Origin of the sequence: Parapedobacter indicus (assembly GCF_900113765.1) — a bacterium.
GTDB lineage: Bacteria > Bacteroidota > Bacteroidia > Sphingobacteriales > Sphingobacteriaceae > Parapedobacter > Parapedobacter indicus.
The window spans coordinates 346,030-395,837 of sequence record NZ_FOQO01000006.1; the positions used below are offsets into that span (position 1 = coordinate 346,030).

Below are 49,808 nucleotides of genomic sequence, written 5' to 3' on the forward strand. Positions count from 1 at the left end.
TTGCCCTTCTTGGTTTGTGCAAATAACGTAAATTGGGAAATCAGTAGAATGTTTCCCTGAATGTCATGCAGGGACTTGTTCATCAACCCGTTTTCGTCGCCAAACACACGGAGGTTAGCCATTTTCTGTGCCAACCAACGAAGGTCATCCAACCTGTCGGCTTCCTCAATGCCCAATAGAATCACAAATCCTTGGTTGATCGCACCGACAACTTGCTGGTCAACTTTGCAAGACGCCTCCGATACCCGCTGGATAACTGCTCTCACTATTTTTTTCCGATGCGGTACAATCGTCCTTCATCGGTGATCGCATAGAGAGCCCCGTCTTTTCCCTGTTGTACGTCACGGAAACGCTGACCCTGGTCTGACAGCAATCGCTCCTCCCCCACCACTTTGTTATCCTTTATGACCAACCGCGCGATGTGCGTACTGCTTAATCCACCTATAAACAAATTATTTTCCCACTCCGGAATGGAATTGCCAGCAAAGAACGTAATACCACTTGGCGATAATACCGGATCGTAATAATATACCGGTTGTTCCATTCCATCTTTTTGCTGAATGGAGTCGCCAATTTTTTTGCCACTGTATTCCAGACCATAGGTAATGGTAGGCCATCCATAATTCTTTCCAGGTTGGATACGGTTTACTTCATCTCCGCCACGTGGTCCAAATTCTGTTTCCCATAGATCTCCTGTTACTGGGTGGAATGCAAGGCCTTGCACGTTACGATGCCCATACGAATAAATCTCGGCTCTAGCATTATCCCTGCCTTCGAAAGGATTACCTGGTGCCGGTTTGCCGTCTGTCGTGATTCGCAACACCTTTCCCAAAGCTGAATTCAAATCCTGAGCTTGGGGTCGCGTTACGATGTCCGAACGTTCGCCTGTACTTACGAAAAGATATCCTTCGTTACCGACTAAAATACGTCCACCGTAATGCAAATTACTTTTATGCGCCGGTGTAGCTTGGTAAATCACCTGGGCATTTTCAATGCTCTTTTCGTCTGTTGCCAATTTTCCTTTTGCGACAGCCGTAAGCGTTCCATTGGGCGTATCTTGTGAAAACACCCAATAAACCATGCGGTTGCTATCAAATGCCGGGTCGACAGTAATACCCAACAAACCGCCTTGCCCATTGGAATTTACTTCGGGCAGACCGGTAATGGCGTCGCTCAGGGTCCCATCTTGTGCCGCGATCCGGAGTGTACCGGCCTTTTGGGTAATCAAAAATCTCCCATCCGGCAAAACAGCGATACCCCATGGGCGCTCCAACCCTTCACTCACTACTTTCACATCGTATGGAGTCGAGGTTTTTACACCTGCTATACGGGTTTGCCCCTCAAATGCCGGTTTATAATCGGTGTTGGCCTCCTTGGTTTCCACCGGTGCGTACGTCGAATCTGCTACCGACTCATTCCCCCCTTCTTTGGAGGCCGAAGAGTCGCATGCCGAGATCATCAATGATAATCCCGCAAGAATGCCTATTGTTTTCGGAATATGCTGCATAGCTGAAAATTTTGCCTAAAGATAAACACATTTTGCCAACAAAATCAATGCCTATTCATACAATAAAAGAAAACGCGCTGTTATTTTTACAACAGCGCGTCCGCACAGCGGTGTAAAAAGTCAAAATTTCAGATTCAGTCCGAGCAGAAAATTAGTAGTGGCCTGTGGATAATAGTAATTGTAGCTTACCCGATCCGTCTCTGACAGATAATATCCCCAAGTGAAGCCACTTGCCGAATATTTTTCATTGAATAAGTTATTGACCAGCAGGCTCAGTCCGATGTTTTTCAACTTCCAAAAAGAAGTATGGTAAACTACGCGGAGATTGTTCACAAAAAAACCATCGATGATCCGCTCGCTACTACTGGTATTATCCAGGTACTGGCTCGACACATATTTACTCAGCAACGCCAATTCAAGGGGCTTCCAAGGCGTGAAAGCAAGCTCACTCGATGCGACCCAATCGGGTGAAAAGGAAATGTCCGTGATCTTGTAAAAATTCTCCACATCACCCACCACTTCCGTAAAGTTTTTGATCTTATTTTGACTATATGCCAGTGTAGTCCCCCAAGCAAACCAGTCGGAAGGCATCCAACGGCCATCGAATTCCACCCCGATCCGGTAGCTAACCTCGACGTTTTTACGCAAGGTGCTGCCTACATCATTGAGTTGCCCCGTAGGAATTAATTGGTTTTTATATAACATTGCATATCCATTTATTCCGATGTTAAACTGCGGCGACCTGACCCGATAGCCCGCCTCAAAATCATGCAATTGCTCGGCCTTGGGACTTTGTCCTACGGGCCAGTCAGTAAAATCACTTCGAATGGGTTCTTTGTTGGCCAGTGCATAGGAAGCATAGACGTTGCTCGCTGCCGACAGTTGATAGGTAACGCCTATTTTAGGATTGAAAAAATCAAACGATGCATCCTGTGTAATGTCACGCTGGTCATTATCGATTCCTGCAATGCCATAGTCGATGTGACGGTATTGGACATCTGCAAACAAGAATAAATCGTTCAATCGGTAAGAGGCTTTCAAGTAAGTATTGAAATCTTTCTTCGTTGCATCGCCATCGTAATATCGATAAGAAGTGTTGAAGGAGTTTCCTGCTTCATTCAGGTAATTGCGTTCGGTAAATAACGGATATCGGGACCAGACGATATCGCCATAATGCCCACCCTTATATTGGTTATAGGCTCCTCCCCAGGTAATTTCAACACCTCCGGCAGGTTTATATACCAAGGAATAAGTGCCCCCATAAAAGTGATTGTTCAACCACCGCTGGCGTACCAAATCCGTCTCCTCGACCGTATTTCCGGCGACAATAACCGACGACAACCCATAGTCAGCCAATTCGTCGCTATCCCGGAATTGCTCATAATAGCCCTTTCCACGTGTATAATGCAGGGCGGTGTTCAACGTCAATTGGCTTGACAGTGCGGAGGAAAACAGTAGCTGGTAATGCGTTTGCTGGTAGTTGTCGGTTTCATTGTCATACAAGTATTTGTTATACCGCCGGTCTGAGTTTAACAGATTTTCGATCTCGTAATCCGTGAGTCCATCGTCGTATGCATAGGCCTCCATGGCCTCCCGATCGCCGGTAAGGCGGGATTCGGGTGTACCATACCAGGCTTGATACGTTTTTTCTTTCCCTCCAAATACATTGGCACGAAGTAAGCTATTCTTGCCATACCAAGAACCGGATAGGAAAAAAGACTGCAGATCGGAGGTCGCGCGGTCGATATAACCGTCGCTCTTGATACGTGATAACCGCCCATCGAAGGAAAACTTATCATCAATCAAGCCCGTCCCCAGCCGCAGGGTGTTTCTCCATGAATTGTAGGAGCCGAACGAATTATCCAATTCAGCATAGGGAGTCTCGTTGAGCGTGTTAGTCTGGATGTTGAGGCTTGCCCCGAATGCGCCGGCACCGTTGGTGGAGGTACCGACACCTCGTTGGATCTGTACATTATCAACCGATGACGCAAAATCTGGCAGGTTGATAAAAAAGGACCCTAAACTTTCGGCATCATTAAGTGGTATCCCATTAACGGTCACGTTTGTACGTTGCCCGTCGCTACCCCGTATCCGCATACTGGTATATCCAATCCCAGCGCCCGCATCCGAGGAAATGACCACACCCGGCGTTTGGTCAAGTAGATAGGGTATATCTTGCCCAAGGTTATTTTTAGCAATGTCTGCTTTATTGAGATTCTTGTAGGTAGTTGCAGTGTTTTCGGTTGCCCGCGTAGCTTGGACGATCACTTCGTCAGTTAACAGCGTAGCCGATTCCAGCGAAATGCGTACCGTTCGGTCATTGGGAATGGAAACCGTTCGCTGCTGCGACTGGAACCCCAGATAACTTGCTGTAACGACATAGTTCCCCGTTTTTATAGTATGGATCATCACCTGGCCGCTTTTATTGGTTTGTCCCTCGTATGGGGTTCCCATCACACGTACGGATGCCCCGCTCATTGGACTGTCGTCATTGGCGTTGAACACTTCAACGGTAATTTCATGTTGCGCGGAAGCCATAGCCACGTGTGCAAATAGTGCAATCCCTGCGACTAATCTTTTAATCATTTTTGATCTGAATTTCGTTAAACACAACTGTCACAAGGGGTTCACGACAGCTCAATTATTTAACTTACCTTCCCTACGCCGGCATTATCCGGATCAGGTGCTCCCGATATATCAGGATGGGTATAATCTCAGCCTTTATTTGTGTTTGTCTATACAAACAAGGCACCCCTAAATGATGAGACAAAGATAGCTTATTTTTTTCAATGATCAAAAGCGATGAGCCAAGGTAAGATGCCAAGCCGCAAAGCCACTTCATGGCTTTGCGGCTTGGCATGAAACATAGCAAACAATCTCTCGTACACCCAACCGGGTTTATCCCATTAGTTGACTACGGTCATAACTCCGTTCATGATTCGCCAGTGGCCCGGAAATGTACAGATAAAGGGGTATTTCCCAGGGTTGGAAGGTACTTTGAACGTTAGCTCGTACCTTTCTCCGGGGTTTACCAGCGGTGTAGAGAATAAAATATCGGGCGAGTTCGGTATATACTGCAATTCCACACCGTTGGGTTGTTTTGCCAATTCATCCGCAGCTTGCCCTACCCGTTCCATCGTTCCCGGTTTAAGGATCAACAGATTGTGTTGCATGTGATCGGGATTATCAAAAATGAGCTTCAGTGTGGTTCCCGCTTTTACGGAAAGCGCAGGCTTATCGTATTTCATCTCACCCACAATGGATTTAATCGTAATCACTTCGTCCGCGTCAATTGCAGCTGTCTTAACTTCTGCACCCAACACTACGAGGCGGGCATTTTCCAATTTGCCCGTAAAATGGAAATCCTCCGGAAAATCCGCTACATCCTTAGCTTTCGGTGTATTATTTCGTCGCCGGTTATGCCCTAGACGAATATTTCCTTCTGGCATGCTGGCAAAAAGCCCCCTATTCGAACCTTCTGCCGCCAACTTGCCATTGATATGCAAGGTCATCGCTCCACCAGCCAACAATGCCGCCTTTACGGTAAACTCGCGCGACAACGAGTCAGCTGTCGATACAACCGACTGTCGACCTTGTTGATTGACCTGGAAATAAATTTTTCCGGATTTCATATAAACTGCATACCCATTCTGACGATCTCCCTGAGCTACTAATACCCCTTCCGGCTGTGTATGCCGCATCTCGGGCGTTTTCACTTCGGTTACGAAAATGAGGTTCTTACCCGAATAGTCGGGCACCTGCTTTCCGCCGTACGTGGCATTATGTTGGGTGTCCATGGGTAAAACCGACATTTGATTTCCGGCCACGATGCGCTCTACCAATGAGCCATCTGTGTTGGATAAATCGGGGTGGCCATACTTTTTGTGATACGCATCCATAAATGCCGTTCGATGCATGGTACCTGCAATAAGCAACGCATGGGAAATCCACTTATCTTCCGTATTTTCCTTCTGTTGTACCGCCTCAAAGATAGCCGCTCCTAGGTCTGCCGTTGGCGGTGTATCGGAAAGAGTTAATAACATAGCAAGCCGGACACGAAAATCAGCATCATTCAACAGACCTGCTGAAATCAGCTGACGCGCGATGTCGGGATTTCCGGAAGGAAGCGCTTGGACAGCCGCTCGTCGCACACCAGGTGCCGGATGTTTCAAGGCACCCATAACCGCATCCAGGCTTTCCTTATCTGAACCGTCCAGTAACCCCAAGCCATGCAACGTCCATATCGCATGGAGAGCAGCTGCATTGACGTTGACGGCATCTACCGACTTATTGGCTATCAACTCATACAAATCATCCTTAACGGATTTGTCGCCAGACTCTACCAAAAGCCGTTGGGCAGTGAGTCGCCAGAATAAGTTGTCGCTTTGCAGTGCATCTATTAATGTGCCGGGTCGTGTCCGGTCCAATTTATAATGCTTAGACCGCTTCCCATCTTCATATACCAACCGATAAATCCGTCCCCTTGTATTATCCCGTAGCGGATCAATATACGCGTTCCCGGCTCCGTTATCGAAACCATCCGGCGTCGGATTGTGCTGAATAACAAAATTATACCAATCCAGTATCCACAAGGCCCCATCGGGCCCCACCTTTGTATCTACTGGACCAAACCAGTTGTCCGAGCTGGCCACGATATTCCATCCATCTCCTTTTTCTTTAAAGCCGGATCCGTCCTGTTCCAGTACCTGACGATGGACCAATCTTCCCGTAGGTTCAGCAACAAAAGCAATCCGGTTCCAATACATTTGTGGAAATGCCCTTGCCGTATATAGCCTGTGACCGGAAGCTGCCGTAAAGCCACCGTGCACGTCTACCTGCCGGAGATCTTTGGTCAGTACATGCATACCGTAATGCGCATCGATTTTCTCGATTCCTTTTTCTCGCAACTCGGCCTTTTCATAATACCGATTAGGTATAGCGAAAAAATCGCTGTGCTCATTATTGGCCGTAGACACAAACACATCAAAATCTTCCGAAAAACCAAGCCCCCAGGTATTGTTCGACGTGTTGGCCAAAAATTCGAAACGTTGTCCATCTGGAGCAAATCGATACACGCCGGACCCAAATTTATAGGGCTTTCCGCCAATGGTACCCTCAAAAGAAGAGTAGCCAACCGTTCCCCACACATTATTGTCCAATCCATACTGCAGATTGGAAGGTCCTGCATGGGTATCAAACGTTCCCCAACCGTGTATCAACACTTCTTTTACATCGGCTTTATCATCTCCGTCTGTGTCTTTCAGGAATAAGAAATCGGGGGCTTGTGCTACAATTACCCCCCCATTGGCAAACGTCAGTGAAGTGGGGATATTCAGCCCTTCGGCAAATACGGTGAATTTATCCGCTTTGCCATCTTCATCGGTGTCTTCGCAGATAAGTATCCGGTCATCTCCTGCGCCCTTATCATCCCGCACTGTATTGGGATAATCGACCGTTTCGACAATCCACAGCCGGCCTTTTTCATCCCAATCCATGGCTATGGGTTTTTTGATGTCTGGCTCGCTGGCGAATAATTCCAAGCGGAATCCGGGAGGTATTTGTATTAACGTCTGCGACTCTTCGGGAGTAAGGGGAAGTTGGTAGCGGGGCGGTGGGTTACGCTTTTCATAATTTGGCATCGTAGCTTCCCGATAGGTCGGCTGCGCGATTGTAAAATCGTTCAATTTGGCCGCAGCCTCTTCTCCTACCGCCCACATAATACCATTGTGAACCAACTTGAGGAATCCCGGATTACGAAATGTTCGCTCATCATGGCCAAATGCGGTATAGAAAACCCGGCCCTTGCCGTACTCTTTTACCCAAGTATAGGGTTCACGACCCGTACTGTCGACCCGCTCCATCAGCACGACTATGTCATCGGCCTTCTTATCGTGCACATATGTCTCATCCCACTCGGTTGTAAAGGATTCTACTCCCTTCATAACCGGATGTTCGGGCATTACGATTTCCGCGTTGAATGACCCGCCGCCATGGCTTTTGAACTGCCCGCCAATAAGCGCCACCACTTCCGGAGAATTGCGGAAACAATAGGAGCCCGAATGAAGCGGAATAAACCCTTTTCCCGATCTCACAAAATCCAGTAGCCCTTTCTCCTGCGCCGGGCTTATGGAATCGTGGTTTGCATAGAGGATTAATCCGTCATACCGCCATAGGTCTTCGCTCGCTAAATCCTCAGGATCGGTCGAATACGTAATGTTTATTCCCTTCGTGAAATATTCCTGCGCCAATATACCGGCCAGTTGCTCCGAATCGTGATGCTTGCTGTCGTGGCCAAGAAAAAACAACTCAAGCCTTCGGGGTCCCTTGTCGCTCTTTCGTTGCCCATTGCATCCCACGAAGCACAGCGGCACTAGTAAGAGTAATAGCAATTTAGACGTTTTACTCATCGCATTCTATTGTTAGCATTTATCGAATTGGTTTATGAGAACGTAAAGATTTATGCAAATAAAGGTTATGAGAAGGTAAAATCCGGTAATGGAATAATTTCACCACCCCGTTGGGCCGACTCATGGGCTAAAATACCTACACATGTAATATTGGCAGATTGCCGCACATTCGGGTATGGCGACCTCCCTTCCAGCAAGGCACTAATAAATTCGTGAACCAAGTGCGGATGCGATCCACCATGCCCAGCTCCTTGGGTAAACGAAAGATGTTGATTGCCTTCCTCATTGTATACCCCACCGGTTGTAAAGTGTTGAATGGCCGCCGGCAGCAGGTGCCCATAGTCTGGAGACTGTACCTCTTCGGGAATGTCCGGTTCGGGCCTTTTAGCGGTGTGTATCACCAACGGTTGGCCTTCAATCAATGGCCATTCCACTGCTTTTTTTGAACCATATACTTCGAAACTTTCGCGGTATTGCCTCGCTGTATCAAATAAAGAGCGATAGATATGTGCACTTAAATCAGAATTCCGAAATTTAATGTGTGCTGTTTCGACCGCGAACGTTGAATGATAATGAGGGTGTAACTCAGGTCGTATGGTACCCGAACCAAAACAAGAAACATATGCTGCTTCGCTGCGTGTAAGGGCCAACACCGGTCCTACGCAATGGGTGGCATAGTGCATGGGTGGTAAACCCGGCCAGTAATCCGGCCATCCATCCATATCTTGTTGATGACTGGCTTTAAGAAATTGTATTTTTCCCAACTCACCGGTCTCATATAATTCTTTCATAAATAGGAACTCGCGGGCATATACAACAGTTTCCATCATCATATAGGTCAATCCCGTTTCTTGTACTGTTTCTACGATTTGTTTACATTCTTCCACCGTGGTAGCCATGGGCACGGTACAGGCCACGTGCTTCCCCGCACGGAGTGCTTTAAGCGACTGTTCGGCGTGATTGGGGATGGGCGTATTGATATGTACCGCGTCAATTTGATCGTCCTTCAACAATTCGTCGTAGTCCTGGTAGCGCTTTTCAACACCAAAGGTGTTACCAATCTCATTCAAGCTGTCTATATTCCGCTGACAAATCGCATACATATTCGCACCGGGATGTCGCTGATAGATTGGAATAAATTCCGCCCCGAATCCGAGTCCAACAATAGCTACGTTAATTGGCTTTTTACTCATAATTTGTGTTTATGCTTGTTTTCCTGTTACCCATTCTCTTAAGAATTCGTACCCTTCGCTCGCAAATGCATCTTGACTTTCTGCTAAACTCCGCCAGATACATACCGCTCCCGCCAGCTCTTTATTGTCGGGAGTGAAGCTCTCGATAGATACCGTACCCGTGTAGCCAATAGCCTCAAGGCCGCGGTAGTACGCAGGCCAGCTTGCATTTCCCGAACCAGGAGTGCCCCGATAATTCTCAGCAACCTGAACATGCACCAGCTTGTCTCCCGCTTTACGGATCGCTCTTTCGGGATCGGGTTCTTCAATATTCATATGGAACATATCCAGGCAGATACCTGCTGCTGGATGCCCGATTTCATGGATCATGCGAAGCGCATCGTCTACGGTGTTCACCAAATCCGATTCAAACCTATTCAGGGGCTCAAGTGCAATCTGTAGCTTACGATCAGCCGCCATTTCACAGACGCTATAAAGGTTTTCCACGGCACGCTGCCATTCCACCTTTCGTTGCTCGGCGGGCACCATTCTCGCCTTTCCAACTGCGGCATACATCGGGCCCGCAAAAAAGCCCGTGTCTAAACTGGCCGCCATGTCCAGGCACCTAGCAATATAATCCAGTCCCGTCCTTCGTAGGGATTCATCGTCACTCGTCAGATCTCTTGTACTTCCGAATGCACCACATAAAACTGCCTCCAATCCGTTATTGACCAATTCCCTTTTTACCGCCTGTATGTCAATCAAATCGGGATCTTCCACGGCAATCTCAATTTTGTCGAAGCCCATGCGCTTGACTTTTGCAAACAGCTCCGCGGCATCTTCGGTTGTGAAGGGGGAAGTCCACAACCATGTACTAACTCCCAATCTGATCGTTAACGGCATCGTATTAATTACCAGTCTTACTAATTTATTTCGGTCTATAATATAGCATAATTCAAAAACTAAGGTAGCGTTTAAACTGTCAATGAAACACCTGTTAAATAACCAATCATGACTATATTTTATCCATTTTACAGATTTTTTCCCATAATACTGCAATAATAATCCAAACCCATATCCATAAACGCTTGTTATCTACGCGACTTTAATTAATTTTGAGCGACCAAGAAAGATACAAATTATGTGTAACCATGGAAACGACATTCAGAAGAACCGTTGTTCAGAAATCAAACATCCCCGAATCCAACATATTTTTTGTTAGAGAGCTACGCGAGAAACATTTCGATGCGACCTGGCACGCCCATCAAGAGTTCCAGTTATTTTTAGTAGTAGAAGGAACCGGTACGCGCTTCGTTGGCAATACCGTCAAACCCTTTGATAAAGGCGATTTAACGTTCCTTGCCCCCAATATTCCGCATCTGTGGCGCACTGAGGAAAGTTATTTCGAACACCCCTCTGATAAGTTCTGCCACGGACTGGTCGTCTATTTTGATGAAGGATCTTGGAGCCCACTGATGGGAAAAGACGAATTTTTGCAGATTAAGATGCTTTTTGAGAAAGCGCGTTATGGCATGGAAATTCACGGCGAATGTGCAACCACTGTATCGACGTTGATGCTTGAACTCCTTCACTCACACGGTACGGAAAGCATTATCCACTTCTTCAAAATACTTGATTTATTGAGTGTGTGTAAAGATTATCATCTACTCCATGACGACGTAGTTGATAGCCCATTGAAGGAAATCGAATCTAATCGCATTAATACGGTATACAATTATGCCGCCAGGCACTTTAAGAATAAGATTGCCTTGGACGAAGTAGCGGCTTTACTGAATATGACCCCGACCTCATTCAGTCGCTATTTCACCATGAAAACCAGTAAATCGTTTTCGTATTTTCTTACCGAGCTCCGTGTCCGCAATGCGTGTAAGTTGCTTTCCACAGAGGAAGCTAAAAACATTGATCAAATCTGTTACGAATCGGGGTTCAATACCTTATCTAATTTCAACAGGCAATTCAAAACATTCATCGGCATGACGCCCAAGGAGTACCGGCAAAAGTTTTTGACACTCTAGTTAAACGCCAAACCGTTTTCGGATCGTGATACCATAGGTAGCCGGTCTTCCCAGGTGGACGGCGGCGAAACCTACACTATAGGCATAGTCGATGTACCGTTTATCTGTCAGATTCTGTCCCCATAGGCTCAATTCATACCCCTTCAACGAATAGCTGATATTTGCATTTAACAGACTGTAAGCTTCCTGCCCGATGGTATTATCGACAACGAAATACTGTTGGCCGATGAATCTGCCATAAATTCCGAATTGCAGTTGCTGCTTGTTACGAGTTTGCAGTGGCACCACATACTGAGCCCCAAGGAATCCGGTCCATTCCGGCGTATACACCGGACGATTGCCCTTTAATTGGACGTTACCGCCATCCGCTCCCACTGTGTTAAAATCGGTATATTCCGCATGGGTAAACGCAGCGCTTCCCCACAGAGTCAAGTTCCGCACCACACGTGCGGCGATTTCCGCTTCGGCTCCGAAACTGGCCATCCGTCCGGTATTTTCTGTTACGGTAATGGCATCGGGCAAGATGAGTGTTGGCACTTGTGCATTGTTAACACGGGTATAGAACGCAGCTACATCCAATTGCAGGCGCTGATTTAAAAATAGGTTTTTGCTACCCAATTCAACATTGTTACTGAACTCGGGATCAAAAGGTCTTAACGACGCCTCATCGGGATTGGAAGATAATTGAGAGAGCCCTCCGGCACGGAACCCACGTGTATAAGAACCATAGACATGATGCGCCTCATCAACCGCGTATTTTACACTTACCCGCGGTGTAAAGGCATGGAAACCTGCTGAAGCTGAGGTATCGGGTTGAAGGACCATTATCTCTCCGCCATCCGGTTGAAATTCCCCGCGAGCGTCTAATTTAGCGTGTTCGTAATCATACCGAAGTCCTACCTGAAATTCCCAGCCATTTCCAAGCTGATAACCCAGTTGACCGAAAACAGCGGCGCCTTGATTAATGGCCGAATTGGTTAAAATACTGGTAGCATAAGTCGGCGTCCCCTCGCCCATCATCTCGGCATCCGCTCCAAAATAAGTACCCTGCTTGGTCGGGGCATCTTGATGGAATAAAAATGTACCCGCCGTCCAATGAAGGGGGGTATCGTGGGAAGGTGCCGACGAAAGCTTAAACTCCTGGGTAAACACCTTGACATGGTTCCAATCTTTGCCGTAGTCGTTGACAATGGAAACGGCATCCAGGAACGAAAAATCGCCGTCGATGGGATCCCGGTAATACCGGTAGTTGGACTGATAAGCCGTGTGCGAACTAAAATTGAGGGCGTTACCAAAATGGTTAATCGAAAGCGACACATTCCGTGTTTCATCGACCATTTTCGTCCGCGCATTCTGAGTAAGGTGGAACGGGTTTCCAAAGGCATCATCTACGCCCGGAATAAGGGCAAATGCACCGTGGTTACGGTTTGAAATATGTTTAACATTCAACGTCATCGCCCATTGGTTGCTTATTAGGTATTTTAGGTAATAATTGCCAAACACCGTTTGCTGTTTGTCATAATGAGAATGGTCAAAATCATTGGTAAAAAAACCGTTCAGACCGTTATACATTCCCGAAGCTCCAAAAAACAGCCGATCCTTGACGATAGGCGTACGGATACCTAGCAAATAACGCTGTTGCCCATGGCTACCCACGTTCACCTCTGCCAATCCACTTAGTTGGTTTGTAGGCTGTTTGGTGATGATATTAATGACACCGCCCATGGCATTCCTGCCGTAAAGCGTGCCTTGCGGTCCACGCAGCACTTCGATGCGCTCCACATCTTGCAGATAGGGGATGTAGGTATCTAGCCCAAATTGATTGACACCATCCACATAGGTGGCAACGGCCTGGTTGTAAGAGGTAGTAGCAATCCCTCGTATCGAGGCAACATTGCGATTATCCCCGGGGTTTGCCATATTTAGATTCGGCACCACGGCCGTCACATCCATTACGTTCCAAATATATTGTTGCTCAATTTGTCGCCCCTCCACCACGGATAAGCTTGCCGGAATATCGTGCGGGTCACTTTCCATTTTCTGAGCAGTCGCTACAACCTCATCCAGCCGGTTTTCGACGCCCGCCAGTTGAATATCCAAAGAGACATTTTCCTGGACTACTACCGTATGGTTTTCAGCTGCATATCCCAATGCACTCACGCGGACAACGTGTGTACCCGCTGGCAGGTACTCAAGGAGAAAATTCCCTAGTTCGTCCGTTGACGTAGCGCGATTGGAATTCAATACCTGAACCGAGGCACCAGCTATCCCTTCTCCACCTTCCGCACTTACCTTTCCGCCTATCGAATACTGCTGCGCTACGGCGGCACCGGAAAGCATCAAAAACAAACCTAACAAACAAAAGCGGTGCATCGGAACCATGCGATTGATCACGTATATCATTTCAGTATTTTAAAAGTTGCTTTTCAATTTCCTTGCAGAACGCCGAAATTACAACATTTTTTTTTATTCCTTAAGCATCTCCCGCGAAATGACCATCTTCTGAATTTCAGATGTCCCCTCATAGATTTGTGTAATCTTGGCGTCGCGCATGAGGCGCTCCACGTGATATTCCTTCACATATCCATAACCGCCATGAATCTGTACAGCTTCTATGGTAGTTTTCATGGCCACTTCGGATGCATAGAGCTTGGCCATGGAAGCCGCTTGTGTGTAAGACTCGCCCTTGTCTTTGAGCCATGCGGCTTTGAGACACAACAGCCGGGCAGCTTCAATCTGAGTAGCCATATCGGCCAATTTGAATTGAATTGCCTGATGTTGGGCAATAGGCTTGCCGAAGGTTTGGCGCGCTTTTGCATAATTTAGCGCAAGCTCAAAGGCCCCCGAGGCGATACCGAGCGCTTGTGCTGCAATACCGATGCGACCACCTTCTAGTGTTTTCATAGCGAATTTAAATCCAAAACCATCTTCACCGATCCGATTTCCTTTAGGTACCTTTACATCGCTGAATAAAAGCGAATGTGTATCGGATCCCCGGATACCCAGTTTATTCTCCTTCGGCCCTACCGTAAAGCCATCCATCCCCTTCTCGACAATCAATGCATTGATTCCCTGATGCCCTTTTTCGGGATGCGTTTGCGCAATGACCAAATACGTAGAGGCTGTACTCCCATTGGTTATCCAATTTTTTGTACCATTGAGCAGGTAATGGTCACCTTTGTCCTCGGCAGTGGTGCGCTGAGAGGTAGCATCCGAACCTGCCTCCGGCTCAGACAAACAAAAAGCACCGATCTGTTCCCCTGCGGCGAGTGGTTTCAGGTAGTTGCGCTTTTGTTCCTCGGTGCCGTATTCTTCCAACCCATAGCAAACCAACGAATTATTGACGGATACAACCACGGAAGCCGACGCATCGATCTTGGAAAGTTCCTCCATGACCAGCACGTAGGAAACGGCGTCCAGTCCGGCACCGTTGTATTTGGGATCGACCATCATGCCCAGAAATCCCAGTTCACCGAGTTTCTTGATTTGCTCTGCAGGAAATTGCTGCTGCTCATCGCGTTCAATCACACCGGGTTTCAATTCGTTCTGGGCAAAATCACGGGCGGCATCCCGAATCATCCGCTGTTCGTCGTTAAGGTCAAATATCATAATTATCCTAATTCGGCCAGCAAACCATTCAAATCCAAGGTTCTCGTGTACATGTTCAGCGAACCATCCGGAAAATAAGGCCATTGCTCCTTGGGTCGATCCCAATACAGCTCCACGCCATTGCGATCCGGATCATCCAGGTATAACGCCTCGGATACACCATGGTCACTTGCTCCTGTCAACGGATATTGGGCCTTGCGCAGTCTATCAAAGATCACCGCCAAGTCTCGCCTCGTTGGGTAAACAATGGCGGTATGGTACAAGCCAGGGCTCCGCACCGACGCGGGTGGCTCACCCTCACTATGCCAGGTATTCAAACCAATGTGATGGTGATACCCTCCAGCAGAAACAAATGCTGCTTGCCGCCCATACCGGGTGGTCAACTCAAACCCCAGTAAACCGCAGTAAAAGTCCAAGGACCGTGCCAGGTCTGACACCTTCAGATGCACATGACCGATCCGTGTCTGTGCCGGAACCGTATAAAGCTCGTCCATAAAAGCAAACTTTAGGAAAAATAGCGAACAATGCAAATTTATTCGATGTCCAATATTCGCATCCGATAGCAGTTCATCGCAGCGCTTCCCAGTTGCTCCAACAATCGGTAATTGACCACCGCACCTACTGCTGCACCGATAACTGGAACTAATTGAGCCATTTTAGCCAAATCGATATAATCACGGTACTCCAGTTGGAAGGTCCTCCAATCGAAGCTATCAATATTATCCGGAAGGTCTGCCGCATACGCGTCCCAGATGACTAATCTATGGTATACTTCAGCCCGGTGCTTATGGCTGGAAAATGCTAGTTGGAACACCGTCAGCAAAAAGAGCCGTTCTTTATACTGCCGTACATCAAATCCGTACGTTGCGGCAATATCAAATAACATCTTCATCTTAATGGCCAATAATGCGGGAAAATCAGCAATTCCCATTAGAATACCTCCAGCGCCGGTAATGGCTCCCTCCAACGACCCCGTTTTTTTATAAGTGTCGATGAGCCGCTTAACGTAAGCCTCACGCAATTGGAAACTACCATACACACCAGGCGGCGCTGTGGTATATTTTGCACCAAAAAGTACTCCCTTCACCATTTTCTCAATTGCGAAGGTTATCACCTGATGTATCCGCTCGGGAATTAAATTGTTGAGTCTGGTCTGTATATTTTTTGCCCACACACTACTTAGAGGCTGCTTCTTGGTCATTTTATGTTTCCAAAACGCTAACTCGATCGCTACCTTTTTTCGGTATAACGGCGACATTTCCGGAAGCTCTTTCTTTTTCATATGTAGGATTAGACGGGCTGTAAATGATTTTGTTTCGACATTTTTTTATGTCGAAAAATCTACTAACTTTGTAGACTACAAACTTATAAATACGAAAACTTATAAATATAAAAAGGAGGAACAAACATGGGCTTACGATTAGGTGATACCGCACCGAATTTTAAAGCGGTAACGACAATAGGCGAAATCGATTTTTACGATTACACAGAAGGAAGCTGGGTGGTCTTGTTTTCACATCCGGCCGACTATACGCCTGTGTGTACGACTGAACTGGGGCGCACCGCCCAATTGAAAAGCGAATTTGAAAAACGCAATGTCAAAGTGCTCGCAGTGAGTGTAGACCCGATAGACAGCCATCACGGATGGGTTAATGATATCAACGAAACGCAAAACTGTGAAGTAGATTTTCCGTTGATAGCTGATCCCGATCGACACGTTTCTGAACTTTATGACATGATTCACCCAAACGCGTCGGCAACCGCTACCGTCCGTTCGGTTTTCGTCATTGGGCCTGACCGTAAAATTAAGTTAACGCTTACTTACCCAGCTTCTACGGGCCGTAATTTCAATGAAATTCTTCGTGTAATTGATTCGCTGCAGTTGACCGCAGACTATAGTGTGGCAACACCGGCCGACTGGAATCACGGTGAAGACGTAATCGTGGTTCCGGCGATCCAAACTGAAGACATTCCCGCAAAATTTCCAAAAGGTCACAAGGTGATTAAACCTTACCTGCGTACTACACCACAGCCCAACATCTAAAAGTTTTATCAATTCACAAAAAAAAGCGATTGACTTTAGAGCCAATCGCTTTTCAATTCCACAAAAAAGTCCTTAATAAACCTTCACCAAATAGACATACTCCTGAATCTTTTTAATTTGATCCGTACGTTTCAATCCATTAAGTGAATTCTTACGATTGATTGTCAATTTACTTGCCAAAGAATCCATCGGAATCGCTGATATAGATTTTAAAAGCGCCTCTGCTTTAATTGCAAAAGATGCCCCATCAATTCCTGTTTGCTTACCACTGATGATACCAATCACTTGCCCCCTGCTATCTATCACGGGTCCTCCACTATTGCCGGGATTGACCGGAATGGACAACTGATAAGCCGTAGTATCCCCTGCGTAACCGGTACGCGAACTGAGATACCCCTGCCCGTAAACTACCTCATCACGCGGAAATCCGATTGTATATACATCTTCACCGAGATCCGAATCCGCTTCTTTAAACGTATAGGGAGTGGTTTTTAGCGGACTGAAAGCGCTGTCACTGATATGTAACATCGCCAGGTCGTTAGTGGGATCGATGTAAATCACATCTGCCCTCAAGGACTCACCTTTCGTATTCTGCAAGTGAACGGAATCCGCATCCTTCACCACGTGATAGTTGGTTACGACATACCCGTTAGGAGAGATGATAAAACCCGTGGCACCGAAATGCCCCTCAGATTGTCCCTCTTTTTGCTTTTCGTTATTGATATTACGTATTACCGCATTTTGTGCATTTACATTCTGCTTGACCGTATTCATATCCCTCCGCAATGCGCTGTAATTTGTCGTGGTTTTTTCAATGGTTTTGTAGTATCCAGACAGCCACAATGTCGAAAAAACGGCTACAATTGCCACACTTGCTGCCACCAACGAGTTGACTTTAAACCGGTTCCATAGGGCAACCAGCATCGGTTCCCAGCGCCCTTCCGCCACGGTGGTATCGGGGCGATGGTATCGGTCTGCTACCACAGCCAGTGTACTTTTAAAAGCCGCTCGATCTGCGTGATGCTTAAGTTGCTGTAAAAAAAGCCGGTGTGTTGCCAACTGCTCAGCCGCTGCCGGATTCCCTTCACAATACCGTTCAAAAGCAATGCGTTCGGAGCTATCCATCTCGCCATTGAGGAACCTATCGGCCTGCACTATAAAATCCTGTTCGTTCATCATATCCGTTCACCTAGTTGAAAAAAACAATCGCTTTAACCGCTGCAGGCATTTATATTTTTGGTTTTTTGCGTTATCTGCGCTGGTATATCCAAATTTTTCACAAATTTCCTGCATGGATAAATTCATTATATAAAAGTCATGGATAATGGTCCGGCAAGGTTCACCCAATTTATCCAACGCCTGTTCCATCAAAGACAGCTGCACTTCAGTTTCTCGATGTTTTGCTAAGTCATCCTCTACCGGAATAACTTCCTCATAACTACTGACGTCTTGAAACGCCCGCTCTTGGCTTCCCAGCTGTTTGAGCCACAGTCTCCGGCATACCGAGTAAATATAGGTCTTTAGTTTGCTGCTTAATTCAAAATTTCCCTGCTTAATCTTGTCATACAATACGATTACCGCTTCCTGAAAAATATCTTTTGCCTCCTCCTCCGTACCATTGTTCTGAATCACCATATGCAGTACCATGGGGAAATAATCGTGATATAAGCTTTCCAAAACTGCAGCATCACCACACGCAATGCCATCCACGGTTTTCAAGTCAGCGTCCGACACAACCGATCTATTTAACTTACTCACCTATTAATACGCTTATGCCCAAAATGTAACCCTTATCCCTCACCAAACCTAAGATATTTTTTTGATTTACCGTATCTCCATTCGCGGTTCGCTCTTCATGCATAACTTGTTGCGACCCATCGGGAGCTCACAATTTTTTACGCCAAACCTGCAAAGGATATTTACAGCTTCCCTTGGCCATCTTCAATTTTCGTTCTTGACCACTTGCGTCATTGAAATCAAGGTGGTGATCATCAATCCAAATAAGCCAATCACTGCATACGAATAGCGGAGACTGGCTAATTCAGCGACGTAACCGATCAACGGGGGCCCCATGAGAAAGCCGAGATAGCTGACACTGGAAACCATGGCCAACGCAACCCCCGGAGATATGTTAGCATTCCGGCCCGCGGCACTATAAATCGAAGGGACTACACAAGCCACACCCAGTCCCACCAGCATAAATCCCAGTGAAGCTGTCGTTACCGTAGGAAAGACGACCGCAATCCCCATACCTACAAAGATGAAGCAGCCACTCGCTTGCAATAACGTGCGCCTTCCGATGCGCCGGATTGCCCAGTCGCCCAAAAAGCGGCCAGCGGCCATCATGATCATGAACGACGCATAGCCAACCACAACCAATGAAGAAGGGGCCCGCACAATATCCTTGAAGTAGATACCACTCCAATCAAACATCGCCCCTTCGGTGGCCATGCTGCAAAACCCGATGATACCGAGTTGTATTAGCACCCCATCGGGCTTCGTAAAGAAACTCGTTTTCCGTTGCTCGGTGACCACATGGCGTACCAGGTATTTTTGATTGATTACCGTATTGATCACCACGCAAATTAAAATAATCCAAAAATGCAGATAGGTATCGACATGAAGGTTTATCATCAGCAGTCCAATCAGTGCTCCCGTAAATCCGGCGATGCTCCACGCACCGTGAAACGATGTCATGACCGAACGGCTATACAACTGTTCTGCAGCCACTCCTTGTGTATTCACCGCAATGTTGCACATATTGCCCACAATACCAAAAGCGAGCAGCGCCAGCCCCAATTGCCATCCGGTAGATACGAGAGCGATGCAGGTCAGCACAAGGGCATACAGGGGAGCCGCGACACGCAACACCCGGTGGCTGCCGTATTGGGTAACCAATCTGCCTGACAAAGGCATGGTCAATAACTGCCCAAAGGGCAATGCAAAAAGTAAGGTCCCTAGTTGGGCATCGGAAAGATTCAATGCCGACTTTATATCCGGAATACGGCTCGCCCAAGAGGCAAACGCTAACCCTTGGCAGAAATAAAACAATGCGACAGCAATTCGTATTCGTTCCCGTGAAATTGTGATGTCAAAACTTGGGATAGGTTCCGGTTCTGCATGTTCAGACACCGGGGCGGAGACAGGCTCCTCAATCAATGTTTTCAACTTTATTCTTCTGAATTTTTGCAAAGGTACGACAAATCCTCTGCCAATTTGCAAAATCGCGAAACCGCGTAATTGCTTATTTACGAAACAGTTTATCTGCAAATTGCGGAACGGCGAATCGTAAAATCGCGAAAGGGCGAATATGCGATTTTGCAACTCGGCAACCCTGTAACTTAGCCATTTCGCGAGTTATTCCTATCTTAGCATCCAATTTCCACGACATGGCATACGATACCTCCAAATGGCAGCAACATATCAACCAGGGATTAGCGGATCTTGATCTTCCTCCTGTTCCCGCAACATTATACGAACCCATCCGGTATATGCTTGCGCTGGGAGGAAAACGCATACGTCCCTTACTTACGCTCATGGCTGCTGACCTCTTTTCCATTTCCGATATCAGACATGCCATACCGGCCGCATTGGCCGTAGAACTCTTCCACAACTTCTCACTTGTACATGATGACATCATGGATGAGGCGCCCTTGAGACGGGGAAAGCCAACTGTTCACAAAAAATGGAATGCCAATGTCGCCATACTGTCAGGAGATAACCTGCTGATCATGGCTTATGGACAGTTAGCGAAATGTCCAAGCGACAAGCTACCTTCCATCTTAGAGACCTTCAACGCAATGGCCACTCACGTATGTGAAGGGCAGCAATTGGATATGGATTTTGAACGCAGTCCGACTGTCGGCATAAATGACTACCTGCATATGATCCAATTGAAGACTTCCGTGCTGTTGGGAGCCGCATTGAAAATAGGTGCAGTGCTTGGTAATGCCTCCGATGTCGACGCCCAATACCTTTATGATTTTGGTGTCAATGTAGGCATTGCATTTCAATTACAGGACGATCTACTGGACGTTTATGGAGATCCCGAGCAATTCGGAAAACAACGGGGTGGAGACATTCTTGCCAACAAGAAAACCTACCTGTTGCTAAAGGCATTGGAAACGGCAGACACGGAGACCGTTTCCGAACTGCATGATTGGATGAAGCGGAGCGATCAGCCTCAAATTAAAATCAACCGAGTAACTGCTATCTATAATTCCCTTGGTATCCAACAGGCTACGGAAACCATGAAGCGATTTTATGCGACACAGGCCTATGCGGCACTCGATCGAATTCCTTGTGAAAAAAGCCGCAAACTTCCTTTACAGACAATGGCCCAGCACCTTTTGAACCGGTCAAATTAATAACTGGCAAAATAATTGCGGCATAAAGAGCTATCATTTGCTTTTAGATAATTTTTGTTAACTTGTGCTGATTGCAGGTTACTTATAACAGGATACCATAGCTGATGGATATGGATGCATTAAAAATCACCACTTTTCAAGCATACCTTTTTTGGGAAAATATCGACAAAAACCTCAGCAACCTATCACTTAGGTTGTCCGCAATCCGTGAAAAAACTGATCTGATTATCCTGCCGGAAATGTTCAATACTGGCTTTACAATGGACGTGCAGAAATGTGCAGAAAAGTCAGATGGCAGGACGATGCATTGGATGCTCGAAACAGCTCAACAATACGATTGTGTAGTGGCGGGGAGCCTTATTATCGAAGAAGAAGGTAAATATTATAATCGTTTCGTGTGGATGACCAAGGAAGGCGATTATGTCAAATATGATAAGCGGCATCTTTTCGGTATGGCGGGAGAAGACAGGGCATTCACCCCCGGCAACCAACGTGTCATCGTTGAGCTGAACGGCTGGAAGATCTGCCCAATGATCTGTTACGATCTGCGTTTCCCGGTGTGGTCGCGCAACCTCAACAGTGCGTACGACATCTTGCTTTACGTAGCCAATTGGCCTGACAAGCGCTCGGCACATTGGCGAAGCCTTATACCTGCGCGGGCGATCGAAAATCAGGCATTTGTCATCGGCGTAAACCGGGTAGGACACGACGGCAATGAAATTTACTACTCCGGGGGCTCTATGTGTATTTCACCCATGGGCGACGTGGTATATTATAAACCAGAGTATGAAGATCTATACACATTTACCATCTACCCGAAAGACATCGAAGATACACGGAAAGGATTACCATTCTTAAAAGATATGGACGATTTCACCTTACAGGTTGATCGCAAGCCATAAAATTTGGGGTACCGCGGTTCATTAAGGGTATGGTCGTTCCAAAATAGCCGATTTAATGACGGCATCCCGTAAGTCAAACGTCATTTCGTCCCTTACATACGCCGAGTCCGCACCCTCATCGACGTCTATACGCAACGATGAGAGGGTTGGATTACGAACTGCCTTTTTAGTACGCGTCACGTTATCCGCATCCATGAACCCAGAATAACTTTCATAGGCTTCCCGGATAGGCTGGGCCTGTCGCTGGGGAGGTGCTACCACCCGCCGGTGTACATCTGTCTCGGGCTTAACAAGGGTCCGCTCGGCATTTTCTTCGGGCAATGGAGGTACCGGCGGCTGCCCCAAATTTCGCTTACGCGCTTTTTCCTGTTCTTTTTGAAAATTGGCATATGCTTGGAATGCAAAAACCACAATGGCAATCAGTATGGGTATAAAGGTTTCCATTGGTATAAAGGTATGGATTTTTTGTAACATATTTGCAGCCAGTATGTCAAACAGATTGTAATTACCATTCATGAGTAAGCAGCGACAATTGTTCCAGCAACTGTTTGAAGATAACTCCAAAAAGGTGTATCACTTGTGTTATGGATATACAGGTGACAGCGATTCGGCAAACGATTTAATGCAGGAGACATTTATTAAAGTTTGGCAGAATCTGGATAAATTCAGAAACGAGTCCCAATTTTCCACCTGGATATACCGTATTGCCGTAAATACCTGCCTTTCATACCTACGCACGGTCAAGCGCCGCACGACAGACGAATTGAACGATACCATCATTGAAAATTACGCAGAAGAACCGTCAGAAAAACAGGAACAGATTGCGCTGCTCTATAAGTCCATCTCCCAACTGGATGAAAATGAACGTATCATCATTACCATGGTATTGGACGAAATACCGTATCCCGAAATTGCCGAAGTAGCTGGGATCTCTGAAGGCAACTTACGGGTAAAAATACATCGGATAAAACATAAGCTGACAGAAATATACAACAGTAATGAAAGGCTTTGATGAGATACAACAGCTTTGGCAGGGGCAGAAACCGGAGCCAAACGTTAGCTTTGACACGATTTTAAAACGTCTTAAAAGCAATCGGACCGCCCTAATGAGAAAATTGTTTTGGCAAAGTATAGCCGTTGGCATAGTTGTTCTGACCGCTTTGTGGATCGGCCTCGCGGTAGACTTCTCAACATGGACCACCTATCTGGCGCTCGCCATCATGGTGGGATGTATCGCCTATTATTTTGTCAACCAACTAACTGACTACAAAAACATCAGCCGAAGCAGTCATTTACTATCCAAGCCACAGGACTACATTAATTACCTACGGGCTTTCCAGCAAAAACGCAACCGGTTCAATACACGGAACTATCTAATTTACGAGATCTGCATCGCTGCTGCATTTGCTTTATACGGTATCGAGATGTATTTTATATTGCCTCTTTTGACATTCGTCGGCATTTTTCTCTTCGTCATTTTCTGGTTCCTGATCTGCCATTTCGTGTTCATGAAACAGTACATCAACAGTGAGAATATGCGGATAGAAGAGATGATTGATAATCTGGAACGGATAAAAAATCAGTTCGAATAAATCTGCTCGCTTAGTTGCTGGTACAGCGCAACCAGGCCTTGGTGGCCTTCCTTCAACAGTTCCAAATGTTTCTGCATCGTGCCGACGTCGTGCCGTATGGCGGGACCGGTCTGAACCTCTCTGGGAGAAAAAGCCATCACCTTTTGGGCGGTTTCAAGGATAAGGGGACGGATTAAATCGAAATCCAATGCATGTTTGCGGAGAATATCGGCCCCGATGGCATACAAGTGATTGGTGAAGTTGCTGGCGAATACCGCCGCTACATGCAACGCAAGCCGTTGCCGGGAATCGCAGGAAAAAATCTGCGTGGATAAAGGGTCGACCAATTGTGTTAACTGAGCATAAGTGGCCTCATCTGAAGCTTCCAATGCAAGGGGAACGCTCGAAAAATCAACTGGTTTTGCTATGGAAAACGTCTGTACCGGATAAATTACGCCGTACTTCTGTGCGTGGGGGATGAGGACAGCCATATCAACACTTCCCGCCGTATGAGCGACGATGCCGTTCAACGCTGCAGGCAACTGTGCAGCCACCTGACCAATCGCGCCATCGGTTACGGCGATAAGGTATAAGTCAGCAGCCAAATCAATGGCTTCCAGATCATCAATTGCACGGGCGTTAAGCGCATCGGCTAATACGATGGCTTGAGCTTTGGTTCGGCTATACACTTGAACCACCCGATGACCGGCGTCGAAGAGCGCCTTACCGAAGTGAGTAGCTACATTTCCACTACCGAGCAATACGATGTCCATGCGGATTAAACCGATTTGATTTCCTTATTACGGCGTAGGATTGATAGGAAGAAACCGATAGTCATCACGATAGCACCGCACCAAAAGAAATTGATATAGGGAAATCTGATTGCCTTAAAAACAATCCATTTCTTTTCGGGCAGGGGCTTTTGGTACACCATTAGTTCCAGCTTATCTTTCTGTGGCATGATGTTGCTAAAACGAAGCCGAAGCCCCTGATCTTCCACGTCTTTAAACAGGTCAAAGGTGGTTCCGCCGCGTATCAGAAACACTGGCTCTGCCTCGTAGGTTTCGCCGGTTGCTGCATGTACACGGAGTGTCAATCCGACGATGATATCGTCATCCTTACGAGGAATATTCTGCACGGTGGCATTTCGGTTAATTCCTTCAACCACGATATATCCGTTGCGATAGCGTAGCGTATCACCGATATTGGTTTCATAAACCGCGGGCTCATCATACGCTTCGAAGCCGGTTTGCTCATCTTGTTGCCCTTGCAGATGGGGTTCTGACATGGCCGCCGTAATCAACGTGTATACATCGTGTGTAAGGTAGTGCTTGGTTGCAGGCGTACCGATAAGCCCTCCCATCTGTGGGTTGTTCTGGGCAAAAGGCCGAAGCTGAAAACGATCGGTTACCCGGCCCGTCTCGTCATCTATTTTCTCATAATTGATTTTATAGTACACGTTGGGCGGAGCCACGCTATCACCTACGTAGGTAATGCGATAGGCACCCATCTGCGTAGGCTCCCCTTCGGTAAGAAACAGGTTGTCTCCCGGCTTTTCCACCTGATCGAAACCAGCTACCGCAATGTAGTTGCTGCTATTTACTGAAATCACTTCATTGGTAGCCGCAGCCACCAATCCACCAATGAGTAAAAGTCCAAATCCAATATGCGCTACGGCCGATCCGGTGAGCTTCCATTTTCCCCGGATGGCATCTCCTAAAATTTTGCCGTTGGCCACAACCGTATAAGCGGCCGCAAACACCAACAGGATGTACATGAAATTAGTATATACGTTAGTGATATAAACCACTACGGCCGTGACGACGAGAGCCACTACCAGCGAGGCAATCGCCGCTGCATAAAATTTACGGACATCCGTACGTTTGTATTTCATGAACTGCGTAAATGCGGAAAGCAACGCCACAACCACTGCAAACCCTGCCTGCCACTTGTTATAGTGCTGCACCGGGTCAATCGGAGGCGCAACTTTCGTCCCGAAGACCGCATTGAACACCGGGATGGATGTGGATGCAATGATCTGCACACATGCGACTGTCAACACTAAAGCACCTACAAATAGCCAGAATTCGCGCGAATAAATATCCTCTTCTTTTTTGGTGGACGGCATTTCCTTTTTACGTTTCACCAGTAGGTATACCATGATTCCCAAGAAAATGACGTTGAAAGCCACCAACTGCCAATAAAGGCCTAAGTCCGTAAACGAGTGTACCGATGTTTCGCCCAGTACACCACTCCGAGTAAGAAACGAAGCATAAATGACTAACACAAAACTGACCAGCGCTAAAAAGGTAGCGGTGAAATACGAGTGACCTGAATTTTTGAAGGCAACCATCACATGGACCGCGGCAATAAGTGTAAACCACGGAATAATCGATGCGTTCTCCACCGGATCCCAAGCCCAAAAACCACCGAAGTTAAGTGCTTCATAAGCCCAGAAGGATCCCATAATAATCCCCGCGCCCAACGTCATTACGGCGAAGAGCGCCCACGGTATACCCACAACAATCCATTCTTTATACCGCCGTTGCCATAACCCCGCTACTGCATAGGCAAAAGGTACGATCATCGCGGCAAACCCCAGAAACAACGTAGGCGGGTGAATCACCATCCAGTAATTCTGCAACAATGCATTCAACCCGCTGCCATCGGTGATCATCCCGAGGTAATTCGGATCCGAAAAGATCGGTAAGTCCATCGCGTCCCGAAACAAGATAAAGGGTGAACTACCCACCCGCTCGCCTAAAATTTCAACGCCGATAAGCATCGATCCCAATACCGCCTGACATAACATCACCACGGTCATTACGGGGCTTTCCCAACTTTTGGCCCTGAAAACCAGTACGACACCCAATAGTCCTTGCCAAAACATCCACAACCAGAAACTCCCTTCCTGTCCTTCCCAGAAACTGGAGATAATAAAATGCGTAGGGAGGGATCTCGAAGAATGGTCCCACGCATAATAATATTCAAATAAATGATTGTAAATGATGTAAAATAAGCAACTACCGATACTGACAACCGATACCACATTTATCCAGAAAGCAATACGGGCAATTTTCAACCACGAACGATCTTTGTGGATAGTTGCAAAATAATAACTGATACAGGACAGAAGTGCGGAACCAAAGGAAAGGATAACGAAAAACTGACCGATCTTGCCGGGCAACAGGGTTTCACCTACATATGTTATATCCATCTATTATTGCCCATTAGCCGGTTTACTGTCTACAAACCCCAGATTCTGGGCTGTCGACGCTTCAATCACTTCCATTTCGTCTTGATTATATTTAGACGGACATTTCATCAAAATCTTGCTGGCATGGAACTCATCTCCTACCATCTTGCCCGTCAGTACGATTTGTTCGGAACGTTCGATATCCTGGGGTTTTGCCCCTCTGAAAACAACCCGGCATTCCGTGCTGTCATTATCGTACATAAAGAACGAAAAATGGTTGGCATCCTCTTTCGGGTTGTAGTGCAATTCCTTCTCTTTATTGAGCACGCCCACAACGTACAACTCAGATTGTTTTTCCTTTGCTTCGCTGAATGTGGAATAGGTACTTGAATCTGCGTACATTACGATAATCATCGCGATTGCTAACGCGATAACAATAATGGCTATGACCGAACTTTTCTTCATGTTGTTATCTCCCAACGGGTTAATACCAGAATGCAAATTTACGAATTGCAAAATGAAGCCACGAATATTGCAAGGGATTGGCATTTTTTAGAATTATTCTAAACAAAGTAGATAAAAAAAAACCGTATGTTTGTTTCTGAGGGAGAATAAGCTGTACCAATCACCGAAATGATCAACAACCTATATAATACCGGCAAGGCCGTCATGACAACCGGTATACTTTTAAGTTATTTCATGGGCATCGCACAGTCGTTACCCCGTGCGGAGTTCAATTTTCGAAGCGACAATGACCTTTATTTATTTAACAAGCAGGATCAGTATTATACCAATGGCATTTTTTTTAATATTCGGAAAGCGGCAGACAGCACACATTTATCTACCGCAGAAGTCAATCGGCTTTGGGGAATAACCGTGGGACAAAAAATGTATAATGCCTATACTGCTCAAATCCACCATATTGAAGAAATCGACCGACCGATTACTGCTTATCTGTTCATTGCTGCGGATATGGATCGCTATTTTGCCAACGAATCCTTCCTTTCATTCGCTGTGGAATTCGGCACCATCGGGCAACGGGCACTGGGACGTCAGTTTCAGGAACGCATTCATAAAGTACTTAATCTTTATGACATCGCGGGATGGGAATACCAATTGAAGAATGCGGCAGGTCTGGACGCTTCCATACAATACGGTAGATTGCTGTACCGCAATCCAAGTCGTTGGTTTGATCTCTCTGCCAGTGCGGAAGCGATGGTAGGACTCAATCATACCGGATTGTCCGTTGCACCTACGTTACGATTGGGAAAAGTCAATCCACTTTATCAATCGGCTTATACTTCCAGCCGATTGCAAGCACACGGTTCGTTGGCAGACGACGAATTGTTTTTTTATTACACCCCCCAATTTAGATTTGTAGGATACGATGCGACACTGCAAGGGGGCATTTTTTTACATGACAAAGGTCCGATAACTTATACGCCGTCCCGTTGGATGTTGTACAATCAATTTGGCGTAACCTATGCCAACCGATTGATAACCCTGGGTCTACAGTATATTTTTTACAGTAAAGAGGTGCCAGGTATGTTTTTCCGCCATCGGTATGGTTCCGTGAGGATGAGTTATCGATTTTAAAGCCAGTCCTTTTTTCGGTTGATTTTTCGCAGTGCTTGCTGACGTTTGACATCCAGCCTTTTCTGAATGGCGGCCTTAGACGGTTTGGTTGCTTTGCGTGGCTTGTCGATCTGAAGAGCGGCGGTCAGCAATTCTACCAGTCTCCGTAGGGCAATCTCTTTATTTTGCAATTGACTACGTGTCTTCTGGCTGACGATTTGCAAGAACCCCTCTGCCTGTATCCAACCAGCAAGGCGGCGTTGGATACGGTCTTTCTCTTTTTCTGAAAAACAAGTCGCAGCATTCACATCAAACAGCAGTGTAACCTTCGTTTCCACTTTATTAACATGCTGCCCGCCACTGCCCCCACTACGTGAAGTCTGAAACGAGACGAAAGGCCGCAATATATCCGCTTCTAGCTGCTTAATCTGTATCATCCGTGTCGGCCTCCATCCTATCCAATCCGTTACGGCCCAACGCAAACCGGCTCACCAGCATAGCCGCTACGGTGTCCCCTGTAGCATTTAGCAAAGTTGCTATGGGATCTACTAGCGTACCGATAATCATGACAGCGGGGATGGCTTCCGTAGGCAGTCCGTACACTGAAATCATCAGCATTTCCCCGATATACCCCCCATTGGGAATCCCCCCAGCGACAATACTGACCAATACCGTGATACCCAGCGCAGTGACTAGGGTAGCAGGCTCGAAAAACTCCCGGCCGATAAGTATAAATGCCACGTAAATCTTAACAATACTGGACATCGATGAGCCATTTTTGTGCAACGTAGTACCCAAAGGGATTACCACATTGGCCACAGATACAGGAATACCCATTCGGGGTGCCGCCGCAAGGTTGACAGGCATCGTAGCAATGCTGCTGCAAGTACTAATAGCAGTCGCCGAAGGCAAGATATTATTTTTCCAGAAACGATCGACACCCGATCTACCACCCGCTATATAGGCGTAAAGGCTAAAAAACACCACGAAGTAAAACGCCCCTAGCATATAATACAAGCCTAGGGGTTTCGCATAAAACCCAAAAAGTTCCGGCCCAATTGTGCCTACCTGATAAGCAAAATAAGCGCCTAAACCAAGCGGCGCAATCTTCATAATCAGGATAAGCAATTGTTTCATCACCTCATTCCCCGATGATAAAAATTTCCGGAAGGAACTACCCGCTTCGCCCGACCGCATAGCGGCAATTCCCGTAAGGAAGGAAAAGATGACAAAAGCCAGCATGTTTTCCCGCGACAGGAGTTTATAAAACTCATCCACGGAAACAAACCTGACTAATTTATCGCCCCAGGTATCATCTGGACTGCCTTGCAGCAGTTCGTTCACCGATTCCTCCTGAACGTGCGGCGCATCTACCGGAAAAAACCACAAAACAACCATCGTGCATAACGCCGCGATGATTATGGTGGATAGAAACACACCAGCCATCGTAGAAATAATACGCCCTAATTTCTGCGAGCCGTCTATATTTGCCACTGCCGAAGAAATTGCAAAAAACAGTAAGGGGACTACAGCGGCAAACAATAGATTGAGAAAAACATCACCCAAAGGTTTCAGCCATGCCACCGCCTGGGGGAAGAAAGCACCTACGATGCTGCCCAGCACAATACCCAGCAGCAGAAGCAGGATGCTTCCGTAATGTTGAAAGAATTGGGCGAATTTGCTTTCCATATTATTTATAGCTGCTAAAATAGGAGAATTATTTTACCGAAGATCAATCAGAATGGTACTTTTGTTTATGATTTTTGCCAACATAGCCACGCCATGGATCACGAACGATGCAACAGTTTTCGGACTTCTGATGGCAATCCTGGCCTTGGTCTTTTATACATCGTCATTGTCCAATCCGTTTTTCAAGCGTTTATATGCAATACTACCTCCCTTATTGCTCTGTTATTTCATTCCCGGACTGTTAAACTCCGCGGGAGTCATCGACGGAAAAAATTCGCCGCTCTATGGAGTAAGTTCAAACTACCTGTTACCTGCTTGCTTAGTCATGTTCACACTGAGCCTCAACCTGCCGGAGCTATGGAAACTGCGAAAACAAGCAGGCGTCATGTTTGCGGCTACCGTGGTAAGTGTAATGTTGGGCGGAGCGTTTGCTGTATACATCGTTGGCAGATTTGCGCCCGAAATCGTCGGAGGTGAAGGCCCCAATGAGGTTTGGCGCGGACTCGCTACCCTTGCGGGTTCCTGGATTGGCGGTGGGGCCAACCAGGCGGCGCTGTATCGCATTTTCGAACCGTCGCCGGAATTGTTCTCGGCCACCATCGCTGTTGACGTGTTCGTTGCATATGGCTATATGGCACTCCTATTGTTCGGCGCGGGCAAAGCCGATCGGATGAACCGCTTCTTCCGTGCAGATAACCGTGCCGTCGAAGAACTGACCGGGAGGATGGAAGCCTATAGCAAAGCTAATACCCGGGTTCCGCAAGTGAAAGACCTTATGATCATGCTGGGATTAGCCTTCGGCACCACCGGTGTTGCACATTTGACAGGTACGGCCATTGCTGAATGGGTAAAAACGAATGCTCCGGGCTTGGACAAATTCAGCCTTACTTCAGATTTCTTTTGGATCATTCTCATCACCACCATCTTGGGCATCTTGCTGTCGACAACCAAAGCACGGCAGCTGGAAGGGGCTGGAGCGTCCAAATTGGGGACGGTACTTCTTTATGTACTGATTGCTTCCATCGGTATGCAGATGGATATTTTGGCCATACTCGATAATCCAGGATTGTTTCTAGTAGGAATAATCTGGATGCTATTTCATGTTTCGCTCTTGGCCTTGGTTGGATGGCTGATCCGCGCACCTTTTTTCTTTTTTGCGGTATCCAGTATGTCTAACATTGGCGGTGTTGCTTCCGCCTCCGCTACAGCCGCCGCATTCCATCCATCGTTGGTGTCCATGGGCGTTATTTTATCCGTATGTGCCTATGCGGTGGGTACCTATGCCGGTTATTTATGTGGCATTCTTATGCAATTGGCTTCTCCTTAAATAAATAAGAAAGCCCGACCAAAATCGGCCGGGCCGATCTCACTGTTGCAGGTTTAGCCGGATAGGTAACGTGTAGGCTACCCGCACCGGTTTTCCGTTTTGAATAGCAGGCAACCATTTTTGACCGTTCTGAAGTACGTGCAATGCAGCGTCACCGGTGCCATATCCGAGGTCTTCTATGAGCTTCATATCCGTTAAGCTACCGTCCTTCTCGACGATAAAGGACACGAGTACTTTTCCATTCACTCCTGCTTCAATTGCTTGCTGAGGATAATCGTAGTTTCGGGCAATGTACTCCATGAATGCCTTCATGCCGCCCTGCGGCGCAGGCTGGACTTCAACAGATTGGAACACTTGATTATCGGACACGGGGTCTTTTGGAATAGTTTTAGCTGCGTCGTTTTGTTTCACCTGCTGCTCCACCTTAGCAGGCTTGGGTTCGGAATGGGACGAGCGATCCGGCAAATAACCGAAGATAATGATCGAAGGGATGGGGGTATATTCCACAGGCACTGGTGGAGGCGGTGGCGGCATTTGGTCAGCCGCATTTTCTTTTCCGGAAATACGAAACTCTATGGTTGACAAGTATTTGCCGACCGGAGCCAAGCTATCTACACGCTTGGATTGCAGAGCGCGCAACACCTGCTCCTGCTGCCCTTCCCATAATTCATTCAGGAACTTGATATGCTCAATATGTCCGTTTTCGGCCTTTTCAAAAGTAAAAGCCAAGGTTCCCTGTTTTTGATTGCGTATCGCCTCCTGAGCGTAGGAAACATTTTTACCTATTTGTTCGTTAAACAGCGCTATGTCGTTAGCCGAAACGACCGATCCACCTACGGTATCCGCCGACGTGGTGTCAACGGATAGCGACGACTGCCCGTTGTCCGACCGCTGCTGATTACAAGCGATGGAGAAAATTGCCATTGCTCCAATGAGTGGTAATAACAGGGCATAGCGAAACAAATTGCGTTTATGTGATTTGTCCCGCAACAGCATAGTGACACGGCTTTTCAACCAATGTTTACTCGAAAACGTGTGGACAAGAGCCATGCGTTCTACGCCCATAGCCCTGGCTACCAACAGCTCAGCATACGCCAGCTCATCGCCCGCTGCCGTCTTGCCATCCGCGATGTATTCATGTTGCAGCCGGAGTGCCTGCTCGTAGTAATAAACAACCGGATTGAACCAGTTGAACACTTTGACGAGCTGAATCAAAATAAGATCTGCACTGTGCCATTCCCTGGCATGCACCCGCTCATGTGCTTCGATCTGTTTGTGTCCAGCCAAGCTGCTGTCAACGCGTATCGCACCGAAGAAGGAAAAAGCAGATCCCGCCCGCGCTATGCGCAACCGGCGAAACGTCCGCACCATGCGCAGCAAAAAATACAGGAACGACACGGCACAGCCAATCGCGTAGATTGATAGCAATAGATTTTTCCACCCAAAGGAGGCAGGTTGTGATACATCAACCGTATCGCCCTGTACCACGACCGTCGCTTCCGAACCGATTAGGTATTGTGGATAGGCTGCCGGATAGGCATACCAGGCAGAGATATCCACTGCTGGCAGCATAAATGCCAAGGCCAATCCGGCAAGCAGGTAAATGCGGTTCCACCGGAAAAAAGTCTGCTTACGCAATGCCACCCAATAAAAGGCAAAAAAGCCGGCTACGTAAAAATTGGCTAGGATTAAATAAAACATAACTACCTCCTTTTTTTCTGGGTTGCTTCTTCCAGCATTTTCAATAGCTCATCCGCATCCTTGAGGTTGAGCTTTTCCTCTTCCACAAAGAACGACAGCATATTCCTCGCAGAATTATCGAAATATCCATGCAAAAGTTTGCGGGTTGCAAACGTGCGATATTCTTCTTTTGACACCAGCGGATAATAACGGTGGCTCTTACCAAAGGCTTCGTGGGCCACAAAGCCTTTCGTTTCCAATATCCGCACAATCGTAGACACGGTGTTGTACGCAGGTTTCGGAGCCGGCAATTTATCGATGATGTCTTTGACAAATGCCTCACCCAGTTCCCACAATTCCTGCATAATCTGCTCCTCCACACGGGTCAATTCTTTTAATTCCTTCATAGCGATCAGTTAAATAAGCATCCGACATTTTACCATACAAACATAAAACTAATTATTTAGTTTTAAAATTAAAAAATTAGTTTTCGTTCGGAAGACCTTAGAATATCCCAATCTTTTTACGTTTACATGAACATCCTGTCGGAAAATTTATCCGTATTTTGCACCCGACTAATAGAAGGGAGCCCATGAAGATAGGCATCGTATGTTATCCCACCTTCGGTGGAAGCGGCGTAGTAGCAACTGAGTTAGGCAAGGCGCTGGCAGCCAATGGACATCAGATCCATTTTATTACCTACAGCCAACCCGCCCGGTTGGATTTTTTTTCGGAGAACCTCTACTACCACGAGGTGACCATATCCAAATATCCGTTGTTCGATTTTCCGCCTTATGAATTGGCATTGGCGAGCAAACTGGTGGATGTGGTCCGGTTTGAAAAGTTGGATGTATTGCATGTGCATTATGCCATCCCTCATGCTTCCGCAGCATTCATGGCGAAGCAGATATTAGCTACTTACGGCATTGACATACCCGTAGTCACGACGCTACATGGCACAGATATCACCCTCGTGGGTAAGGATGCCAGCTACAGTCCCGTTGTCACGTTTTCCATCAATCAGTCGGACGGTGTGACGGCGGTGTCAACTAATTTGAAGGAAGAAACCCTTAACTACTTCGACGTGAAGCGGGAAATCCGGGTGATCCCAAACTTTGTTGACCTCAGCCGTTTCAGTCTAAAGCCCCGGCAACACTTTAAACAGGCTATCGCGCCGGGCGACGAGCGCATCCTCGTGCATACATCCAATTTCCGGAAGGTGAAGCGCACCACGGATGTCATTCAGATCTTTAAAAAGGTGCAGGAGAAAATTCCCAGCAAATTGCTGATGGTGGGTGACGGACCCGAACGTACCCACGCGGAGAAACTTTCGCGTGAGCTGGGCGTTGACAAGGATATCCGTTTCCTCGGTAAGCAGGACGCTATCGAGGAAATTTTGTCCGTATCCGATTTATTCATCATTCCTTCCGGTTCGGAAAGTTTCGGTCTTGCTGCATTGGAGGCTATGGCGTGCAAAGTACCGGTTATCTCCTCTAATACGGGAGGATTACCCGAATTAAATATTGATGGGGTAACGGGTTATCTAAGCGACGTGGGGGATGTGGATGCGATGGCTATTAATGCCATCCACATCCTGGAAGACTCTGCTCGTCTGGAACAATTCAAGGAAGCTGCCTTGAAACGGGCTAAAGATTTCCAACTGGCTAATATCATGCCTTTGTATGAACAGTATTACCAAGAGGTGATATCGGGTAGTTAAAAAAATATTTTATCTTTGGCCGCTGGAAGTCCCTTTCCAAGACGACATTTTTATGAAGTATAAACGCATCCTACTCAAACTTAGCGGCGAAGCCCTTATGGGCGACCAACACTACGGCATTGACATCAACCGTGTTACGCAATACGCCAACGATATTAAAGAAATCCACAGCAAAGGCATGGAAGTCGCCATCGTCATCGGTGGCGGCAATATCTACCGGGGTCTTAGTGCCGAAAAAGCAGGAATGGACCGCGTCCAAGCAGACTATATGGGCATGCTGGCCACTGTCATCAACAGCATGGCGCTGCAAGATGCCCTCGAAAAGCTGTCTATCAAAACACGCCTGCTCACTGCCATCAAAATGGAGCAGATCTGTGAGCCTTTTATCCGACGGAGAGCCGTACGTCATCTTGAAAAAGGACGCGTCGTCATTTTTGGTGCCGGTACAGGTAATCCTTATTTTACCACGGATACTGCCGCATCGTTACGCGCTATTGAAATTAACGCAGACGTAGTACTAAAGGGCACCCGTGTAGACGGTATCTATACAGCCGACCCGCTCAAAGATCCCACGGCTACTCGCTTCGATGAAATTACCTTTCAGGATGTTTACAACCGGGGGCTCAGCGTGATGGATATGACGGCCTTTACCCTATGCCAGGAAAATAAACTGCCCATCATCGTTTTTGACATGAACAAGCCGGGAAACCTTTCGCGGCTCGCAGACGGCGAACCCATTGGAACTTTAGTACGAGAATAAGTATCTTTGACCAAACCATAACGCATAACCATGGACGAACTCATATCCCTACAACTGGAAGACACCGCCGGGCAAATGAAAAAAGCAGTGGCACACACTGAATCCGAACTTACTAAGATCCGTGCGGGCAAAGCCTTGCCTTCCATGCTCGATGGCATTCACGTAGACTACTACGGCACCGCGACTCCCCTTTCCCAAGTAAGCAACATCAATACGCCCGATGCGCGTACCTTGGTGATACAACCTTGGGAGAAAACAATGTTGTCACCCATTGAAAAAGCCATCCTCGAAGCAAATATTGGACTGACTCCCCAAAACGACGGATCAATTATCCGGCTTAATATCCCACCACTTACGGAAGAGCGCCGCCGGGATTTGGTCAAAAAAGTGAAAGAAGAGGCCGAGAAGGGACGGGTGGCCGTGAGGAATATCCGTAAAGATGCGAATGACGTAATCAAAAAGCTAAAAAACGACGGCGTATCAGAGGATGAAATCAAAACCGGTGAAGCCGAAGTTCAGAAGTTGACCGATAAATACATTGTCGATGTGGACAAGCTGGCCGAGGCAAAAGAAAAGGATATTATGACGGTATAGTATTAATATACTGATAAATAGATAAGCCACCTGTACGAGTGGCTTTTTTTAGTTGATTATAAACTAAAAATTTAGTTATATTGCATCTATAAATTTATATAAGTTGAGAAATTATGAATTACATCGTACTGATTTCCTTTTTCTGCAGTTGCATTCTATCGGTGTTTGCCCAAGACCACGCTCCGGACAATGGCCGGTTACTCGAATTCTATCAAGCCCAGAAATACGAGGAAGCCGCCACATACCTTCAGGGTTTGTATCCCGATCCGATTACCGATCCCTCCGTGCTCAACCGCCTCGCTTATTGTTATCGCATGTCAGGAAACCACCAGCAAGCCGAACGATATTATCTGCAGCTATATGCACTTGACAGCCTGAATATAGCTACGTTGTCAAACCTTGCCGCAGTGAGGGCACAACGAGGCTTGTTACGTTCCGCGGCGGATTACTACCGAAAATTAACTGCCATAGATAGTAATTATGTACAGGCACTGACTGCATTATCGACCCTCATGAGCCGGATGGGCAAAGCCGATTCTGCTTTCTTATATCTCAAGCGAGCAAATCAGTTGCAGCCCACCAACGGCGACATCGCTTTTGACTTCGCACAGCTATGCATGGGGCTTCGCAATGACGTCGGATACCTGAGCGCAGACAGCATATTGCAGATAGCGCTGCACACCGATCCAGAAAATGGTTTGTTACTATTGGCCAAAGCGCAAGCAGCTGATAAATTAGGTAACTACAAAGAAGTGGTACAACGTTGTGAAAAGCTGAGCAAACAAGGTGAAGAAACGCTACAGGTCCTGATATTACTGGCCAAAGGGTACTTTCTTACCGATGACTTCGCCCGCTGCAAAAACACTTACGAAAAAGCATTGGACCAATACAGTGGAATTCCGGAACTCGACTACTACTACCTTGCTATGGCTTACAAGGCATTGAAAGAATACCAAGCGGGACTTGAATGCATGGATAAGGTACTCGAACTTGCTATCTCACCCAATACCGCACTGTATTATGGCCGCAAGGCCGACTTACACGATCTCGCAAACCAACCATCTGCCGCGGCTGCCGCATATCTGCGGAGCTTCCAATTCGAAAAGATTCCGCTACATTATTACAGTCTGGCGGTATTGTATGACAAAAAACTCAACAATCCGAACAACGCCCTTCGCTACTATCAAATCTACCTTCAACAGAAACCCGGAGCAACCGAAAAAATCTATGTGGATTACGTTGAACAACGAATTAAAGCGCTTCAATAAATTGAACGACAATGTAACGTTGTCATCAACCCTGGGAACACCCGACGGATTGCTAGTCGTCTCTTCCGTTAGGCCCTGCGGTAATTGATTAAGCATTTAATCACGATTTTCCCCATCTCTTTCACGGTGGTTCCACTCATATACATTCTGGTTGCTAAATAAGCTTGCATTAAAGCGGCTTTCGGCTGACCATGCTCATGGTATATTCTGTGAGACAATGCAGCAAAATATGCGGCAAAGTTCTTAGATGCTTCATTCCGCAATTTCCGCCTTTTATTTTCCGGCAGGTAATTGCTGATGATATTGATAACCTTTTGGATATCTTTAACATTCTTTCCAGAAAGAATCGAGTTTGTTGTGATGTTGGTGGTATGTATTCGATAATGTGCCAAAAGTTTCGGCGAATAGGCTACCGAATAATGTGAAGCGATACGCACCCACATTTCCCAATCTTCACCATAATGTACCCCAAAAAAACTACCCAGATGTTCGTATACTTCTCGTTTCACGACGATGGCGGGAGGCTGTATTAGATTTTTACAGGCAATTTTGTCCAGCCAATTAGCTACTATCCCACTTGCCTTTTGCAGCACTTCGGTAGTATCAACCTGTCGGCTGTTCTGGTCTATGAAATCGTAATTTGAAAAGCAAGCTCCCACCTGAGGATATTCATTGTAAAGGCGCTCCATTTCAGCATAAAAGCCGGGAGATATTTTGTCATCACCATGTAAAATATGCACATATTTTCCTCGTGCCTTATTGATACAGGACTCAAAATTTCGGAGGCTACCACCATTTTTATCTTTTTTGAAATAATCTATGCGTCCGTTGCCAACGGTTTGTACTAATTCCGCTACATTCCCATCCGTACTGCAGTCGTCTATAACCATAATCTGCATAACCTCTTCGGGAAAAGCCTGCTGTAAAACGCTCTCCAACGTCTCCCGTAAGTAATTGATACAATTATAAACGGGTATCATCACCGACCAAATTATGCGGGAATCAGCGTCTGATAACGGATTGATTATCGGTGGAGTCTGTGGTGTTCTTTCTATATCCATGATCAGTCTTCTAATAATTGGTTAGCATTCATAAAATACGCATCCCAATTTTTGACTCCCTCATCAAAGGCATTACGCTCTTCGGGTGTATATAAAAAAGGCTGTTGCTTAGCTAACACCTTTTGCACCTGTTTCCTCATCATTGCAATGTCGCTGCTGATACTGTTGCCATGCACGCGGTAAGCCGCAATCTTTTGCTTATGCGAAAAAGCAGGCAAATTTCTACTGATGCGCAGATTTAAATCGTAATCTTCACATCCAATTAATCTTGAATCGAAATAGAAGTCGAAAAATAACTCTCTACGATACATCGTATTTGACTGCATACCGATAAAATTACCCATCAACAAGCCGCGATAAAACCCTTCCCGGTGCTGCTTTAAGTCCGGCTGATCGGCGAGCAATTCACCCTCATTCCCCACCCGGTCGAATCCACCTGCTACCAAAGCCACTTCGGGGAATTCATTAAAATAATGAAGTTGCAACTCTAGGGCATTAGCATATAGCCAATCATCGGCATCTAAAAACAGCACATAAGCTCCTTTACTATATAGTAAGCCGGTATTACGGGCCATGGAAACTCCAACACGCTTGGTATGAATACACTGAACATCCGGGTAAGATGCACATACCGCAACGGTATTATCTTCCGAACCATCGTTAACCACAATGATCTCATGGTTTTGGTATGTCTGTTTTTTTACACTCGCGATGGCATCCGCTAAATAATGCCCGTAGTTATAACACGTGATAACAACAGTAACCAACGCAGAATCAGCTTGGTTCGAAGCGGTAACCTCATTTGGCAATGCGAATAAGGGTGCATCCCGGTTAACCGAATTTCTTTGGTAAAATTTCCAACCCGCTATGCATCCTTTTATCTCAGTAATCAGAAAACGTAAATGATGGAACTTACCTGTTTTCACAAACGATATAATGCGACGTAAGTACCATTCCGGAAGATGCTTCTTAATCCGCCTAATGTCACCGATGTGCGCATATTTTTCATATTGCACGAGCAACGCGCTGACGTGACCTTTCATGTAAAAGAACAACTGACGCTTAAGTTCAGCCATCGACTTCCGATGTTGATGGTATACAACCATCTCGGGTGCATAAAAGCAATTCCAACCCTCTACCATTATCCTGTACCACATTTCAGAATCTCCGCTGCAACCGGACGCTCCCACGTCCAAGCGTTCATCAAATCCCCCTACAACTTTGAAAACATCTTTCCGAAAGGCCATATTTGCCCCTGCTCCGACATCCCAGGCAGGGGGACTGTCCCCCGCGGCAATGTATTTGTCTACATATGCCTTGTCGAACGTACGGGGTAGGTATCCTTTGTTGAATCCCCAGTCCCGTTCAAATAGATATTGTGCTTTGGTCGAAATTTCCAACGGTATCGTCAATCCTGTCAATGCCATAGTCAGCGGATTCTCAAACCCTTCCTTGATCCGGGTAATCCAATTTACATCGACTACCACGTCATCATCCGTGAACGCGACGATGGCATTGCTAGCGTACTTAATACCGGTGTTTCTGGCAATATCCAGTCCCTTTCGGTCCTCTCGGACGTAAGCGACATCGCCGAATGCAGTTACCACCTGCTGCGTTTCGTCTGTATCCGAGGCATTGTCAACAACTAACAACTCGAAGTTTTGGTCGTTGCATAGTTTAAGCTGTTTGATGCATTTTTTAAGTTCGTTAGGTCTGTTGCGCGTACAGATAACTACGGTTATGGTTTGGGTAATAGCCCGGGGGAGTGTCAAATTTGCCAACAGGTAACTCAACGTACCGGATGAAAAGTCATCTTCGAACAGACTTTCCTCCCAGTTACAATCATCTGCTGCCCCAACCATCCCAAGGTAATGGGTAAGTGCGGGTGATAGCGCGGTAACAATCGCCTTCGCAAAATCCAGTTGATTTAGATCGGCCTCATACCAAATATGCCCTAGTGGATATTGGTTATACCAAAACACCAGGTAATGTTTTCCAACCGGAGGTGTTAGGGTTCTAACCTCGCTCAATTGGACATGTCGTATCGTATAAGGTGTAAACATGGTTGATAGATGTTAAGTAGTTTGAGTGAATGTAAATGGAAGCTTGGGCCGAACAGGTGCTTGCCACCTCCCGGTATTTAAAGGCTTAGCCGAAGATTTAACCTCAAAACTAAGGCTCTGGTTAAACTCGAATAGAATATGCCGCTTATCCTGAAAAAAAACAAGATTAATGACATACGACCCGTCCGCCAAAAAATGTTTGGGTATACGACAGATACCGTGGATTAATCCGTCTTTAAAACCGACTTCTTCAGAAGTGGCACTGAAAATACCTTCTCCTAAGAAATTGATCACTATAATATTAACACTCAGCAATGAATGTCCTTTACTCAGATTCCAAAAGGAGAACCTGACAGATATATCCGTTTGCGTGTCAATTACTCCGGTAACCGGTTGATCATTTGCCCGTATTTCTACTTCATGTATCCGGATCGTACCATTTCCGGGTGCATTACTTTTATCAAGAAACTTTTGGATACTCACATATGCATTTTCCCGGAGCAGATATTTTGACACTACGGATGATGCATCGCCGTGCGCAACCAGTCTCCCTTTTTCTAAATAAAGCACGGTGTCGCATAGCGACTTGACAGATTGCATACTGTGACTTACAAATAAAATAGTCTGTCCCTGTTTTTTAGAAATCTCGTCAATCTTAGCTAAACATTTTTGCTGGAAATCGAAATCACCGACTGATAATACTTCATCTAAAACGAGGATATCAGGTTCGAGATGTATAGCAATCGAAAAAGCCAGTCGGACATACATCCCACTGGAATACCGTTTTACTGGTGTGTCCAAAAATGCTTCTATTCCTGAAAAGTCGACGATTTCATCAAAGCGACTTTCAATTTCTTTTTTCTTCATCCCCAAGATATTGCCGTTTAAGAATATATTCTCCCGGCCCGTCAACTCTGGATGAAACCCAGTGCCAACCTCCAATAAACTGGCGATGCGCCCACGGCCTCGCACCACGCCGGTGGTGGGTAAAACAATACGCGAAATGATCTTCAGCAGGGTAGATTTACCCGCTCCGTTTTTACCAATTAATCCAACTACATCTCCTCGCCTGATCTCAAAATTGATGTCTTTTAGCGCCCAGAAATAAGAGTCGCCCGCAACGTTAACCATTGCCTGCTTCTTTCGCTTACGCTGCCACCACAGCGACAGATCTTCCTTCAATGTATTGGCGTTTAAAACACCCAGCCGGTATCTCTTTGAAATGTTTTCGGCTTGAATCAAAATATCGCTCATGGTCTTAAATCGTATCCATCACCCTTACTTCGTTTCGTTTAAAAATGACCAAACCAATAACGAGCAAGATACCAACACTAAAAACTGAAACCAAAAGAGGTAACAAAGAAAACGCCGGAGAGCCAAAAAAAGCATATCGGATCGTCTCAATGGCAGGTGTCAGTGGATTTAGCCAAAACAGCCATTTCCATTCTTCGGGAATAATCGTACTCGGGTATACCACCGGCGCTGCAAACATGAATAAGCGTAAAACAAACTGCAACACGGTATCCAGATCTCTATATTTAGCTGTCGCAATACTGATAATCAAACCAGCACCAAATGCAAATCCAGCACACAATAGTAAGCTGACGGGAAGCAACACAACTGCGCGATTTACACCGAGGTCATAATTAAGCATATAAATTCCGTAAATGGCCACAAAAACTGATAACTGGATCATCATTCGGAAGCTGCTAGTAAGCACCTGGCTTACCGGGACCGTCAATCTGGGAAAAAAGACCTTGCTAAAAATATGCGCATTGTACTGAAACGTGCCCATCGTACCATTTAAACACTCCGAAAAATAATTCCATAGGATAACACCTGGCAAATAAAATAAAAGGGGTGGAACATTATCCGTACTAATCCGGGCAACCCGGGAGAAAATCAACACATAAGTCAACGTAGTAAGCAACGGTTGCACAATTACCCACAAAGGCCCTATCAACGTCTGTTGATAGCTCGCAAGCAAATCTCTTTTGGAAAACCGGAGAATCAAATCCTTGTAATGAAATAACTCACGGATGCCAAATCTGAACCAGGGTTGCTTTGTTTTAACCTCCCAATCCCACATTGTTATCGTATTATAATGTTAAATTTAATGGCCATCGGATGATCAACAATTAGATGCCTAACATGCGAAACAAAAATATTACGATTTCAAATGACTTGCACGTATTGTATTGATAAAAAATTAAATACGTAGCATTTCTGCTACATAGACATAACCTATAAACCAGTTGTTGATGCAACTTTGTCATTCTAATTAACTAAATCAGCGGACGATTTGCAGACCAGCAGCTGATTTTTTATATTCGTGACGGTTGGATGCAGCCATTTCGTCAGCGAAAAATGTGCGGTACATTTTTTGACCATGGAGAATACAAAAGGCATAAAAGCAACGATACAAAAACATATTAAAGAAGATATTATGATGAGTTATTGGATTATTTTCGGCGGCATCATGTTGGTCAGCATGATCGTGCAGTGGCGCTTTAAAAGCAAGTTTAAGAAATACTCGGAAACGCCGTTAAGCAGCGGTATGACCGGCCGGGATGTTGCGGAGAAAATGTTGCATGACCACGGCATTTACGATGTGCAAATTATTTCGGCACAGGGCCAGTTGAGCGACCACTATAATCCCGCAAACGGGACCGTGAATTTAAGTCCGGAAGTTTACAGTGGCCGTAGTGTAGCTGCGGCAGCTGTTGCAGCTCACGAATGCGGACACGCCGTTCAGCACGCAAAGGCATATTCGTGGTTGCAGTTCCGTTCGGCAATGGTACCCATTGTAAGCGTGGCCTCAAACTTGGTCACCTGGGTATTGATGATCGGTGTGCTGATGATGGCATTTTCAGGCAATCCATATGTATTGGCCATCGGCGTAGCCGCCTTGGCAATCACCACATTATTTAGCTTCGTAACGCTGCCGGTCGAATTCGACGCCTCCAGACGGGCGCTGGCATGGTTAGACAACAAAGGCATTACCCACAGCACGGTGGAGCACGATGGTGCGAAAGACGCCCTGTGGTGGGCAGCTATGACCTACGTCGTGGCAGCGTTGTCGTCTCTGGTGACCTTGCTTTATTACGCGAGCATGCTGCTCGGAAGAAGGGATTAAAATCTCTTTTCCTAATCCAGTTTAGGTGGGTCCGCCCCGATCAATTCGTGGCGGGCTTTTTTATGATAGATTTCGTAGCTTTGCAGCTCATTGATATTTAGATAGCAACGGACAATGTTTCAGAATTTACAGGATAAGTTAGACAGAGCCTTTAAAGTACTAAAAGGTCAGGGAAATATTACCGAAATCAACGTAGCGGAGACGATGAAGGAAATCCGCAAGGCGTTGCTCGATGCCGACGTAAACTATAAAACGGCCAAAGCATTCACCGATGAAGTGAAGCAAAAAGCACTTGGGCAAAATGTGCTGACCAGCATCTCACCGGGGCAATTGCTTACCAAGATCATGAACGATGAGTTGACCGCGCTAATGGGCGGCTCAGCCACTGACTTGGATTTATCGAAAAATCCAACAGTTATCCTCATCGCCGGTCTGAATGGCGCAGGTAAAACCACATTCTCAGGTAAACTTGCAAAATACCTCAAAGAGAAAAGAGGCAGAAAACCCCTGCTTGTTGCGGGCGATGTATACCGTCCGGCAGCGATCGACCAACTGGAAGTGCTTGCACAGCAGGTAGATGTTCCTGTATATACCAATCGGGAATCGAAAGACCCCATCGGCATTGCTCAAGCGGGTGTGACCGAAGCCAAGCAAAAAGGATACAATGTCGTTATCGTCGATACAGCCGGCCGTTTAGCCATCGATGAGGCATTGATGAATGAAATATCGGCCGTAAAAGACGCCACCCAGCCTCATGAAATCCTCTTTGTGGTGGATGCGATGACTGGTCAGGACGCAGTCAATACGGCAAAAGCGTTCAATGACCGACTCGATTTCACCGGTGCGGTACTTACCAAGCTGGACGGTGACACACGTGGAGGCGCGGCTCTCTCCATCAAATCGGTGGTCAATAAACCCATCAAGTTTATCGGTACAGGGGAAAAGATGGACGCGCTCGATGTCTTCCATCCCGATCGGATGGCCTCCCGTATTCTGGGTATGGGCGACGTAGTCTCGCTCGTTGAACGTGCGCAACAACAATTCGATGAGAAAGAAGCCGCAGAATTGCAGCGAAAAATCCGCAAAAATAAGTTCGACTTCAACGATTTCAAGAACCAAATCCAGCAAATCAAGAAGATGGGCAATATGAAAGACCTCATGGGTATGATCCCGGGGGTAGGTAAGGCCATCAAAGATGTGGATATCGATGACGATGCCTTCAAGCCTATCGAAGCGATTATCAATTCCATGACACCTTACGAACGTGAAAACCCCGATGCCATCGACCAAAAACGCCGTGCACGCATCGCCAAAGGCTCAGGCACCGATTTGGTGGAAGTGAATAAACTGATGAAGCAATTTGGCGATATGCGCAAAGTGATGAAACAGATGTCCAATCCGGCAGCAATGGCCCGCATGATGCGTGGGGCACCCAAGATGCCAATGGGGCGGTGATTTACTATCGGCCTTCAGCAGTCGGCTATTAGTTATCGATCGTAAGCTGACAGCTCACGGCGCAACTAATAAAATTTTCCTTACCTTTGACTTATGGATGACCCGGGACAGTTAACCGAATTTGGCAAAATACTCATCATTGGAGTAATGGGCGCCTTATTGGTATTGTTAACGCTCCTTTTGGGCAAAATCATTTCCCCCAAAAACCCCAACCCTGCAAAACTGAGCACCTACGAATGCGGTGAAGAAGCTATGGGCAGTTCGTGGATTGCGTTCAATCCGCGCTTTTATGTCATTGCCCTGGTATTCCTATTGTTTGACGTGGAAATGATTTTCATCTTTCCATGGGCTACGGTCTTCGGACGCCCAGAGTTAATCGCCGCAGACCCACGTTGGGGATGGTTTACACTGGCTGAAATGGCTGTCTTCATCGGTATTTTAGTCATCGGTTTGGTATATGTATGGAGAAAAGGCGATCTGGAATGGATAAAATCACGCACCGTCCTACCTCGTGTGAACGTAAATATACCCAAGTCGGCTTACGATAAGCTGAACCGCGAACCGCATCGTGTCCGTGAATTTGAACCACTGGTAGCGGGGTCTCCAAAAGCTGCCCCACCCCAAAGTGATGGAACCGAAATAAAAAAACCGGCATTTAAACCGATGTTCAGAAAACCAGGGGGCATATCGTCATGAGTATCAACAAACAACTGGAGAGCAACGGCGTGGTGATTGCCAAGCTGGACGACCTGCTCAATTGGGCGCGGCTGTCGTCTATGTGGCCCATGAGTTTTGGAATAGCTTGCTGTGCCATTGAAATGATGGGTTCAATGGCTGCTACCTATGACTTGGACCGTTTCGGTGTGTTTCCACGTCCCTCGCCCCGGCAATCGGATGTAATGATCATTGCCGGCACGGTGACTTTTAAAATGGCCGACCGTATACGGCGTTTGTACGAGCAAATGCCCGATCCCAAATATGTAATTTCCATGGGATCCTGCGCTAATTGCGGTGGCCCTTATTGGCAGCATGGTTATCACGTAGTTAAGGGAGTAGACCGCATTATTCCTGTGGATATTTATGTACAAGGATGTCCTCCCAGGCCTGAGGCGCTTATCGGTGCCTTTCTCGAATTGCAAAAAAAGATCGAAACCGAGCACATTATCGGCGACAAATTGCAACCCAAGCAGGCTTGATCTTAAAAACTATTTCAACCTTATATGGCAAAAGACTTTTATGGTGAACTACAGTTAGGCGTCCTCGGCGGCGGGCAGTTAGGCCGCATGCTCATTCAGGAAGCCATTAATTTCAATGTAAACGTACACATTCTTGACCCCGACAAAAATGCTCCCTGCCGCAATCTGTGCAACCGTTTTGTCAATGGGCCGCTAAATGATTTCGATACGGTATACGCATTCGGCAAGGGGCTGGATATGGTAACCATTGAGATCGAGAAGGTCAATGTAGATGCCTTGGAAAAGCTGGAAGAGGAAGGTGTTTTGGTCTATCCGCAATCCCGCATCATTCGCCTGATACAGGATAAAGGACTGCAAAAACAATTTTTTAAGCAAAATGACATACCCACAGCTCCTTTTCAGTTGATCTCATCCAAAGAGAACCTGGCGACCGCTTCGATCTCGTTGCCTTATATTCAAAAACTTCGCAAAGACGGTTACGATGGCCGGGGAGTAAAAAAAATCATCAACGAGTCCGATATTGAATCGGCCTTCGAAGCACCGAGTCTCATTGAGCAATGGATTGATTTCGAAAAGGAATTAGCAATCATCGTTTCGCGTAATGACAACGGCGAGGTGGCTACCTTCCCCTGTGTGGAAATGGAGTTCAATCCAGAGGCAAACCTGGTGGAATTTCTTATATCGCCCTCTACCCTACCCTTTGAAATCCAACAACGGGCGGATTTGCTAGCCAAAAAAATTGCCGAAGACCTCCAAATCGTCGGACTACTGGCTGTGGAGCTATTCCTGACCAAAGACGGAAGGTTGCTGGTAAATGAACTTGCTCCCCGTCCGCATAACAGCGGGCATCAAAGTATCGAAGGCAACTTTACCTCACAATTTGCACAGCATTTGCGGGCGATATTTAACCTCGCGCCGGGCAACACGGCCACTCGTACCAACGCCGTAATGGTCAACCTCCTGGGCGAAGCGGGTCACGATGGATTGGCGCGCTACGAAGGGATTGAAGAAGTTTTAGCTATGGAAGGTGTATATTTACATCTGTATGGAAAAAAATACACTAAACCTTTCCGGAAAATGGGCCACGTTTGCGTGGTTAATGAAGACCGCGAAGAGGCTATCCGAACGGCAAGAACGGTACAGCAAACGATGAGGGTAATTACCTGAGAAGTAAAAAAAGTAAAAAGTAAAAAGTCATGACGACACATAACTTGGCGGAAGTAGGCATCATTATGGGATCGAAATCGGATTTACCCGTTATGCAGGATGCCGTGGAGATATTAAAGCAATTGGGCGCACGCGTGGAAGTAACCATTGTGTCGGCTCACCGAACACCGGATCGCATGTTTGATTATGCCAAAACCGCCGCTTCACGCGGCCTTAAAGTGATCATTGCCGGTGCCGGCGGCGCAGCCCATCTGCCGGGCATGGTGGCCTCCATTACGCATTTGCCGGTTATTGGTGTACCTGTCAAATCATCCAATTCCATCGACGGCTGGGACTCAATACTCTCCATTTTACAAATGCCAAATGGCATCCCTGTTGCAACCGTGGCACTCAATGCTGCCAAAAATGCCGGCATCCTTGCTGCACAGATGCTAGCTATAGCAGACGAACAACTTGCACAGAATTTATTGAATTTTAAGGCAGAGCTGGCTCAAAAAGTAGTCGAAAATGCACAGGAAGTAGAAAAAGGGTTGGTGTAAAATCGTTGCATCCGTGCCATTCGCACTGCGCTCAATCCAGTAACTTTTCGAGTTCTTGTCTGCTTATCCTAAAGACTGTGCCATGCCGGATACCCTGGGGCATATTCAGTTTTTCCGACCAAACCATATGGAAGGAAACGACCATCGCTCCCACGGATAATGCAGGGATCGCGCATCAACATACCCTTGCTAAGCACGGGTTTCAGAAACGATTGGTCGTTATTCAGATTCATCGGCTTTTTACGTCATACCTTCGGGATTCGATATCCGTTGTGATAATCGGCCGCCAGTAGTTTGTTCGCTGCATCGCTGCTGAACTGTCCTTTCTGCGCATTCCAGTATATCTTTTCACCTGTACGATACGCAATATTGCCCATCTGCGAAAAGATGGCAATGTGTGCGCCTGCTGTGACCGGTGCATTCAGTGCTTCCAGTCGCCGGGAGCGTACCACCTCGATAAAATTGGCGGTATGCATGTCTAGCCCATTGTCCTTGCTTTTCTGAAGCGGTACCGCCTCCATCCGTTCCCCTTCGGGGATCACTTCCCATCCACCGCGATCTACCACCAGGGTACCGAAATTACCGATGAAAGCCACACCGTGATTACGTCCATAAGGGCCTCCATCGATGCCATTAGCATGTTCCCATTGCACCGTGAAGTCGTCAAATTCATACACTGTGGTCAGCGTATCCGGTGTTTCAGCAGCGTCGTTGGGATAGGCGAATTTACCTCCCGTGGCCATAATGGATTTGGGAGTTGTCGCCTTCATACCGATCAATGCAAAGTCCAGCATATGTACGCCCCAATCGGTCATCAGTCCTCCGGCGTAATCCCAAAACCAGCGGAATTCGAAATGAAAACGGTTCGGATTGAATGGCCGTTCCCTGGCAGGCCCCAACCAGCGGGTATAGTCCACTCCCTCGGGGGCGGGCCCATCGGGTTTGACAGGAATGCTTTTCATCCATCCCTGATACGCCCATGCCTTGACTAAGCGAATTTTACCCAGCTTGCCCGAATGCACAAAATCCATTGCATCCCGGAAATGCTGTTGGCTGCGCTGCCACTGCCCTACCTGCACCATCCGGTTATATTTTGCAGCCGCTGCGACCATGGCGTTGCATTCTGCAATGGAGTTACCCAAGGGTTTTTCTACGTATACATCCTTTCCAGCTACACACGCATCTACCATAATCAGGCAATGCCAGTGATCTGGCGTACCGATAATTACGGCGTCCACATTGGGATCGGCCAATAACTCTTCGTGTTTTGCATATAACTTGGGCGTGATATTCCGTGTTTTCAATTCGCCTGCCCGCTTATTTAGCACATTGGCATCTACATCGCAAAGTGCCGTGCATTGTACGCCGGGTACCTTTAACATCGAGTTCAGATTGGACCACCCCATACCATTCGCACCGATTAACCCCACCCGGATTGCTTTCTGTTGCTGCGTTCCGATTGAAAATGTACCGGGGAATGCCTTAGCTGCACCAGCGGTCGCTGCCAACGTTGTCATTGTGCCCAAAAATTCTCTTCTGCTTGTTTTCATAATTCAATATCCCATTGGTGATTAGGCGACTAAGATAAGAAAAATCCCTAACACCGATCACATGAAAAAGCTCTCGATTTTTCAATCGGGAGCTTTCATCCAACTAAACAATCAACCGTTACTGTCAAGTAAACCCGGGCATTTCAGCCCGAGATTCTCACAGAACCGTGCGTAAGCGTCTCCGCTTACACGGCTCTTATTATCTAACCTTTTGTTA

45 protein-coding genes (1 of these 45 running past the window's edge) are annotated in these 49,808 nt (G+C 46.7%); 18 read left to right on the plus strand and 27 right to left on the minus strand.

All coding sequences use genetic code 11. The features are described 5' to 3' along the window. The 6 genes from dtd to BMZ56_RS14275 all read right to left on the minus strand — a co-directional run. Positions 1–266, minus strand: partial view of a D-aminoacyl-tRNA deacylase gene (gene dtd, locus BMZ56_RS14250; RefSeq protein WP_090627820.1) — the 5' portion only. It extends 193 nt beyond the left edge of the window; only the first 266 of its 459 coding nucleotides appear in the window; its start codon is at positions 264–266; its stop codon lies beyond the left edge, outside the window. Beyond that, complete coding sequence (locus BMZ56_RS14255) at positions 266–1,507, minus strand: PQQ-dependent sugar dehydrogenase (RefSeq protein WP_090627822.1); 1,242 nt, start codon at positions 1,505–1,507, stop codon at positions 266–268. The genes dtd and BMZ56_RS14255 overlap by 1 nt, the downstream gene beginning before the upstream one ends. A 120-nt stretch (positions 1,508–1,627) precedes the next feature. After that, the gene (locus BMZ56_RS14260; RefSeq protein WP_090627823.1) at positions 1,628–4,093 is read right to left on the minus strand and encodes a TonB-dependent receptor; all 2,466 of its coding nucleotides are present in this window, start codon (positions 4,091–4,093) and stop codon (positions 1,628–1,630) included. Between the two features lie 320 nt (positions 4,094–4,413). Then, positions 4,414–7,914: a PVC-type heme-binding CxxCH protein gene (locus BMZ56_RS14265; RefSeq protein WP_090627825.1), complete on the minus strand. Its 3,501-nt coding sequence runs from the start codon at positions 7,912–7,914 to the stop codon at positions 4,414–4,416. A 65-nt stretch (positions 7,915–7,979) separates the two neighbouring features. Continuing rightward, positions 7,980–9,107 carry a Gfo/Idh/MocA family oxidoreductase gene (locus BMZ56_RS14270; protein ID WP_090627827.1) on the minus strand — a complete coding sequence of 376 codons (1,128 nt, stop codon included), beginning with the start codon at positions 9,105–9,107 and terminating at the stop codon, positions 7,980–7,982. 9 nt (positions 9,108–9,116) lie between these two features. Next, complete coding sequence (locus BMZ56_RS14275; RefSeq protein ID WP_090627828.1) at positions 9,117–9,989, minus strand: sugar phosphate isomerase/epimerase family protein; 873 nt, start codon at positions 9,987–9,989, stop codon at positions 9,117–9,119. A 248-nt stretch (positions 9,990–10,237) separates the two neighbouring features. Between BMZ56_RS14275 and BMZ56_RS14280 the strand changes: the two genes are divergently transcribed. Further along, the gene (locus BMZ56_RS14280) at positions 10,238–11,122 is read left to right on the plus strand and encodes an AraC family transcriptional regulator (protein WP_090627830.1); all 885 of its coding nucleotides are present in this window, start codon (positions 10,238–10,240) and stop codon (positions 11,120–11,122) included. Here BMZ56_RS14280 and BMZ56_RS14285 read toward each other — a convergent pair whose 3' ends face one another. From BMZ56_RS14285 to BMZ56_RS14300, 4 genes are all read right to left on the minus strand, one after another. Continuing rightward, a complete protein-coding gene (locus tag BMZ56_RS14285) occupies positions 11,123–13,525 on the minus strand; it encodes a TonB-dependent receptor (protein WP_090627831.1) in 2,403 nt (800 codons plus the stop codon). Between the two features lie 63 nt (positions 13,526–13,588). Continuing rightward, positions 13,589–14,731, minus strand: coding sequence for an acyl-CoA dehydrogenase (locus BMZ56_RS14290; RefSeq protein WP_090627833.1), 1,143 nt, complete (start codon positions 14,729–14,731; stop codon positions 13,589–13,591). Between the two features lie 2 nt (positions 14,732–14,733). After that, positions 14,734–15,225 (minus strand): VOC family protein, encoded by a 492-nt coding sequence (locus tag BMZ56_RS14295; RefSeq protein ID WP_090627835.1) that lies wholly within the window; start codon positions 15,223–15,225, stop codon positions 14,734–14,736. Between the two features lie 38 nt (positions 15,226–15,263). Beyond that, the gene (locus BMZ56_RS14300) at positions 15,264–16,013 is read right to left on the minus strand and encodes an EcsC family protein (RefSeq protein ID WP_245893213.1); all 750 of its coding nucleotides are present in this window, start codon (positions 16,011–16,013) and stop codon (positions 15,264–15,266) included. Between the two features lie 126 nt (positions 16,014–16,139). Here BMZ56_RS14300 and BMZ56_RS14305 point away from each other — a divergent pair, with 126 nt between their 5' ends. Then, positions 16,140–16,775 (plus strand): peroxiredoxin, encoded by a 636-nt coding sequence (locus BMZ56_RS14305; RefSeq protein WP_090627837.1) that lies wholly within the window; start codon positions 16,140–16,142, stop codon positions 16,773–16,775. Positions 16,776–16,847: 72 nt separating this feature from the next. Here BMZ56_RS14305 and BMZ56_RS14310 read toward each other — a convergent pair whose 3' ends face one another. The 3 genes from BMZ56_RS14310 to BMZ56_RS14320 form a co-directional block, all read right to left on the minus strand. Beyond that, positions 16,848–17,954: a S1 family peptidase gene (locus BMZ56_RS14310; protein ID WP_090627839.1), complete on the minus strand. Its 1,107-nt coding sequence runs from the start codon at positions 17,952–17,954 to the stop codon at positions 16,848–16,850. A gap of 6 nt (positions 17,955–17,960) precedes the next feature. After that, the gene (locus tag BMZ56_RS14315; RefSeq protein ID WP_090627841.1) at positions 17,961–18,533 is read right to left on the minus strand and encodes an RNA polymerase sigma factor; all 573 of its coding nucleotides are present in this window, start codon (positions 18,531–18,533) and stop codon (positions 17,961–17,963) included. Positions 18,534–18,716: 183 nt separating this feature from the next. Further along, positions 18,717–19,943, minus strand: coding sequence for an MFS transporter (locus BMZ56_RS14320; protein WP_245893211.1), 1,227 nt, complete (start codon positions 19,941–19,943; stop codon positions 18,717–18,719). A gap of 221 nt (positions 19,944–20,164) precedes the next feature. Here BMZ56_RS14320 and BMZ56_RS14325 point away from each other — a divergent pair, with 221 nt between their 5' ends. Both BMZ56_RS14325 and BMZ56_RS14330 read left to right on the plus strand, forming a co-directional pair. Continuing rightward, a complete protein-coding gene (locus tag BMZ56_RS14325) occupies positions 20,165–21,142 on the plus strand; it encodes a polyprenyl synthetase family protein (protein WP_090627843.1) in 978 nt (325 codons plus the stop codon). Between the two features lie 110 nt (positions 21,143–21,252). After that, a complete protein-coding gene (locus tag BMZ56_RS14330; protein ID WP_090627929.1) occupies positions 21,253–22,044 on the plus strand; it encodes an amidohydrolase in 792 nt (263 codons plus the stop codon). Positions 22,045–22,065: 21 nt separating this feature from the next. Here BMZ56_RS14330 and BMZ56_RS14335 read toward each other — a convergent pair whose 3' ends face one another. Beyond that, positions 22,066–22,488 carry a hypothetical protein gene (locus BMZ56_RS14335; RefSeq protein WP_143072928.1) on the minus strand — a complete coding sequence of 141 codons (423 nt, stop codon included), beginning with the start codon at positions 22,486–22,488 and terminating at the stop codon, positions 22,066–22,068. A gap of 70 nt (positions 22,489–22,558) precedes the next feature. On the opposite strand from BMZ56_RS14335, the gene BMZ56_RS14340 reads away from it, so the two are divergent. Next, positions 22,559–23,056, plus strand: a complete 498-nt coding sequence (locus tag BMZ56_RS14340; RefSeq protein ID WP_090627847.1) for an RNA polymerase sigma factor — start codon at positions 22,559–22,561, stop codon at positions 23,054–23,056. Between the two features lie 94 nt (positions 23,057–23,150). Next, positions 23,151–23,636, plus strand: coding sequence for a hypothetical protein (locus tag BMZ56_RS14345; RefSeq protein WP_143072929.1), 486 nt, complete (start codon positions 23,151–23,153; stop codon positions 23,634–23,636). Here BMZ56_RS14345 and BMZ56_RS14350 read toward each other — a convergent pair. Genes BMZ56_RS14350 through BMZ56_RS14360 form a run of 3 tightly spaced genes read right to left on the minus strand, consistent with a single transcriptional unit; the run spans position 23,624 to position 27,276 of the window. Continuing rightward, positions 23,624–24,388: a Rossmann-like and DUF2520 domain-containing protein gene (locus tag BMZ56_RS14350; RefSeq protein WP_090627851.1), complete on the minus strand. Its 765-nt coding sequence runs from the start codon at positions 24,386–24,388 to the stop codon at positions 23,624–23,626. The genes BMZ56_RS14345 and BMZ56_RS14350 overlap by 13 nt on opposite strands. 5 nt (positions 24,389–24,393) lie before the next feature. Next, a complete protein-coding gene (gene ccsA, locus BMZ56_RS14355) occupies positions 24,394–26,832 on the minus strand; it encodes a cytochrome c biogenesis protein CcsA (protein ID WP_090627853.1) in 2,439 nt (812 codons plus the stop codon). A 3-nt stretch (positions 26,833–26,835) separates the two neighbouring features. Continuing rightward, a complete protein-coding gene (locus BMZ56_RS14360; RefSeq protein WP_090627931.1) occupies positions 26,836–27,276 on the minus strand; it encodes a cytochrome c maturation protein CcmE domain-containing protein in 441 nt (146 codons plus the stop codon). Positions 27,277–27,444: 168 nt separating this feature from the next. Here BMZ56_RS14360 and BMZ56_RS14365 point away from each other — a divergent pair, with 168 nt between their 5' ends. Beyond that, positions 27,445–28,407, plus strand: coding sequence for a lipid A deacylase LpxR family protein (locus tag BMZ56_RS14365; protein ID WP_090627855.1), 963 nt, complete (start codon positions 27,445–27,447; stop codon positions 28,405–28,407). On the opposite strand, the gene arfB is transcribed toward BMZ56_RS14365, so the two are convergent. Together arfB and BMZ56_RS14375 are read right to left on the minus strand one after the other, a co-directional pair. Continuing rightward, entirely contained in the window at positions 28,404–28,823 is a 420-nt protein-coding gene (arfB, locus tag BMZ56_RS14370) for an alternative ribosome rescue aminoacyl-tRNA hydrolase ArfB (RefSeq protein WP_090627857.1), read from the minus strand. The genes BMZ56_RS14365 and arfB overlap by 4 nt on opposite strands. Continuing rightward, positions 28,810–30,075 carry a dicarboxylate/amino acid:cation symporter gene (locus BMZ56_RS14375; protein ID WP_090627859.1) on the minus strand — a complete coding sequence of 422 codons (1,266 nt, stop codon included), beginning with the start codon at positions 30,073–30,075 and terminating at the stop codon, positions 28,810–28,812. The genes arfB and BMZ56_RS14375 overlap by 14 nt, the downstream gene beginning before the upstream one ends. 52 nt (positions 30,076–30,127) lie before the next feature. On the opposite strand from BMZ56_RS14375, the gene BMZ56_RS14380 reads away from it, so the two are divergent. Next, positions 30,128–31,402: a DUF819 family protein gene (locus BMZ56_RS14380; protein WP_245893209.1), complete on the plus strand. Its 1,275-nt coding sequence runs from the start codon at positions 30,128–30,130 to the stop codon at positions 31,400–31,402. Positions 31,403–31,441: 39 nt separating this feature from the next. Here the strand turns inward: BMZ56_RS14380 and BMZ56_RS25865 are convergent, their stop codons facing one another. Next, positions 31,442–33,103 carry a TonB family protein gene (locus BMZ56_RS25865; protein WP_104443716.1) on the minus strand — a complete coding sequence of 554 codons (1,662 nt, stop codon included), beginning with the start codon at positions 33,101–33,103 and terminating at the stop codon, positions 31,442–31,444. A 2-nt stretch (positions 33,104–33,105) separates the two neighbouring features. Further along, complete coding sequence (locus BMZ56_RS14390; protein ID WP_090627861.1) at positions 33,106–33,489, minus strand: BlaI/MecI/CopY family transcriptional regulator; 384 nt, start codon at positions 33,487–33,489, stop codon at positions 33,106–33,108. A gap of 185 nt (positions 33,490–33,674) precedes the next feature. On the opposite strand from BMZ56_RS14390, the gene bshA reads away from it, so the two are divergent. The 4 genes from bshA to BMZ56_RS14410 all read left to right on the plus strand — a co-directional run bounded on the left by bshA (position 33,675) and on the right by BMZ56_RS14410 (position 37,424). Then, the gene (gene bshA / locus BMZ56_RS14395; protein ID WP_090627862.1) at positions 33,675–34,802 is read left to right on the plus strand and encodes an N-acetyl-alpha-D-glucosaminyl L-malate synthase BshA; all 1,128 of its coding nucleotides are present in this window, start codon (positions 33,675–33,677) and stop codon (positions 34,800–34,802) included. 52 nt (positions 34,803–34,854) lie between these two features. Next, positions 34,855–35,562 (plus strand): UMP kinase, encoded by a 708-nt coding sequence (pyrH, locus tag BMZ56_RS14400; protein ID WP_090627864.1) that lies wholly within the window; start codon positions 34,855–34,857, stop codon positions 35,560–35,562. A gap of 30 nt (positions 35,563–35,592) precedes the next feature. After that, positions 35,593–36,156 carry a ribosome recycling factor gene (gene frr / locus BMZ56_RS14405; protein WP_090627865.1) on the plus strand — a complete coding sequence of 188 codons (564 nt, stop codon included), beginning with the start codon at positions 35,593–35,595 and terminating at the stop codon, positions 36,154–36,156. Positions 36,157–36,269: 113 nt separating this feature from the next. Beyond that, the gene (locus BMZ56_RS14410; RefSeq protein ID WP_090627867.1) at positions 36,270–37,424 is read left to right on the plus strand and encodes a tetratricopeptide repeat protein; all 1,155 of its coding nucleotides are present in this window, start codon (positions 36,270–36,272) and stop codon (positions 37,422–37,424) included. A gap of 68 nt (positions 37,425–37,492) precedes the next feature. Here the strand turns inward: BMZ56_RS14410 and BMZ56_RS14415 are convergent, their stop codons facing one another. Genes BMZ56_RS14415 through BMZ56_RS14430 form a run of 4 tightly spaced genes read right to left on the minus strand, consistent with a single transcriptional unit; the run spans position 37,493 to position 42,637 of the window. Next, positions 37,493–38,485, minus strand: coding sequence for a glycosyltransferase (locus BMZ56_RS14415; protein WP_090627869.1), 993 nt, complete (start codon positions 38,483–38,485; stop codon positions 37,493–37,495). A 2-nt stretch (positions 38,486–38,487) separates the two neighbouring features. Next, positions 38,488–40,548 carry a glycosyltransferase gene (locus BMZ56_RS14420; RefSeq protein ID WP_090627870.1) on the minus strand — a complete coding sequence of 687 codons (2,061 nt, stop codon included), beginning with the start codon at positions 40,546–40,548 and terminating at the stop codon, positions 38,488–38,490. Between the two features lie 12 nt (positions 40,549–40,560). Further along, positions 40,561–41,802 carry an ABC transporter ATP-binding protein gene (locus tag BMZ56_RS14425; protein WP_090627872.1) on the minus strand — a complete coding sequence of 414 codons (1,242 nt, stop codon included), beginning with the start codon at positions 41,800–41,802 and terminating at the stop codon, positions 40,561–40,563. Between the two features lie 4 nt (positions 41,803–41,806). Beyond that, on the minus strand, positions 41,807–42,637 hold the full coding sequence (locus BMZ56_RS14430; protein ID WP_090627873.1) for an ABC transporter permease: 831 nt from the start codon (positions 42,635–42,637) through the stop codon (positions 41,807–41,809). A gap of 357 nt (positions 42,638–42,994) precedes the next feature. Between BMZ56_RS14430 and BMZ56_RS14435 the strand changes: the two genes are divergently transcribed. The 6 genes from BMZ56_RS14435 to purE all read left to right on the plus strand — a co-directional run bounded on the left by BMZ56_RS14435 (position 42,995) and on the right by purE (position 48,041). Further along, on the plus strand, positions 42,995–43,684 hold the full coding sequence (locus tag BMZ56_RS14435) for a zinc metallopeptidase (protein WP_090627935.1): 690 nt from the start codon (positions 42,995–42,997) through the stop codon (positions 43,682–43,684). 114 nt (positions 43,685–43,798) lie between these two features. Beyond that, positions 43,799–45,139, plus strand: a complete 1,341-nt coding sequence (ffh, locus tag BMZ56_RS14440; RefSeq protein ID WP_090627875.1) for a signal recognition particle protein — start codon at positions 43,799–43,801, stop codon at positions 45,137–45,139. Between the two features lie 93 nt (positions 45,140–45,232). Beyond that, positions 45,233–45,835 (plus strand): NADH-quinone oxidoreductase subunit A, encoded by a 603-nt coding sequence (locus tag BMZ56_RS14445; RefSeq protein ID WP_090627877.1) that lies wholly within the window; start codon positions 45,233–45,235, stop codon positions 45,833–45,835. Continuing rightward, the gene (locus tag BMZ56_RS14450; RefSeq protein WP_090627878.1) at positions 45,832–46,335 is read left to right on the plus strand and encodes an NADH-quinone oxidoreductase subunit B; all 504 of its coding nucleotides are present in this window, start codon (positions 45,832–45,834) and stop codon (positions 46,333–46,335) included. The genes BMZ56_RS14445 and BMZ56_RS14450 overlap by 4 nt, the downstream gene beginning before the upstream one ends. A 24-nt stretch (positions 46,336–46,359) precedes the next feature. Beyond that, positions 46,360–47,502: a 5-(carboxyamino)imidazole ribonucleotide synthase gene (locus BMZ56_RS14455; RefSeq protein WP_090627880.1), complete on the plus strand. Its 1,143-nt coding sequence runs from the start codon at positions 46,360–46,362 to the stop codon at positions 47,500–47,502. Between the two features lie 29 nt (positions 47,503–47,531). Continuing rightward, positions 47,532–48,041 carry a 5-(carboxyamino)imidazole ribonucleotide mutase gene (purE, locus tag BMZ56_RS14460; protein WP_090627881.1) on the plus strand — a complete coding sequence of 170 codons (510 nt, stop codon included), beginning with the start codon at positions 47,532–47,534 and terminating at the stop codon, positions 48,039–48,041. 68 nt (positions 48,042–48,109) lie between these two features. Here purE and BMZ56_RS25630 read toward each other — a convergent pair whose 3' ends face one another. Together BMZ56_RS25630 and BMZ56_RS14465 are read right to left on the minus strand one after the other, a co-directional pair. Next, the gene (locus BMZ56_RS25630; RefSeq protein WP_177195145.1) at positions 48,110–48,274 is read right to left on the minus strand and encodes a hypothetical protein; all 165 of its coding nucleotides are present in this window, start codon (positions 48,272–48,274) and stop codon (positions 48,110–48,112) included. Positions 48,275–48,286: 12 nt separating this feature from the next. After that, the gene (locus tag BMZ56_RS14465; protein ID WP_090627882.1) at positions 48,287–49,591 is read right to left on the minus strand and encodes a Gfo/Idh/MocA family protein; all 1,305 of its coding nucleotides are present in this window, start codon (positions 49,589–49,591) and stop codon (positions 48,287–48,289) included. Between the last annotated feature and the right edge of the window lie 217 nt (positions 49,592–49,808).

Coding starts and splice junctions, on each gene's coding strand:
- BMZ56_RS14285 (WP_090627831.1), bottom strand. CDS start 13,525: ATGATATACGTGATCAATCGCATGGTTCCGATGCACCGCTTTTGTTTG.
- BMZ56_RS14435 (WP_090627935.1), top strand. CDS start 42,995: ATGATGAGTTATTGGATTATTTTCGGCGGCATCATGTTGGTCAGCATG.
- BMZ56_RS14270 (WP_090627827.1), bottom strand. CDS start 9,107: ATGAGTAAAAAGCCAATTAACGTAGCTATTGTTGGACTCGGATTCGGG.
- pyrH (WP_090627864.1), top strand. CDS start 34,855: ATGAAGTATAAACGCATCCTACTCAAACTTAGCGGCGAAGCCCTTATG.
- BMZ56_RS14380 (WP_245893209.1), top strand. CDS start 30,128: ATGGTACTTTTGTTTATGATTTTTGCCAACATAGCCACGCCATGGATC.
- frr (WP_090627865.1), top strand. CDS start 35,593: ATGGACGAACTCATATCCCTACAACTGGAAGACACCGCCGGGCAAATG.
- BMZ56_RS14430 (WP_090627873.1), bottom strand. CDS start 42,637: ATGTGGGATTGGGAGGTTAAAACAAAGCAACCCTGGTTCAGATTTGGC.
- BMZ56_RS14415 (WP_090627869.1), bottom strand. CDS start 38,485: ATGGATATAGAAAGAACACCACAGACTCCACCGATAATCAATCCGTTA.
- BMZ56_RS14425 (WP_090627872.1), bottom strand. CDS start 41,802: ATGAGCGATATTTTGATTCAAGCCGAAAACATTTCAAAGAGATACCGG.
- BMZ56_RS14390 (WP_090627861.1), bottom strand. CDS start 33,489: ATGAAGGAATTAAAAGAATTGACCCGTGTGGAGGAGCAGATTATGCAG.
- BMZ56_RS14445 (WP_090627877.1), top strand. CDS start 45,233: ATGGATGACCCGGGACAGTTAACCGAATTTGGCAAAATACTCATCATT.
- BMZ56_RS14325 (WP_090627843.1), top strand. CDS start 20,165: ATGGCATACGATACCTCCAAATGGCAGCAACATATCAACCAGGGATTA.
- BMZ56_RS14450 (WP_090627878.1), top strand. CDS start 45,832: ATGAGTATCAACAAACAACTGGAGAGCAACGGCGTGGTGATTGCCAAG.
- BMZ56_RS14255 (WP_090627822.1), bottom strand. CDS start 1,507: ATGCAGCATATTCCGAAAACAATAGGCATTCTTGCGGGATTATCATTG.
- BMZ56_RS14375 (WP_090627859.1), bottom strand. CDS start 30,075: ATGGAAAGCAAATTCGCCCAATTCTTTCAACATTACGGAAGCATCCTG.
- BMZ56_RS14280 (WP_090627830.1), top strand. CDS start 10,238: ATGGAAACGACATTCAGAAGAACCGTTGTTCAGAAATCAAACATCCCC.
- BMZ56_RS14335 (WP_143072928.1), bottom strand. CDS start 22,488: ATGGAAACCTTTATACCCATACTGATTGCCATTGTGGTTTTTGCATTC.
- purE (WP_090627881.1), top strand. CDS start 47,532: ATGACGACACATAACTTGGCGGAAGTAGGCATCATTATGGGATCGAAA.
- ffh (WP_090627875.1), top strand. CDS start 43,799: ATGTTTCAGAATTTACAGGATAAGTTAGACAGAGCCTTTAAAGTACTA.
- BMZ56_RS14260 (WP_090627823.1), bottom strand. CDS start 4,093: ATGATTAAAAGATTAGTCGCAGGGATTGCACTATTTGCACACGTGGCT.
- BMZ56_RS14455 (WP_090627880.1), top strand. CDS start 46,360: ATGGCAAAAGACTTTTATGGTGAACTACAGTTAGGCGTCCTCGGCGGC.
- BMZ56_RS14290 (WP_090627833.1), bottom strand. CDS start 14,731: ATGATATTTGACCTTAACGACGAACAGCGGATGATTCGGGATGCCGCC.
- BMZ56_RS14295 (WP_090627835.1), bottom strand. CDS start 15,225: ATGGACGAGCTTTATACGGTTCCGGCACAGACACGGATCGGTCATGTG.
- BMZ56_RS14275 (WP_090627828.1), bottom strand. CDS start 9,989: ATGCCGTTAACGATCAGATTGGGAGTTAGTACATGGTTGTGGACTTCC.
- ccsA (WP_090627853.1), bottom strand. CDS start 26,832: ATGGATATAACATATGTAGGTGAAACCCTGTTGCCCGGCAAGATCGGT.
- BMZ56_RS14265 (WP_090627825.1), bottom strand. CDS start 7,914: ATGAGTAAAACGTCTAAATTGCTATTACTCTTACTAGTGCCGCTGTGC.
- BMZ56_RS14420 (WP_090627870.1), bottom strand. CDS start 40,548: ATGTTTACACCTTATACGATACGACATGTCCAATTGAGCGAGGTTAGA.
- BMZ56_RS25630 (WP_177195145.1), bottom strand. CDS start 48,274: ATGAATCTGAATAACGACCAATCGTTTCTGAAACCCGTGCTTAGCAAG.
- BMZ56_RS14410 (WP_090627867.1), top strand. CDS start 36,270: ATGAATTACATCGTACTGATTTCCTTTTTCTGCAGTTGCATTCTATCG.
- BMZ56_RS14340 (WP_090627847.1), top strand. CDS start 22,559: ATGAGTAAGCAGCGACAATTGTTCCAGCAACTGTTTGAAGATAACTCC.
- BMZ56_RS14305 (WP_090627837.1), top strand. CDS start 16,140: ATGGGCTTACGATTAGGTGATACCGCACCGAATTTTAAAGCGGTAACG.
- BMZ56_RS14300 (WP_245893213.1), bottom strand. CDS start 16,013: ATGAAAAAGAAAGAGCTTCCGGAAATGTCGCCGTTATACCGAAAAAAG.
- BMZ56_RS25865 (WP_104443716.1), bottom strand. CDS start 33,103: ATGTTTTATTTAATCCTAGCCAATTTTTACGTAGCCGGCTTTTTTGCC.
- bshA (WP_090627862.1), top strand. CDS start 33,675: ATGAAGATAGGCATCGTATGTTATCCCACCTTCGGTGGAAGCGGCGTA.
- BMZ56_RS14365 (WP_090627855.1), top strand. CDS start 27,445: ATGATCAACAACCTATATAATACCGGCAAGGCCGTCATGACAACCGGT.
- BMZ56_RS14310 (WP_090627839.1), bottom strand. CDS start 17,954: ATGATGAACGAACAGGATTTTATAGTGCAGGCCGATAGGTTCCTCAAT.
- BMZ56_RS14345 (WP_143072929.1), top strand. CDS start 23,151: ATGAGAAAATTGTTTTGGCAAAGTATAGCCGTTGGCATAGTTGTTCTG.
- BMZ56_RS14360 (WP_090627931.1), bottom strand. CDS start 27,276: ATGAAGAAAAGTTCGGTCATAGCCATTATTGTTATCGCGTTAGCAATC.
- BMZ56_RS14465 (WP_090627882.1), bottom strand. CDS start 49,591: ATGAAAACAAGCAGAAGAGAATTTTTGGGCACAATGACAACGTTGGCA.
- BMZ56_RS14350 (WP_090627851.1), bottom strand. CDS start 24,388: ATGGACATCGTATTGCTCGGTAGTGGAAATGTAGCTACTCACTTCGGT.
- arfB (WP_090627857.1), bottom strand. CDS start 28,823: ATGATACAGATTAAGCAGCTAGAAGCGGATATATTGCGGCCTTTCGTC.
- BMZ56_RS14330 (WP_090627929.1), top strand. CDS start 21,253: ATGGATGCATTAAAAATCACCACTTTTCAAGCATACCTTTTTTGGGAA.